Source organism: Methylomonas sp. LWB (genome assembly GCF_001856095.1).
GTDB lineage: Bacteria > Pseudomonadota > Gammaproteobacteria > Methylococcales > Methylomonadaceae > Methylomonas > Methylomonas koyamae_A.
The window spans coordinates 1-50,423 of sequence record NZ_MKMC01000018.1; the positions used below are offsets into that span (position 1 = coordinate 1).

General features: G+C 56.9%; 47 protein-coding genes. 23 read left to right on the forward strand and 24 right to left on the reverse strand.

Going from position 1 to position 50,423, the window contains the following annotated elements; genetic code table 11:
- Positions 1–73: 73 nt before the first annotated feature.
- On the forward strand, positions 74–505 hold the full coding sequence (gene tnpA / locus BJL95_RS09655; RefSeq protein ID WP_071157500.1) for an IS200/IS605 family transposase: 432 nt from the start codon (positions 74–76) through the stop codon (positions 503–505).
- 40 nt (positions 506–545) lie between these two features.
- On the opposite strand, the gene BJL95_RS09660 is transcribed toward tnpA, so the two are convergent.
- The 13 genes from BJL95_RS09660 to mgtA all read right to left on the reverse strand — a co-directional run bounded on the left by BJL95_RS09660 (position 546) and on the right by mgtA (position 10,559).
- Entirely contained in the window at positions 546–854 is a 309-nt protein-coding gene (locus tag BJL95_RS09660) for a Crp/Fnr family transcriptional regulator (protein WP_071157503.1), read from the reverse strand.
- A 166-nt stretch (positions 855–1,020) separates the two neighbouring features.
- Positions 1,021–1,209, reverse strand: a complete 189-nt coding sequence (locus BJL95_RS09665) for a hypothetical protein (RefSeq protein ID WP_064031180.1) — start codon at positions 1,207–1,209, stop codon at positions 1,021–1,023.
- 233 nt (positions 1,210–1,442) lie between these two features.
- A complete protein-coding gene (gene gorA, locus BJL95_RS09670; protein ID WP_071157505.1) occupies positions 1,443–2,807 on the reverse strand; it encodes a glutathione-disulfide reductase in 1,365 nt (454 codons plus the stop codon).
- A 15-nt stretch (positions 2,808–2,822) separates the two neighbouring features.
- Positions 2,823–3,371, reverse strand: a complete 549-nt coding sequence (locus BJL95_RS09675) for a peroxiredoxin (protein ID WP_175463685.1) — start codon at positions 3,369–3,371, stop codon at positions 2,823–2,825.
- A gap of 93 nt (positions 3,372–3,464) precedes the next feature.
- Positions 3,465–3,908 (reverse strand): DUF2383 domain-containing protein, encoded by a 444-nt coding sequence (locus tag BJL95_RS09680; RefSeq protein WP_071157509.1) that lies wholly within the window; start codon positions 3,906–3,908, stop codon positions 3,465–3,467.
- Between the two features lie 46 nt (positions 3,909–3,954).
- The gene (locus tag BJL95_RS09685; protein ID WP_071157511.1) at positions 3,955–4,440 is read right to left on the reverse strand and encodes a hypothetical protein; all 486 of its coding nucleotides are present in this window, start codon (positions 4,438–4,440) and stop codon (positions 3,955–3,957) included.
- 502 nt (positions 4,441–4,942) lie between these two features.
- The gene (locus tag BJL95_RS09690; protein ID WP_071157513.1) at positions 4,943–5,764 is read right to left on the reverse strand and encodes an alpha/beta fold hydrolase; all 822 of its coding nucleotides are present in this window, start codon (positions 5,762–5,764) and stop codon (positions 4,943–4,945) included.
- Positions 5,765–5,816: 52 nt separating this feature from the next.
- A complete protein-coding gene (locus BJL95_RS25115) occupies positions 5,817–5,993 on the reverse strand; it encodes a hypothetical protein (RefSeq protein WP_168030687.1) in 177 nt (58 codons plus the stop codon).
- Between the two features lie 16 nt (positions 5,994–6,009).
- Complete coding sequence (locus BJL95_RS09695) at positions 6,010–6,360, reverse strand: four-helix bundle copper-binding protein (RefSeq protein WP_071157515.1); 351 nt, start codon at positions 6,358–6,360, stop codon at positions 6,010–6,012.
- A gap of 172 nt (positions 6,361–6,532) precedes the next feature.
- Positions 6,533–6,811 (reverse strand): CsbD family protein, encoded by a 279-nt coding sequence (locus BJL95_RS25690; RefSeq protein WP_231883745.1) that lies wholly within the window; start codon positions 6,809–6,811, stop codon positions 6,533–6,535.
- Positions 6,812–6,869: 58 nt separating this feature from the next.
- A complete protein-coding gene (locus tag BJL95_RS09705; RefSeq protein WP_064031196.1) occupies positions 6,870–7,052 on the reverse strand; it encodes a CsbD family protein in 183 nt (60 codons plus the stop codon).
- A gap of 164 nt (positions 7,053–7,216) precedes the next feature.
- Positions 7,217–7,777, reverse strand: a complete 561-nt coding sequence (locus BJL95_RS09710) for a PRC-barrel domain-containing protein (RefSeq protein ID WP_071157556.1) — start codon at positions 7,775–7,777, stop codon at positions 7,217–7,219.
- 205 nt (positions 7,778–7,982) lie between these two features.
- The gene (gene mgtA, locus BJL95_RS09715; protein WP_139306201.1) at positions 7,983–10,559 is read right to left on the reverse strand and encodes a magnesium-translocating P-type ATPase; all 2,577 of its coding nucleotides are present in this window, start codon (positions 10,557–10,559) and stop codon (positions 7,983–7,985) included.
- 536 nt (positions 10,560–11,095) lie between these two features.
- Here mgtA and BJL95_RS09725 point away from each other — a divergent pair.
- Complete coding sequence (locus BJL95_RS09725) at positions 11,096–11,464, forward strand: hypothetical protein (protein ID WP_071157519.1); 369 nt, start codon at positions 11,096–11,098, stop codon at positions 11,462–11,464.
- A 67-nt stretch (positions 11,465–11,531) separates the two neighbouring features.
- On the opposite strand, the gene BJL95_RS09730 is transcribed toward BJL95_RS09725, so the two are convergent.
- The gene (locus BJL95_RS09730) at positions 11,532–12,245 is read right to left on the reverse strand and encodes a Crp/Fnr family transcriptional regulator (RefSeq protein ID WP_071157522.1); all 714 of its coding nucleotides are present in this window, start codon (positions 12,243–12,245) and stop codon (positions 11,532–11,534) included.
- 395 nt (positions 12,246–12,640) lie between these two features.
- Here BJL95_RS09730 and BJL95_RS09735 point away from each other — a divergent pair, with 395 nt between their 5' ends.
- Positions 12,641–12,979, forward strand: coding sequence for a small metal-binding protein SmbP (locus BJL95_RS09735; protein ID WP_071157560.1), 339 nt, complete (start codon positions 12,641–12,643; stop codon positions 12,977–12,979).
- A 140-nt stretch (positions 12,980–13,119) separates the two neighbouring features.
- Here BJL95_RS09735 and BJL95_RS09740 read toward each other — a convergent pair whose 3' ends face one another.
- Positions 13,120–13,857 carry a Crp/Fnr family transcriptional regulator gene (locus BJL95_RS09740; RefSeq protein ID WP_071157524.1) on the reverse strand — a complete coding sequence of 246 codons (738 nt, stop codon included), beginning with the start codon at positions 13,855–13,857 and terminating at the stop codon, positions 13,120–13,122.
- Between the two features lie 492 nt (positions 13,858–14,349).
- On the opposite strand from BJL95_RS09740, the gene shc reads away from it, so the two are divergent.
- Entirely contained in the window at positions 14,350–16,332 is a 1,983-nt protein-coding gene (shc, locus tag BJL95_RS09745; RefSeq protein ID WP_071157526.1) for a squalene--hopene cyclase, read from the forward strand.
- 95 nt (positions 16,333–16,427) lie between these two features.
- On the opposite strand, the gene BJL95_RS09750 is transcribed toward shc, so the two are convergent.
- Positions 16,428–16,979 carry a PAS domain S-box protein gene (locus BJL95_RS09750; RefSeq protein WP_071157527.1) on the reverse strand — a complete coding sequence of 184 codons (552 nt, stop codon included), beginning with the start codon at positions 16,977–16,979 and terminating at the stop codon, positions 16,428–16,430.
- 263 nt (positions 16,980–17,242) lie between these two features.
- Between BJL95_RS09750 and BJL95_RS09755 the strand changes: the two genes are divergently transcribed.
- The 9 genes from BJL95_RS09755 (at position 17,243) to smbP (ending at position 29,598) form a co-directional block, all read left to right on the forward strand.
- Positions 17,243–17,629 (forward strand): DUF4398 domain-containing protein, encoded by a 387-nt coding sequence (locus tag BJL95_RS09755; protein WP_071157528.1) that lies wholly within the window; start codon positions 17,243–17,245, stop codon positions 17,627–17,629.
- A gap of 17 nt (positions 17,630–17,646) precedes the next feature.
- The gene (locus tag BJL95_RS09760) at positions 17,647–18,531 is read left to right on the forward strand and encodes an OmpA family protein (RefSeq protein ID WP_071157562.1); all 885 of its coding nucleotides are present in this window, start codon (positions 17,647–17,649) and stop codon (positions 18,529–18,531) included.
- Positions 18,532–18,645: 114 nt separating this feature from the next.
- Positions 18,646–19,053 (forward strand): carboxypeptidase-like regulatory domain-containing protein, encoded by a 408-nt coding sequence (locus tag BJL95_RS09765; RefSeq protein ID WP_071157564.1) that lies wholly within the window; start codon positions 18,646–18,648, stop codon positions 19,051–19,053.
- A gap of 88 nt (positions 19,054–19,141) precedes the next feature.
- Entirely contained in the window at positions 19,142–19,429 is a 288-nt protein-coding gene (locus BJL95_RS09770; RefSeq protein ID WP_071157529.1) for a hypothetical protein, read from the forward strand.
- Positions 19,430–19,572: 143 nt separating this feature from the next.
- The gene (locus tag BJL95_RS23835; RefSeq protein ID WP_083385865.1) at positions 19,573–19,704 is read left to right on the forward strand and encodes a DUF3096 domain-containing protein; all 132 of its coding nucleotides are present in this window, start codon (positions 19,573–19,575) and stop codon (positions 19,702–19,704) included.
- Between the two features lie 181 nt (positions 19,705–19,885).
- On the forward strand, positions 19,886–20,044 hold the full coding sequence (locus BJL95_RS09775) for a DUF3309 family protein (protein WP_071157534.1): 159 nt from the start codon (positions 19,886–19,888) through the stop codon (positions 20,042–20,044).
- Between the two features lie 137 nt (positions 20,045–20,181).
- Positions 20,182–28,869 carry a glucoamylase family protein gene (locus BJL95_RS09780; RefSeq protein WP_071157536.1) on the forward strand — a complete coding sequence of 2,896 codons (8,688 nt, stop codon included), beginning with the start codon at positions 20,182–20,184 and terminating at the stop codon, positions 28,867–28,869.
- A gap of 153 nt (positions 28,870–29,022) precedes the next feature.
- The gene (locus BJL95_RS09785; RefSeq protein ID WP_064031210.1) at positions 29,023–29,214 is read left to right on the forward strand and encodes a hypothetical protein; all 192 of its coding nucleotides are present in this window, start codon (positions 29,023–29,025) and stop codon (positions 29,212–29,214) included.
- A gap of 66 nt (positions 29,215–29,280) precedes the next feature.
- Positions 29,281–29,598, forward strand: coding sequence for a small metal-binding protein SmbP (smbP, locus tag BJL95_RS09790; RefSeq protein WP_071157538.1), 318 nt, complete (start codon positions 29,281–29,283; stop codon positions 29,596–29,598).
- 385 nt (positions 29,599–29,983) lie between these two features.
- Here smbP and BJL95_RS09795 read toward each other — a convergent pair whose 3' ends face one another.
- On the reverse strand, positions 29,984–30,550 hold the full coding sequence (locus BJL95_RS09795) for a hypothetical protein (protein ID WP_071157540.1): 567 nt from the start codon (positions 30,548–30,550) through the stop codon (positions 29,984–29,986).
- Positions 30,551–31,482: 932 nt separating this feature from the next.
- Here BJL95_RS09795 and BJL95_RS25120 point away from each other — a divergent pair.
- The 7 genes from BJL95_RS25120 to BJL95_RS09815 all read left to right on the forward strand — a co-directional run bounded on the left by BJL95_RS25120 (position 31,483) and on the right by BJL95_RS09815 (position 39,533).
- Positions 31,483–31,848 carry a hypothetical protein gene (locus BJL95_RS25120; protein ID WP_175463686.1) on the forward strand — a complete coding sequence of 122 codons (366 nt, stop codon included), beginning with the start codon at positions 31,483–31,485 and terminating at the stop codon, positions 31,846–31,848.
- Positions 31,808–32,950 carry a TonB-dependent siderophore receptor gene (locus BJL95_RS25125; protein WP_175463687.1) on the forward strand — a complete coding sequence of 381 codons (1,143 nt, stop codon included), beginning with the start codon at positions 31,808–31,810 and terminating at the stop codon, positions 32,948–32,950. The genes BJL95_RS25120 and BJL95_RS25125 overlap by 41 nt, the downstream gene beginning before the upstream one ends.
- 22 nt (positions 32,951–32,972) lie before the next feature.
- Positions 32,973–33,377 carry a TonB-dependent receptor gene (locus tag BJL95_RS25130; protein WP_175463689.1) on the forward strand — a complete coding sequence of 135 codons (405 nt, stop codon included), beginning with the start codon at positions 32,973–32,975 and terminating at the stop codon, positions 33,375–33,377.
- A 45-nt stretch (positions 33,378–33,422) separates the two neighbouring features.
- Entirely contained in the window at positions 33,423–33,593 is a 171-nt protein-coding gene (locus tag BJL95_RS25135) for a hypothetical protein (RefSeq protein ID WP_175463688.1), read from the forward strand.
- A 196-nt stretch (positions 33,594–33,789) separates the two neighbouring features.
- Positions 33,790–35,889 carry a TonB-dependent siderophore receptor gene (locus BJL95_RS09805; RefSeq protein ID WP_071157542.1) on the forward strand — a complete coding sequence of 700 codons (2,100 nt, stop codon included), beginning with the start codon at positions 33,790–33,792 and terminating at the stop codon, positions 35,887–35,889.
- A gap of 59 nt (positions 35,890–35,948) precedes the next feature.
- On the forward strand, positions 35,949–36,860 hold the full coding sequence (locus tag BJL95_RS09810) for an ABC transporter substrate binding protein (protein ID WP_071157566.1): 912 nt from the start codon (positions 35,949–35,951) through the stop codon (positions 36,858–36,860).
- Positions 36,861–36,872: 12 nt separating this feature from the next.
- A complete protein-coding gene (locus tag BJL95_RS09815) occupies positions 36,873–39,533 on the forward strand; it encodes an ATP-binding protein (RefSeq protein WP_071157544.1) in 2,661 nt (886 codons plus the stop codon).
- A 504-nt stretch (positions 39,534–40,037) separates the two neighbouring features.
- Here BJL95_RS09815 and BJL95_RS09820 read toward each other — a convergent pair.
- From BJL95_RS09820 to BJL95_RS09835, 4 genes are read right to left on the reverse strand one after another with little or no spacing between them, the layout of a single operon-like run.
- A complete protein-coding gene (locus BJL95_RS09820) occupies positions 40,038–40,514 on the reverse strand; it encodes a hypothetical protein (protein ID WP_071157546.1) in 477 nt (158 codons plus the stop codon).
- Complete coding sequence (locus BJL95_RS09825) at positions 40,514–40,963, reverse strand: phage holin family protein (protein ID WP_071157568.1); 450 nt, start codon at positions 40,961–40,963, stop codon at positions 40,514–40,516. The genes BJL95_RS09820 and BJL95_RS09825 overlap by 1 nt, the downstream gene beginning before the upstream one ends.
- Before the next feature lie 15 nt (positions 40,964–40,978).
- Positions 40,979–41,209 (reverse strand): DUF883 family protein, encoded by a 231-nt coding sequence (locus BJL95_RS09830; protein WP_064031217.1) that lies wholly within the window; start codon positions 41,207–41,209, stop codon positions 40,979–40,981.
- A gap of 14 nt (positions 41,210–41,223) precedes the next feature.
- The gene (locus BJL95_RS09835) at positions 41,224–41,538 is read right to left on the reverse strand and encodes a BON domain-containing protein (RefSeq protein WP_071157548.1); all 315 of its coding nucleotides are present in this window, start codon (positions 41,536–41,538) and stop codon (positions 41,224–41,226) included.
- A gap of 419 nt (positions 41,539–41,957) precedes the next feature.
- Between BJL95_RS09835 and BJL95_RS09840 the strand changes: the two genes are divergently transcribed.
- The 3 genes from BJL95_RS09840 (at position 41,958) to BJL95_RS09850 (ending at position 45,613) form a co-directional block, all read left to right on the forward strand.
- Positions 41,958–43,013 (forward strand): OmpA family protein, encoded by a 1,056-nt coding sequence (locus tag BJL95_RS09840; RefSeq protein ID WP_071157550.1) that lies wholly within the window; start codon positions 41,958–41,960, stop codon positions 43,011–43,013.
- 689 nt (positions 43,014–43,702) lie between these two features.
- Positions 43,703–44,599: a hypothetical protein gene (locus BJL95_RS09845; protein WP_071157552.1), complete on the forward strand. Its 897-nt coding sequence runs from the start codon at positions 43,703–43,705 to the stop codon at positions 44,597–44,599.
- Between the two features lie 312 nt (positions 44,600–44,911).
- Positions 44,912–45,613 (forward strand): PA14 domain-containing protein, encoded by a 702-nt coding sequence (locus BJL95_RS09850; protein ID WP_071157554.1) that lies wholly within the window; start codon positions 44,912–44,914, stop codon positions 45,611–45,613.
- Between the two features lie 593 nt (positions 45,614–46,206).
- Here the strand turns inward: BJL95_RS09850 and BJL95_RS23840 are convergent.
- From BJL95_RS23840 to BJL95_RS09865, 3 genes are all read right to left on the reverse strand, one after another.
- Positions 46,207–48,021 carry an AAA family ATPase gene (locus BJL95_RS23840; RefSeq protein WP_083385867.1) on the reverse strand — a complete coding sequence of 605 codons (1,815 nt, stop codon included), beginning with the start codon at positions 48,019–48,021 and terminating at the stop codon, positions 46,207–46,209.
- A 384-nt stretch (positions 48,022–48,405) separates the two neighbouring features.
- Positions 48,406–48,690, reverse strand: a complete 285-nt coding sequence (locus tag BJL95_RS09860; protein ID WP_254786758.1) for a PIN domain-containing protein — start codon at positions 48,688–48,690, stop codon at positions 48,406–48,408.
- Between the two features lie 969 nt (positions 48,691–49,659).
- Complete coding sequence (locus tag BJL95_RS09865) at positions 49,660–50,115, reverse strand: hypothetical protein (protein ID WP_071157342.1); 456 nt, start codon at positions 50,113–50,115, stop codon at positions 49,660–49,662.
- Positions 50,116–50,423: the final 308 nt, after the last annotated feature.

Below are 50,423 nucleotides of genomic sequence, written 5' to 3' on the forward strand. Positions count from 1 at the left end.
GTTTGACATTTAGAGGAGTCCATCAGGAAACTCGAGAGCGTGAGCCGCCAAGCAAACGCAAGAGGAGAACCTGATGGACGAGAACGAAAGCTTAAGCCACTCGAAATGGGAGTGCAAATATCACGTTGTGTTTATTCCCAAGTGCCGTCGCCGAACGCTGTATAGGGCGTTGCGCAAGCATTTGGGCGAGGTGTTTCGAAGGTTAGCGAGCCAGAAAGAAAGCCGAATATTGGAAGGGCATTTGATGCCGGATCATGTGCATATGTTGATCTCTATCCCGCCGAAATATGCGGTGTCCCAGGTAATCGGCTATATCAAAGGGAAGAGTGCGATTCACTTGGCCCGTGTTTATGGTGGAAAAAAGCGGAACTTTGTAGGTCAGCATTTCCGGGCGCGGGGGTATTTTGTTTCGACAGTGGGTCGGGATGAAACGATGATACGGGAGTATATCCGTCATCAAGAACAGGAAGACCAACGCATCGAACAAATGAACCTTTGCCAATGAGTCGCCGCCTAAAGTTAAAGGGCCGCGTTAGCGACCCTATTTACCGCTTTGAGCGGTTCACAACATAAAGCCCCCGGCTTTGCCGGGGGATATTTACTAGGCTAAGGCCAACAAAGCCTTCGTTGCCAATGATGGCAAGCTCGCTGGACGCGCCGTCCGCAATCACGTAAATCTTGGAAACGATACATGTCGTGGGAAAGTAGGCGTAACGCAACTCGCTGCCCGACTCGTAAATGACTTGACCGGCAGGCATTTGAATCGGCTCCAGATCTGTCGCCAATCGTTGGTAAGTCTGTGCCGGAAGCGCCCCCAGCAAGAGATTGATTCGCTGCGAATTGAGTGTGGTCACGCGGTGTCTCCATGGTTTCGAATAAGGTCCACGGTCTGCAGAAACGCGGTTAGGCTATGCTTGAAGTCGCAAACAGCCCGTACGCCGATCACCAGTCCGGCTCAGCACGCGGTTTACCCCGGCGGAGTTAAATTCGCGATCAGCATGCCGGCTTGAAGAATGTTGCTTAGTAGCCGGGCTGCTTCGGGCCTTTTCTAATTTTCTCCCTAAAATTACCTAGTCCGGCTTCCAGTTTGCCGGTTTTTCTATGTGGATTACGTTCAAGTTCTGTGTCGTCATCCGCTAAATAGTTGCCGGTATGTTCGAGTTCAACGTCCGTTTGACGGACGCGAGCGGTTAGTTTGTCTTTGTTCATCTGGACTCCGATCAGTTGGAATTGGTATCAAAGCGCTTAGCGCCGGAATCCGGCGCTGAATCAAACCTTACAAATAATCGGAATTTCTATCCGTTCGGTAGCGAACATAGCTTATTCGTTAGCCAGTGGGGCTGCGTGTCGTGATTATTTACCGGTCGTAGCGCTGGTCCAAATGGCGCGTTTCCGCCGAAACGACCGGAACCACCGGTACATTGAAGCCGTAGTGTTCGGCGTTAGCCAGAGATTGGGTCGGCGAGCGTCCGCAGGCTGACGAACTCTTCGGCGGAAGTTGGGTGCACGCCGATAGTCGAGTCGAAAATAGCCTTGGTCGCGCCGGCACGCAGCGCAATAGCCATGCCTTGGATAATTTCCGGCGCATCGGCGCCTATCATGTGCAGGCCGACTACTCTGTCCGTCACGGGTTCCACGATCATTTTCATCAGGGTGTTTTCGTCCTTACCCGACAGCGTATTTTTGATGGGTGTGAACTCGGTTTTATAAATCGCAATGTCAGAATACTTTTGCCGTGCTTGCGCTTCGGTTAAGCCGACGCTGGCGATATTGGGTTGGGAAAATACCGCAGTGGGGATGTTGTTGTAATCCACCGGGCGGGCGTCCTTGAAATACACACTATTCACCAGTGCCTCGCCTTCGGCAATCGCGACCGGCGTCAGATTGATCCGATCGGTGACATCTCCTAGCGCATAGACAGACGGCAGATTGGTTTGATAGTCACCATTGACGATGATCGCGCCGTTGGTATCCAGTGCCACGCCAAGTTCTTCCAAGCCGAAACCCGCCGAATTCGGCGTTCTGCCGGTGGCGTACAGCACCAGATCGGTCGTCATGACGTTGCCGTCCAGCAAGCTGACGGCAAAGGCATCGCCATCCTCGGCAATCGCATGCACATCGCTATTCAACAGAATCTTGACGCCTTGCCGCGCCATGGCCGCCCTCAGAAAGTCGCGAATATCCTCGTCAAACCCTTCCAGCAGCTTTTCGGCGCGCTGGCAAACGGTGGTGTCCACCCCCAGGCCGTTCAGAATACTGGCAAATTCGACCGCGATGTAACCGCCGCCCACGATCACGATGCGTTTGGGCAATTTTTTCAGGGAGAACAGTTCGTTCGAGGTAGCGATATGCTGCTTACCGGGAATATCGGGGACAAACGGCCAACCGCCGGTGGCGATCAAGATGCGTTTGGCCGTGCATCGCGTGCCGGCGACCGCGATCGTATGCGCATCGAGCAATTGGGCCTTACCGTTGAAGATAGTCACTCGGGATTGTTGCAAGTGGCTTTGATAAACCGCATGCAAGCGCTCGATTTCGCGGTTTTTGTTGGCGATCAGGCTGGGCCAGTCGAAGGCGGCATTGTTCAGTGTCCAACCGTAACCGGTGGCGGCGGCGAAGTCGTCTTTAAATTGCGAGGCGTAGACCAACAGTTTTTTCGGTACGCAACCCAGGTTGACGCAGGTGCCGCCAAGGTCGCGGACTTCCGCGATCGCCACGCGCGCGCCCCGGTTGGCCGCGGTATTGGCGGCTCGAACACCGCCGGAGCCGGCGCCCACGACGAACAAGTCGTAATCGTAGTCAATCATCCGAGCTCTCGGTACTCATCGAACCGGCCCGTGGGCGCGTTGCCGTTCTGTTAGGTAAGCCAGCATGGTATCCGCGTCGCTTACGGTAAAAGGATCGTCCGGGCAATTATCGATTTGATCCGGTTCGCTGAAGACTTTCAGAATCTTTTTATCGTCGACCAGCATGGAATAGCGCCAGGAGCGGTAGCCAAAACCCACATTGTGCTTTTTGACCAACATGCCGACTGCTTCGGTAAATTCGCCGTTGCCGTCCGGCAGCATTTTCACGTTGACGATGTTTAGATGCAAACCCCATTGGTACATCACGAAGGCATCGTTGACGCTCAGGCAATACACTTCATCAATGCCTTGCGCCAGCAGTTCCCGGTATTTTGCTTCAAAGCCAGGCAAGTGCCGGTTCGAACAGGTCGGTGTAAACGCGCCCGGTAGCGCCAACACCACGATTTTTTTGCCTTTAAAAAGATCGTCGCTGGAGACGTCTTGCCAGCGAAACGGGTTGTCCCCGGCGACACTGTCGTCGCGAACGCGGGTTTTAAAGATTACATCGGGAACGGTAGTCGGCACGTCGGGAACTCCTGTACTGTCAGAGCACGGCATCGAGACAGACGATGCCAGGGTTGGCTCGTTACAACGGTCTGTTCAGACCGGCGCGGTTCGCTAAGCGACCGTCGCACCGTTCATCCGTTCCAACGTCTGGATATGAGCGCGTTGGGCCGGCACCAGTGTCCGCTCGATCAGTTCGCGCGCTTCGGGGTCCAGCTTCTGATCCAATAGCGCTTTTTCGTAGTCTTCCAGACCGCTTTTCTCGCCTTCCTGCAATACTGTTAACGCGGTTAGTTTACCGAAGGCATTGGCGCCGCCTTGAACCAATTTGGCCCAGGCTCCCCAAACACCGGAGTTCTTGGCCGGCGTGCCCCCCAGATCTCGAATTTGAGTTTGTAAACTGGAGACGGCGGTCCGGTGGTCGTCGAAAATAGCCCGTAGCCCTTCCGAGTCACCGAGAGCGACGTTTTCCCCCAGTTTGTTAAGGACTTGGCTGTAAGTCTCGGTGGCCGCTAGTTCGTCGATCAATAAATGATCTATCGTTTCAATGCCGTGCATTATTAAAATCCCGTGCAGTGGTTATGGATGAGCTGGCAAGGCAGCATCAATTGTTGACCGATACTTCTTCGGATGAAGAAATATCCAGTGCCTCGGCCTGTTGGAAAATCGTGTTCGCGGTATCTCGCGACTCTGAGCTTGCGGTGTTGACGGCGATTAACGTGAGCCCGTCTATGATTTTTTCCCGATAGTGTTCGGCGTGATGCGCGGGAATACCGGCACCTATCAGCGCGGCGTTGATGTCTTCCACACCATCGTTTTCCAACGAACGGCTTAGTTCTATACGAATCGGACCCGCCGTTATGCAGCGGCCCACGCCGGGAATCTCCAAGTTTTCGATGCCGTTTATCCACTGCAGATCCACGCGGTGTTCGTCCGCGGTAGCGGATGTATTACCGACGCTTTGCTGATAACAACATTCTGGGGATAACAAAGAAATGTCGTTGTTGGAGAAACCCGCTACCTTAAGATTATTAACAATCTTCGCGGTTTGGCCGATATCTCGGCTTATACAAAAAATCGGTTTGTACATAATATTCTCTTTGAACTAAACAGCAGCTGGTTATTTTATTGCTGTATAGCTGAGTATTTATCGCGATTTTATTAATGGCGGTGGTTTTCTAAGAAAAACGCCGTGATCAAAAATAATTTATATACTGGCGGGCATCGAAAACCTTTATCCCACACCCTGGGAATTTAAACTCTGATCGGACAGTGATTGGTTAATCACGCAATACTGTTATTCATGTGATTGACAGTAGCTTGAATTCCGCCGCGAATCGGTGCGCTACCGCGCATTGGATAAAGCCATTCCGGTTTGTTGTGCTGCAATGGACCTTATCCCGATTAGTCGGTTCCTATAGGGCAAATCCGCGCCGGTCCCAAGAAATCGATGGTGCGTGGGGCGCCAAAGTCCGGATGGCTGACTAAGCGCGAAGCGTCACTAAGGGGTTTCGTATTGCCGCGGTAGCCCGGCCGGTCGGATGCGTTGTCGAAACGATGTGCGCGTGCCGGACCGCTTGACATCTCGCGGTTTAGGCGCTTAGAAACTCAAGCAAGTCGCCATTTAACTGGTCTTTATGGGTGTCGGCCAGGCCGTGCGGAGCGCCGGGGTAAATTTTCAAGGACGCATTCTTAATCAATTTCGTCGCGGCAATGGCCGAGGCGGCTATCGGCACAATTTGATCATCGTCGCCGTGAATCAGCAGGGTCGGAATATCGAATGCCTTTAAATCGTCGGTAAAGTCGGTTTCGGCAAATGCCTTGATACTGTCCAGTTGGTTTATCAGCCCACCTTGCATGCCTTGAAGCCAAAATGCGTCGCGGATGCCTTGGCTTACTTCGACATCCGGGCGGTTGGCGCCGTAAAAGGGCGCGGTCAGATTCTTGAAAAACTGCGAGCGGTCCGCGCTAACGCCGCTCCGAATATCGTCGAATACCGAGAGCGGCAAACCGATCGGATTATTGTCGGTTTTCAGCATCAGCGGGGTCACAGACCCTACCAGCAAGACCCCCGCGACGCGTTGGCAGCCGTGCCGGCCGATATAGCGCGCCACTTCGCCGCCGCCGGTGGAATGACCAACCAAGGTTATACCGCTTAAGTCCAGGTATCCGATGAGTTCCGCCAAGTCGTCGGCGTAGGTTTCCATATTGTTGCCCAACCACGGCTGGTCGGAACGACCATGGCCGCGCCTATCGTGCGCGATGCAGCGATAGCCGCGCGCCGCCAGATAGACCATCTGATTTTCCCAGGCATCCGCGTTTAACGGCCAGCCGTGACTGAACACCACCGCCGGGCCCGAGCCCCAGTCCTTGTAATAAAGTTTCGTGCCGTCTTTGGTGAGTATCGTGCTCATGGTGGGTGCTCCTTGTGCTACGCGAGGCAATCAGAAAGGTGGTGGGTTTAGCTCAGCAAAAAACCGGATGCAGGCTGGCGCGGCACTGGATTTTGCCGAGCAAGCTTGTGTTGGCGCTGCTGTTGTCGGTCCCCGCGTCTGAAAGTGGGAAGGTGGTTTGCGCAGCCGGCGAACAGGCGGACAAGACCGCCGTGATAATCGCCGCCGACACCGGTAACTTTGGACGCATGACGGGGGTACCGCGTTTAATATTGGGCGCTAAGCATTTGCCTGCAACTGTCGGCACATTGCAGACAGGCCGCGACGCTGTCCTTCATATCGCCGATTTCGGCGCATTCCTTGGCGCAGGCTTCGCAGATTTCGGCACAAAGTTCGTGCAGGCGCAGCAAAAAGTGCGAGCCGGTCAATTGAAAATTCGCGGTGGTCCGACAGATTTCGGCGCAATTCATCATCAGACGGATATGCTTGGCTTTAACGTGCTTGCCGCCGTTTTCCAGGCAATGGTTCATCGCGGTTTGCAGGCAAATCCGGTGACAGAGCTCGCAGGCTTCAAGGCAGGATTGCATCGCTTGTTCGGAATTGGAAGATTGATGCATGGGGTTCTCCAGCGTGATGGAAATACGGATGCGGCTTCGAGGCCGATCGCTTCAATGACCAAGCTCGAACGAGCGGAATGTCGGACCAACATCGGTGTCGGAGAGCAGCTAGCCGGTCGATGCCATCGCCGAGGGGACGGGGACGAAACTCGAACCCACTAGCCGCCGTCACTTACTTGCCTTTTTGTATGTCCTGCTTAAGATCGCCGTAGCCTTTTTGGGCTTTGCCGAGGTTTTTCTGGACATTGCCTTCCACTTCCATCCCTTTGTCGTCAATGATCTTGCCGGTGACTTCCTTGACCGTACCCTTGGTTTCTTCGATCCGGCCTTCTACCTGATCCTTGTTCATCGGCGCGTCGTCTTCATGGCCGGCGGAGAAGGCGCCCAATGAGCAAACCGTGGCGAGTACGCCTATCCATAATTGGTGGCCCTTGATTTTTGGTGATTTCATGATGGTGCCCTCGAGAGTCGAGTTTCGCTTGGTGACGTCATCGCGACCGCGAGTGCTATCAGTCGTCCGCGGCTTTCTCGATGTCGTTCTTCACATCGCCGATTACCGACTGGACCTTCCCGATATTTTTCTGGACATTGCCTTCCAGCTCCATTTCGTCGTCGTTGATTAGTTTGCCGGCGACTTCTTTCACTTTGCCTTTGGCTTCTTCGACACGGCCTGTTACTTGATCTTTGTTCATGATGATTTCCAATGGTGTTTTAGTCGTATGGGAACGAGTACCGATGTTTTTCAGCACTCACGGCAGACCATACTCGCAACGCCCGGCACGGTCGGTACGTCAACGCACATAGATGTCGGGGGGGGCCGATGCATGGAGGGTATCGGCGAATCCGCCGATGGCCGTTACGGTGCCACGCGATAAAACTGACTGAGCGCCTCGCGTTGCTCTTCCCATTTCTCGGAACTTTCCGGCCAATGTCTTTTATCGAAACCGGGTGCCGTTTTTAAGGTCTCCTTATCCAGGTCCAGGATGTAATAATCCCTGGGGCTGGTCCAACGTAGCGCTCGCCAGGGGATGGCAAACAGCTTGTCGCCCATGCCCATCAGGCCGCCGAAGGAAACCACCGCATATACCACTTGACCGTTTTGCGGGTCGATCACCAAGTCCTTGATGTCGCCGAGACTGTCGCCGGTGGTGTTTTTTACCTTGGCGCCGGTAATCTTGCTGGCCCGGCTAATTTGCTGCATCGACTTATTGGCCTCCCGTCCGCGCTCGATCGAGACTTCCTGGTTGGCTTGATTGAGTTCGACCTGTTTTTCATGGACTTCTTCTTGTTTTTTGGTCAGTTCTTGTTGTTTTTCGATGAGGTCTTTTTGTTTGTCTTTAACCTCGTCCGCGTGGACAGGGCCTAGCGCTAGCGCGCTCAGAAACGATAGGGCTACCATGGATAGGACTGTTTTCATAAGATACTCCGGCTTTGAAAATTGATCGGTGCGTTCCAGTTTGGCCGGACGTTTCGTCAGGCTTGCCAAACTCGGCAACGACTTTATTCAATGCGGCGGGCGCTGTCGGTACGCTGTCGAACACATTTGCCGTTCGAGGTGGTAGCCGCCAAACAAGTGGGCTTGGCAATGCGCCGCCATTTAGCGGACTGCCAAGTTCCGCGGATCAGCGGCGACTGGCCCGGCGCGATTTGCCGTAATTGGCATGCCAGCGATAAAAACCTCGTTTGGCTAGCTCGACGACCAATAAATACGCCGCTGCCAGCGCCGCCAGAATGAAATAAAACTGGGCCGGCGGCGGCACGAAGCCGAAATAATGGCCTATCGGCGTAAACGGCAGGACGGCGCCGATCAGCGCAATCGACAGCGAGGTGGCAACCAACACCGGATGCGCCCGGCTTTTGAAAGGATTACCTCGGGTGCGGATGATGAAGATCACCAGGACTTGGGTACACAGAGATTCGACGAACCAACCGGTTTGGAATAAGGCCTCGTCGGCTTTTAATACCGTTAACAGGATGTAAAAGGTCAAAAAATCGAATGCCGAGCTAATCGGACCGATCACCAACATGAAATTGCGGATAAAGTTCATGTCCAGAACCCGAGGTTGGCGCAGTTCTTCGGAATCGACCTGATCCAGCGGAATCGGTACTTCGGACACGTCGTACAGTATGTTGTTGAGCAGAATCTGGGTCGGCAACATCGGCAGGAAAGGTAGGAATAGCGCGGCGCCGGCCATGCTGAACATATTGCCGAAGTTGGAACTGGTGCCCATCATGATGTATTTCAAAATATTGCCGAAGGTGCGCCGGCCTTCGAGTACGCCGTCGTGCAGCACCTGCAAATCCTGATCCAGCAGAATCATATCGGCCGCTTCCTTGGCCACATCCACCGCCGAATCCACCGACAGGCCGACATCCGCCGAATGCAGCGACGGCGCGTCGTTGATGCCGTCGCCCAGATAGCCGACCACATGGCCGCGCGCTTTCAACGCCCGAATCACCCGGTCTTTTTGAGATGGATTCACCCGGCAAAACAGATTGGCTTTTTCGACGCGGATGCGCAAAGCGTGGTCGTCCATTTCGGCGATGTCCTTGCCGGTCAACACGCCGAGCACCGGAATATTTAATTGGGCGCAGACGTGTTGGGTTACCAAATCGCTGTCGCCGGTGACGATCTTTACCGTTACGCCGCTGTCCTTCAATGCCGCCAATGCCGCGCCGGCGCTTTGTTTGGGCGGGTCGAGAAAGCCGGCAAAGCCGGCGAAAATTAGCTCGCTTTCGTCGCTGACCACCGCGTGCGGATGATTTTGCGGCACTTCTCGCCAGGCGATGCCCAACACCCTGAAGCCTTCTCGCTCCAGTGCATTATGCTGTTCGTGGATGCGGGCTCGACTGGCCGGATCGAGCGGCAGTTGCGCGTCGCTGCCTTGTTGTTCGTAATGGGTGCAAAGGGTGATGATTTCCTCGGAGGCGCCTTTCACGACTAGCAAGCGGCCGTTGCCTTTATCCAGCAACACCGACACCCGCCGCCGCTCGAAATCGAACGGCACTTCGTCGATCTTTCGCCAGGCACTGATATCGATGTTTTGATGAGCCAAAATCGCCTCGTCGAGCGGGCTTTTCAAGCCGGTTTCGAAGAAGCTGTTCAGATAAGCCAGCTCCAGCACTCGCTCACTGGGCTGGCCTTGCGGGTCGACATGCTGTTCCAGTCGGATCTTGGCTTCGGTCAAGGTGCCGGTCTTGTCGGTGCACAGCACGTCCATCGAGCCCAGATTCTGAATGGCCGACAGACGTTTGACGATTACTCGTTTTGCCGCCATATGCATCGCGCCGCGTGACAGTGTGACCGATACCACCATCGGCAGCAGTTCCGGCGTCAAGCCCACCGCCAACGCCACCGCAAACAGAAAGGATTCCAACCAGGGTTTGCCCAAAAATGCGTTGACCAACAACACGAATAGCACCAGCAGTACCGTCAAGCGCATGATCAGCAAACCGAAACGGTGGGTGCCCACCTCGAAGGCGGTCGGCGGGGGTTGCCGGGTCAGGCTGTCGGCAATCGCGCCGATCGCGGTGGCGGTGCCGGTTTTGATGACGCGCATCTTGGCGCTACCGCTGATGACGGTGGTGCCCATGAATACGGCGTTGTCGGCGTCCTGCAAGTCTGTGGCGTCGGCCGGCAAATCGCCCGGACGTTTTTCGATCGGGTAGGCTTCCCCGGTCAATAGTGCCTGTTTGACGAACAGATCGCAGGCTTCGATTAGCAAGCCGTCCGCCGGCACCATGTCGCCAGCGCAGAGCAGGGCGACATCGCCCGGCACCACGTCGGTCACCGGTACGTCCACAGGTTTGCCGTCGCGCATCACCCTGGCCTTGACCGAAACCGAATGGCGCAGGCTTTCCGCCGCCTTGCCGGCTCGGTGTTCCTGGACAAAATCCAGGGTCACGCTGAACAGCACCATGACGCTGATAATCACGAAATTGGTGATCTCGCCGGTGAACGCCGAAATCGCGCTGGCAACCAGCAGCAGAATCACCAGCGGATTCTTGAAGCGCGATAGAAACTGCAGTAGCAGGGCTTGGCGCTGGCGATCCCGGAACAGGTTGGGGCCGACTTCGGCCAGCTTGGCGCCGGCTTCGACGGCGGATAAGCCCAAGGGCTTGGCGTCCGAAGGGCTGGGCGTCAGCCACCAAGCGGCTTGCTCGGCCGCGGCTGTGGTTGCGGTATTGGTTTTTTTCATAAATCACTCTCAAATATTTGCGTGGACGCCGCGCTTGCGGGTGGGCGCTTAGCCGGTCGCTACCTTCTATCGCGGCTTCAAACCATCGAACTAATCGTAACCAATAGATGTTCGATCGTGCCGTGCTCGCGCTCGCGGATCAGCGCCGCGCCGGTCAGTATGACGGACAGAGTGGTGATGCGAAACCAAGCGTTGAATTTCGATACCTAACGAGGTGTTGTCGCTATCAATGATTTGATCCTGTGGAATATGCGCGGCGGCTGCGGGCGGAGTAGGTGTTTCAGACGTTGGCGTTGTCGCGTAACGCCGCGCGGCGAGCTCAGGCAAGGCTAACCAGTCGGGTGTATTCGGTCTGCGCGCTAGCGTACCAAGCCGGACCGGCGCTGGCCCGAATCGGCGTACGCTAGCGCACCGACAACCGAGGATTTAAAGGCTAGATTTCAGATTGCGAGTTCGGCGTTGCCGAACAGGGTTTCGCCGGGCGATGTCAGCCTTACGGAACGATAGAAGGGTTTTTAACGACGAGGTAAGCCACCATGAATACCAGCATCACGCACGACAATCCTTCCGAGGACTTTGCCGCACTCAAAAAAATCACCGCTACCGTCTACCTCTGCCAGGTGTTGACGTTCGCACTCGCCGGCTTTCCGTTGCTGGCCGGCGTGGCCATCAACTTTTTCTATCGGAACAACGTCAAGGGAACCTGGTTGGAATCGCATTTCAATTGGCAGATTAAAACCGTATGGGTCACCCTGGCCGGCTTTGCGCTGTCCGGTTTGGTATTGATGATCGATATTCAATTGAGTTTGGTGGTCTTGATTCCGACCTTGCTGCTGCTGATCTATCGAATCGTGATCGGTTGGAGCAATTTGACAGCCGATAAGCCGCTGAAAGAACTCAGCTAAGATTCTCGGATTTGGTTTGGCCGACGCCGATTGGCCGATTGGGTGAGGGCGTTGGTCAAGCCGGGCTTCAAGCACCGCCCAAGAAGCGCCGGTAGGTTTCGGTCTCGATGCGATAGCAGTCGCAAGCGGCGGCCTCCAGGCCGCTTCTATCCAAAATCGTGATGTCGCCGCGCCGATAGCGAATCAAGGCCTGTTCTTGCAGGGACAGCGCGGCCTTGGTGATGCCGACCCGGCGCACGCCCAGTATATAGGCCAGAAAGATGTGGGTGACGTGAAAGGTGTCGGTATGGGCGCGGTCGTGGGTCATCAGCAACCAGCGGGCCAGACGGGCCTCCACTTGGTGAAACCTGTTGCAAGCCGCCGTTTGCGCCAACTGGCTCATCGAGACGTACAAATAGCGTTTCGTGGCTATTTGCAAGGAATGACTGCGCGCCAACTCCGTCAAAAACGCCGTGGCCGGCATGCGCAACGCGGAACCCGCCCCTTGCACCAGCGCTTGAAATGGCGCGATATCGACATCCAACATCAGCGTAATCCCCAACATGCCTTCGTAGCCGATCAAGCCGACTTCCAAACCGCTACCGTCGCCCATCGGCGTAACCAGCGAAACAAAACCGCCGGTCGGAAAATATACATGCGGTATACGCGCGCCGGCCAGATACAGCACCTCGGCAAAGGCCAAATGGACCGGTTCGCAGTGGCGTAGTACCAGATTGCGATCGGTCACGGGTAGGGAATCCAACAGCCGGTTGGGAGCGGTAACCGCGAGTATCGTGGACAAAGCGTGCTCCGGGGGTGATTTGAGGACGCCCGATTTTGGGTTCGGGACCGCGAGGGCGGGTAACGCTGGGAGGCGGCTATCGCGGGCGACGGGCCGACAGCTTGGCGGTCACAATAGCGGTAAGGCCGAGGGCTGTCTGTATGTTAGCGTACGGACCGGCCGATGCGCGGTTTGCGTCGCGAGCAGCCGCCTATGTGCTTTAGCGTACAGACTTCGGCACGGAGCCGCCGTATTCTGGTCCCAGCTGAGGTGAAGCCCAGCGACCGAACGCAGACATCCGGTGACAAGTTTGATCTTCGCGGTTTCAGAGCGCCAGGACGGATTTCGCGAAGGTTCTCATGCCTGACCGATTCGCCGGTGGCGCCAATAACAAACACAACGACACAGGCAAATTTATGAAAATCACACACTATTTAATCGCGTTGCTGCTAACGCTCGCTTCGCTGCAGGCCGCCGCCGCCGGCAGTCCGATGAACGAAAGTTTCACCAAATTGATTGCGCTATCCAACAGCGCGATAGAGGTGGGCAAGACCGGCAATCAACAGGCCTTCGTCGATAGCGCTACGGTCGCCTGGGAAGCCTTGAAGCAACAAAACGAGCAAGGCAGCTCGATTCGGCTGCAACGGGCCAACGCCAAACTGAAAGCCGCGATCAAAGCCGGAAAGGCCGGTAACTTGTCGGAAGGTATCAGCGAACTGGAACAGGGTATCGTGGAAATGCAGTTGGAAAAATAATCTCGCCGACACAGGGCTGCCGAGCGTCGGCATGCCGCTGTATGCAATCAGGGAGCAAAGCCGGTTAACCCCGGCTTTTTTCGGCCCCTCGTGAATGTCGGCCCGGTGGCGGGCTTGGGCGGGCTTAGACCGATCCACGCTTAAGCCGGCCCGCAATCCGCAGCCTGTTGGTGCTGTGGGAGCAATCTGTCCGACTCGGTTTTGACCACCCGGTAGCATTCGCAAACCCGCTCTTCCAGGCCGGGCCTGTCCAACACGGTAATCCGGCCCCGGCTATAGTGAATCAAGCCGGCTTGCTGTAATTTGCCGGCCGCTTCGGTGACGCCTTCGCGGCGCACGCCCAGCATATTGGCGATCAGTTCCTGAGTCATCGTCAATTCGTTGGACGGCAATCGGTCCAGACTCAACAACAACCAGCGGCACAGCTGTTGGTCCACCGAATGATGGCGGTTACAGACCGCGGTTTGCGCCATTTGGGTAATCAAGGCCTGGGTATAGCGCAGCAGCAGATGCAACATCGCATCGTAGCGATTGAATTCCTGCATCAACAAGGTACCGCGCAAGCGGTAGGCGCGCCCGGCACTTTGCACGACCGCTCGATTCGGCATGCTGCCGCCGCCCATGAACATCGCCACGCCGACCATGCCGTCGTTGCCGACCACCGCGATTTCCGCCGAGGCGCCGTTCTCCATCACGTACAGCAAGGAAATGATGCAGTTGGTCGGGAAGTAGACATAACGCAACTCGCCGCCGGACTCGTAAATCACTTCGCCGAGCGGCGTATCGACGAGTTCCAGATGCGGCAACAGCCGTTCGTATTCCTCCGGCGGCAGCGCGTTCAGCAAATGGTTCTGTTGCGGATAGTTAAGAACGGTCATCGGCGGCTTGTTTAATGGGCGGATAAATTAACGGATTCCTGTCATTCGGTTGGTGTAAGCGCCCATCGTACAGGAAAATCGACTTTCCCTACGTGCGTTAAAGAACAGAGCGAGCCAGCGGAGTTCTGTTAGGCGCGGCAAACCCGCGCGCCGCGCTAAGTGCGCTAGCGTACAGACTGCGTTCGGGCCGAACCGTAAACTGCATTTTCCCGATGCGGGCGAAAACGGTTTGGCGGTTTCGCCGGCGGCGTTCGCGATCGGCCGGGTTCAAGAATGTTCGCCGCTCCACGCACTCCGGACCCTTTCCGGATTTGGCGCGGAATGGCGGAAGTTCCGGGGCCGGCGAATGGCGGCGCGCGGGGCGTAATACTCAAAGTGCCTCGAGCCGCGGCAACGCATTTTAGTTGCCGCGGTTTTTTTTGAGGGTCGTCAATCGACCCGAACCTCGCAAACGCCAGCCTCACCAAACCCGAGTATGCAGAGACCGACATCATGCTGACAGAAAACCTGACAACGCCCGATGCGGAACTTCGCGATGGCTGCTCCGACGGCAAGTCGGCGACCTTGGATCGGGCGATCGCCAACGCCAAACGCCGCTTATTGGCCCTGCAAAATCCCGCCGGCTATTGGGTATTCGAGCTGGAAGCCGATTGCACCATACCCGCGGAATACATTCTGATGATGCATTTCATGGCCGAAATCGACCAAGGCCTGGAAGCTAAGATTGCCCGGTTTTTGCGCGCACAGGCCGGCCCGGACGGCAGCTATCCGCTGTTCAAGGGCGGCGCCGGCGACCTGAGTTGCACCGTTAAAGTCTATTACGCGTTAAAACTGGCCGGCGACGCGGCCGATGCGCCGCACATGCGCCGCGCGCGGCATTGGGTGCTGCGCCACGGCGGCGCGGCCAAGTCCAATGTGTTTACCCGTATCATGCTGGCGATGTTCCAGCAAGTTCCGTGGCGCGCGATACCGTTTATTCCGGTGGAAATCATGTTGCTGCCAAAATGGTTTCCGTTTCATCTCGACAAAGTGGCGTATTGGTCGCGGACCGTAATGGTGCCGCTGTCGATACTGTGCAGCTACCGGGTCAAGGCCCGCAATCCGCGCGGAATCGACGTCGCCGAATTGTTCTCGACCCCGCCCAACTTGGAAAGAGACTATTTTTCGCAGGTTAAAACGCCGCTGGGCAAAGCGATTTTGCTGCTGGACCGCTGTGGTCGCTTACTGGAGCCGCTGATTCCCGGATTTGTCCGCCGCAAGGCAACCGCCCAAGCCAGCGATTGGTTTACGGCCCGCTTGAACGGATACGACGGCTTGGGTGCTATCTTTACCGCGATGGTGAATGCCTATGAAGCCATGGACTACCTGGGTATCCCGGCCGACAACGCCGAACGGCGCATCGCCAGGGCGGCGATCGACGGCTTGCTGGTCGTCAAGGCGGATACGGCGTATTGCCAGCCCTGCGTATCGCCGGTCTGGGATACCGGTCTGGCCGTGTTGGCCTTGCAGGAAGTCGATAGGCATGACCACGAGCACTCGAGCCGGCGCGCCACCGATACCGCCTTGCGCTGGCTGGCCGGCAAACAATTGCGCGATCAGCCGGGCGATTGGCAAACCCAGCGCCCCGGCCTGGCCGGCGGCGGTTGGGCCTTTCAGTTCGGCAACAGTTATTATCCGGACGTCGACGATACCGCCGTCGTTGCTTACGCGATGAGCCAAGCCGAGACGCCGGCGTTCGTCGAGCCGATTCGGCGGGCGGCGGACTGGATAGCCGGCATGCAGTCGCGCAACGGCGGTTACGGCGCGTTCGATGCCGACAACGACCATTATTTTTTAAATCAAATTCCGTTTGCCGACCACGGCGCGCTGCTCGATCCGCCCAGCGCCGACGTCAGCGCGCGTTGCATCATGTTGCTGGGTCGGCTCGATGGCGTGCACCCGGAGTATAGCGCCACGATCGCGCGATGCATCGCTTACTTGCGCGCCGAGCAGGAGGCCGATGGTTCCTGGTTCGGGCGCTGGGGTACCAATTATTTGTACGGGACCTGGTCGGTATTGCTCGGTTTCGCGGAAGCGGACGTCTCCGCCAACGACGCTAGCGTGCGCCGGGCGGTGGCTTGGCTGAAATCCAAGCAGCGCGCCGACGGCGGTTGGGGCGAAAGCAATATCAGCTATCATGCTCCGAACAGCCGCGGCGAATTCGATACCAGCACCGCGTTTCATACCGCTCTGGCGGTACTGGCCTTACTGGCCGCCGACGAAACCGGCGCTCCGGAAGTCGCGGCCGGCGTCGGCTATTTGCTGAACGCTCAGCTAGCGGACGGCGGATGGCAAGACGACTGTTTTAACGCGCCGGGCTTTCCCAAGTTCTTCTACCTGAAATACCACGGCTACGACAAATTCTTCCCGCTATGGGCCTTGGGGCGCTATCGTAATCGACAAAAAGACTTGGCTCGCTTCCGCCGAACTCTTTAAAACAATACCGCTTCCCAATTTCGCTGTGAATGGAATCCGGAAGCTTCGGTTGGCTGCTGTCTTTCGACATCAGCGCGGGCCGGACGGCTAGCCGTTCAGCCCGGCCCGACTTCGGCCAATAAAACAAACAGCTTGGGCGGCGTGTCCGGACGATCGTGGCGCAGACAATCGAGATGGGCCGCGAAGGGCGTGCCGTCGGATCGGATCATCGAAATATCGAAGGCCAGTCGTTTCGCCTTCGGAGAATCCATCAGATAGCGAAAATGCCGGTACCAGTCGTCGCGTTGATCGTCGGCGACCAACTTCGAGAAACGCAAGCCGGTCAACCGGCTCTCCACCGCTCCGAACAGATCGGCGCCGGTCAGATTGATGTCGCCGATTTGATCATTGGCGTCGACCACCACATAGGCGCTTGGGGCAAACTCGAACAACGCCTGATAATGATCGTGCAATTCCGCCAGCGCCCGATAGGTTCGCTGCAACTCGTCGTTCTGCATCTCGAGCTCGATTTTATGCACCAGCAGTTCGTGCATCAGCACGTCGGCCGGTTTGGAATCGGCTTTCTCCGGCGACAAACTCACCACCAGGGCTTCGGCCCTGGCTCTGAGCGACTGCCGCCGCTCGACTCCATCCCAAACTTGGTCCATGCCTTACCGACTCCCGCTATTCGCATCGGCGCTTCGCGCCATGTACGCGATTGGGCTTATGTACGTTAGCGAACTGTGTTGAATCGCACAAAGGCGTTTAATCAAGTCCGACGCTTTCCCGAATCGCTCCCATCACCATCCTACCATCCGCGTTAGTACCGAGCGTAAAAATCTCCCAGGCCGACGCGGAGTTCGAAGCAACGGTAGCGCCGGGAAAGCCGGGCAGCGATGCCATTCGATATTTCATTCACCGGACAAAAGTCATGACACCCATAAAAAACCCCGGAACCGCCGTCGCGCTGGCGAGCCTCGCCATGGCAATGGCAACCTTGATTGCCGGATGCGCCAGCGTGCCGCCGCCGACCGAACAATTGGCCGTGTCCAAGGCGGCGCTCAATAGCGCCACTAGTGCCGGCGGCAATGAATACGCGCCGATCGCGCTGAGATCGGCCGTGTTGAAAATGGACGCCGCCGAGCGGGCGATGACGCAGCAGGAATATTTACAGGCCCGCCAACTCGCCGAACAGGCTCAGGTCGATGCCCAATTGGCCGCCGCCACCGCCCGCGCCGCCAAGGCTCAAAAAGCCGCGAGCGAATTGGGGGAAAGCAATCGCGTGCTGCGCGAAGAAATCGACCGTAAAGCCCAGTAATTCCAATGGAGAGAATGATGCAAACCTACCGAATGTTTCCACTGCCGCTGATCACCGCCGCGATCCTGTCCGGCTGCGGCACGGTGCCCAACCCGGCATTGACCGATGCTCATAACGCTTACAACAACGCCCGCGTCAATACCCAAGTCGGCACGCTGGCCGAACTGGAAATGAAGCAAGCCGACGATAGCTTGAAAAAAGCCGATCTGGCCTACGCCGAAGACGACGAGGATGAAGCCGTCAATCACTTTGCTTATGTCGCGACGCAACAGGTGGCCATCGCCCAAGCTACCGCGATCCGCAAAGTCGCCGAAACCGCGGTCAATAACGCCGAAGGTAAACGCAACCAAGTGCGCTTGGACGCCAGAACCGCCGAAGCCGATGCCGCCAAGCGCCAAGCGGCGCTCAGTCAGCAAACCGTGGATAGACAAAACACCGAATTGGCGGTGGCCGGCGCCAACAGCGAGCGCGATCAGGCGCTGCTGGCTCAACAGGACATCTTGATCAACCAATTGAACGCCAAGAAAACCGCGCGCGGCTTGGTGATCACGCTGGGCGACGTGCTGTTTCGCAGCAATAAAGCGCGCTTGCAGAGCGGCGGACTGCGCAACGTCGATAAACTGGCCGATTTTTTGAAACAGTATTCCGGCTACAAGGTATTGATCGAGGGTTACACCGACAGCAAGGGCAGCGCCGAATTTAACGAAGAACTTTCCGACCGGCGCGCCTACGCGGTGCGCACCGCGTTAGTCGACGGCGGCGTGAATAGCGAGCGGATCATGACCCGAGGTTACGGCGAAGAATATCCGGTGGCGGACAACGACACGGCTGCCAACCGGCAATTGAATCGGCGGGTGGAAATCATTTTGTCGGACGAAAACGGCAATCTAGCCAGCCGCTGACCGGTCGAAATGGCCGTCAAATTGCCTCAAGCGAAGACCGGCCAGCACCCGGTCGGCTTCGGTTGGTCGGAGCGCGTTCCAACTCTAATCGCACCGCTACTCGGAGTCTTGATCATGAACAGACCTTATCCGGCCTTAATGTTAGCGTGCTTGCTGTACGCCGTTTCCGCCCACGCCGAGTTGATCGAGGAACGCAGTCAAGGTCAGGTCAGCTTTATCAGCGGCGGTATCGGCGAGGACGAGCGAGCGGCCTTGAAAAAGGTCCGCACCGATTACAACCTGGGCCTGCTGTTTTCAACGCGAGGCAGCGGCGAGTATTTGAGCGATGTCACGGTCAGGATCAGCGACGGCAACGGCGCAATCGTGCTGGATACCGTTTCCGAAGGCCCGATGCTGTTCGCCAAACTGAAGCCGGGTCGCTATCAGGTCAGTGCCGAGCATGCCGGCCAAGCGCTTCGCAAACCGGTCACGGTCGACGTCAAACACCGTTCACCGTTGTCGTTTACGTGGTCGAACCCCTAAATCGAACGGCGAACGGGCCAAGGGCCAGGCCATTCGATATCGCAGCCGTTGAATTGTCGTTCAAACTCCCATCATCAGCGAGACATCCATGAAAACCAAAAACGAATACATCGAAATATTGGCGACTCAGCTCAGAGAGTGGAGCGCGGATATCGATCAGTTATCCGAAAAAACCGAGAAAGCCGCAGCACTGGTAAAACTGAATTACATCGATGAACTCAATGCGCTGCGCGCCAAGCAACTGGCCGCCGAAGCAAAAATGACCGAACTGGAGGCTTCCGGACATGAGGGTTGGGACACAATGAAACTGACGGCCGACCGGGTGTGGGATGATTTAAGAAGCAGTTTGGCCGATGTCGCCGCCAAACTAAAATAGCGGCGGCAAATTGGCGGCGACCCCGCGAACCGTGGCTGCCCGGCGTCGGCCGCTGAAAGCGCCGCACGTATGTGCGACAGCGTACAGACTCCCGCCGGGGCCGAGCGTTAAGCTGCAAGCTCGACTTTACGCGGAGATAAACGATGCATCCGGCAATTGAACCTGTATTGGCGCTGGTGATTGGCCTATTGATTTTGATGGTGCCCCGGTTTCTGAATTATTTCGTGGCGGTGTATTTGATTGTCGTCGGCGTATTGGGGCTGATACACCGTTGAATGGGCAAAGCGTTTCCGGTTGGCAAGGCTAGATCGTCGGCCGCGCCGGTCTTGGCGAGGATTTACCGAGCCACTTAGCGCCCTGGGAAATCCGCTGGGTAACGGTTAACGCCGCTTGGTTGCCGCGAAAGGTTTTGCCGCGTTATTCCTATCTCAGCCTCGCCTCAATTGGAGAACCATCATGTCGCTCGGCACCATTCTGCTCGTCCTGTTAATCCTGATGTTGTTGGGCGTTATTCCGGTCTGGCCGCACAGCCGATCATGGGGATACGGACCCGGTGGCGGCTTAGGCTTGATATTAGTCATCATCCTGATTTTGGTGGTGCTCGGCAGGATTTAGCCTGCCGGTTTTGGTAAACCTTGGGCCCACCGGTATTTGGGTCCAAGCCGTTCTTCGTCTCAATCGTCTGGCGAGAACCCTATCGACCTCGCCGGCCCGGTCGCGCGACCACACTATCCCACTCGGAGCGATCATCCATGGCCAAACGGCGAGAACAACGGCGGCATGTCAGAAGCGAACATCCCGGCGGCGAGGAAGCGCCGATTCGTTTCGAATTGTTCAACACGGAACGGCTGGAACAGCATGCGGTCAGTCTGGCGCACGCCCAAAAAGTCACGCATTTAAAGAAAGGCCGCAAGCTGATTCCGCGCGTTCGCGAGAATGCCTTGGTATTGTTGGAGGCCTATAAAGCCGTGGCGCGCGCGGTCAGGCAACAGCATGCCATCACGCCGGCGGCGGAATGGTTGCTGGACAATTTTCACGTCATCGAAGAGCAGATCAGCGACATTCACGTCGATTTGCCGGAAAGCTATTCGCGGGAATTGCCCAAACTGGCCGAAGGCGTGTTGGCCGGCTATCCGCGGGTATACGGTATCGCCTGGGCCTTGGTGGCCCACACCGACAGCCGGTTTTCGCCGGAATTACTGTCTCTGTTCGTGAATGCTTACCAAAGCGTCGAGCCGCTGACGCTCGGCGAATTGTGGGCCATTCCGATCACGTTGCGGGTGTTGCTGGTCGAGAATCTGCGCCGGCTGGCCGTGAACATTATGCGTTCGCAAAACGGCCGGCGCTTGGCCGACCAGTTTGTCGATGAAGTCGAACAAATCGTCGCGCGTAGCGACAGTCCGGAGCCGGCGATTCCGGCCGGCGTGCTGCCGTCCGAGCCGTTGCGGCAAGCGTACGCGGTCCAAATCCTGCAGCGCTCGCACGACCCGCATCCGGCGGTGGCGCTATCCCTGGCATTTCTGACCGACTGGCTCGCCGAACAGGGGCTGAGTCTGGACGACATCGTGTATCAGGAACATGCCGCGCAAATCGCCGACAATCTGACGGTGCGCAACATCATTACCAGCATGCGGGCGATTTCCGCATTCGAATGGCCGCAATTCGTCGAAGACGTTAGTCTGGTGGACGCTTGTTTGCGCGGACACGCAGGCTATCTGGCGATGGACTTTCTGACCCGCGACCGCTATCGCCATGCGATAGAGGACTTGGCCAAGCGCTCGCCAGCCTCGGAAGTCGAGATTGCCAGACTGGCGATCGCCGAAGTGCAAATTGCAGTTGCCCAGGATAGTGACGACGAACGTCAAACCGAACCGGGTTATTACTTAATCGGTGCCGGCCGTTACCGGTTCGAAACCAAGGTCGGTTATCGGCCGGGCCTGAAACAACGCCTGTTACGCTGTTACGTTAGCCACGCCGGTACCGCCTATGTGGTCAGTTTGGCGGTATTGACCTTGCTGCTGTTGCTGTTGCCGTTGAGCGCATCGGCGAGTGCCGGCTTGCCCGGCTGGCAGTTATGCGCGTTGGCGTTGGCGTTCGCGTTTCCGGCTTCGGACATCGCCATCGGCTGGATGAATCATTTTATCGTGGCCGGCTTGCCGCCCAATCACCTGCCGCGCCTGGAACTCAAGGACGGCGTGCCCGAGGCCTTAAGTACCTTCGTGGTGGTGCCGACGTTGTTCGTCAACGCCGCCGGGGTGCTGCAACAAATAGAGCAAATGGAAATTCGCTATCTCGCCAATCCGGACGGCGCGGTGCGCTTTGCGTTGTTGTCGGACTGGGCGGATGCCGAACAGGAAAGTCGGCCGGACGACGCGGCACTGCTGGCGGTGGCGGTCGAGGCCATCGCCGCGTTGAATCTGAAATACGCTCGGCAACGGTTTTATGTGTTTCACCGCAAGCGGCTCTGGAATCCCAGCGAAGGCAAGTGGATGGGTTGGGAACGCAAGCGCGGCAAGCTTCAAGAATTCAATCGCCTGCTGCGCGGCGCGACCGACACCTCGTTTCTGCCGATGGACGGCGTGCCGGCCAGCGCGCCGCCGGGCGTGTGTTACGTCATCACGTTGGATGCCGACACCAAGCTGCCGATGGGCGTGGTCGCGCAACTGGTGGGTGTGGCTGCCCATCCGTTGAATCGGCCGGTATTCGATGCGACCAGCCAAACCGTCGTCGACGGCTACGGCATTCTGCAACCGCGCGTCACGCCGACCCTGCCGCAACGTCAGGAGCGCTCGATGTTTCACCAGATCTTCGCCGGCGCTTCCGGTACCGATGCCTATGCCAGTTCGGTCTCCGAGCTGTATCAGGATCTGTTCGGCCTGGGTACCTACAGCGGCAAGGGTCTTTACCACGTGGACAGCTTCGTGGCGGCATTGGCCGGGCGGGTGCCCGACAATACCCAGCTCAGCCACGATTTGTTCGAGAGCGTCTACGTGCGTTGCGGTTTGGTCAGCGATATCGAGTTTTTCGAGGAGTTTCCGTCGCATACCGAGGTGGCGGCTTCCCGCGAACACCGCTGGGTGCGCGGCGATTGGCAGCTGTTGCCCTGGATCTTCGGCGCGCGGGGCAAGGGCATGCCGATGATAGGCCGTTGGAAAATGCTGGACAATCTCCGGCGTTCGCTGTCTGCACCGGCGGCGTTCTCGGCGCTAGTGCTCGGCTGGAGTTTGCCGAACGCGCCGCTGCTGGCCTTGACCGCCTTCGTACTGATCGCGCTGGCCTTTCCGGCGGTGTTGGCGGTAACCGCCGGTTTTAGCGCGCCCCGGCGCGGCATTTCGATCGCCACTCATCTGCGCGGCACCGGCGAAAACGTCGCGTGGGCATTGTGCAACAGCCTAGTGGCGCTGACCTTATTGGCTCAGCAAGCTTGGCTGATGGCCGACGCCATCTCGACCACGCTGGTCAGGCTATTCATTACCCGCCGCAAACTGTTGAAGTGGGTGACGGCCTTGCAGGCCAAGGCCGGCGCCGGGCACGCCTTGAAAAATCTGATCCGGCCGTTGAGTCATTCCTCGTCGGTGGTGTTTGGCGCCGGCGCGCTGGTGGTGGTGTTCAATCCGGACGCAATCGTCGCGGCCGCGCCGTTTTTATTGTTGTGGTGGTTGGCGCCGGTGGTGGCGCGGGCCTTGAGTTTGCCGCCCAAGATCGATAGCGCGGAAGTGCTGTTGCCGGCCGACAGTGCCAGATTGCGTTGCCACGGCCGGCGCATCTGGCGGTTTTTCACCACCTTCGTGACCGCCGAGGAACACTTTTTGCCGCCGGACAATTTTCAGGAAGACCCTTGGCCGGTGATCGCCCATCGCAGTTCGCCGACCAATTTCGGTTTGTATTTGTTGTCGATCGTGGCGGCGCGGGATTTTGGCTGGCTGGGTTTGACCGATGCCATCGAACGGTTGGAGGCCACGGTGGCGACGCTGGCCGGGTTGCCGCGCCTGCACGGCCATTTCTACAACTGGTACGACACCCGCGATTTACAGACGCTGGAGCCGCGTTACGTGTCCACGGTCGATAGCGGCAATCTGGCCGGCCACCTGTTGACGCTGGCTCAGGCCTGTCGGGAAATGGCGAATCGGCCGCTGGACTTGTCCAACGCCTTGATCGGCTTGGCCGATACCCACGCTTTATTGAGCGACGCGTTAGCCAAATTCAGCGACGATCGGCGCACGCTGACCGTGAGCTTGGCGGAGTTGCGCCACAAAGTCGCCGATCTGGGCGAATTGCTCGGCGCGCGCCCCGCCGATGCCGAGGAATGGAGTCGATTGTGGCGGCGCCTGACCGATTGCGTCGGCGCCTTGCACGATCTGGCCAACGCCCATGCCGTCGAGCGCGGCGATAGCCAGGGCAACGAGGTGCTGGTGTGGGCCGGTTTGCTGCGAGACGACATTCGCTCGCATGCGCGTGACGTGGCGACTTTGATGCCGTGGATTCATTTTCCGGCGCGCTACCACCCCGCAGACCCGCCAAGCCATCGATTCGATCTGGACACGCCGCTGTGCCATCTGCCGGAGCGCTACGCGCTGTGGGCGAATCGTCAGGCGTGCGACCAGCCGGCGTCGGCGAGTTCCGAGAATACCGCAATGCGGGTGTTGCTGTGCCGGGCCGGCGAACAGGCCGATACCTTGCGTCAGCGCCTCGATCTGCTCGCCGAGCAGTTGGAAAGCTGGTTCCGCGAGATGGACTTTCGATTCTTGTACAACGCCAGTCGCCACATGTTCGCGATCGGCTACCGGGTCGCCGAAGGTGTCATCGATTCCAGTTACTACGATCTATTGGCCTCGGAGGCCCGCTTGGCAAGCATTATCGCGATCGCCAAACGCGACGTGCCGAGCAGTCATTGGTTTCATCTGGGCCGGCGGGTGACGCGGGTCGCTCACGGCACGGTGTTGCTGTCCTGGTCCGGCTCGATGTTCGAATATTTGATGCCGTCGCTGGTGACCTTTACCCCGCGCTACAGCCTGCTGGATCAGACCTGCCGGTTGGTTGTAAAGCGGCAGATCGCCTACGGCCGGGAGCGCGGCGTACCCTGGGGCGTGTCCGAATCGGCGTTTAACGGCCGAGACGTGTATTTGACCTATCAATACTCGGCGTTCGGCGTGCCCGGCTTGGGCATGAAGCGCGGCTTGGGCGAGGAACTGGTGATCGCGCCTTACGCGACGGCCTTGGCGGCGATGTATTTGCCGCACGCCGCCGCGGAAAACTTCGCGCGTCTGGAGCAAGAAGGCGGCATGGGACGCTACGGTTTCTACGAAGCCTTGGACTACACACCGATCCGGCTGGCGGAAGGCCAACGGGTGGCTCTGGTACGTTGCTATATGGCGCATCATCAAGGCATGTCGCTGGTGGCCTTCGCCAACGTGGTACACGACGGGACGATGCGCCACCGCTTCCACCGCGCGGCGTTGATTCAGTCCGCGCATTTGCTGCTGCAGGAACGCATTCCGCACGGCGCCGACACCAGCGTGCCGCCGCTGTTGCAAGAGCTGTCCGATGTCAAGGAAACCGTGCAGCCGCCGGTGCGGCGCTTGTGTTCGCCGATGTCGGCGGTGCCGTCGACTCAGCTGTTGTCCAACGGCCGTTACGCGGTCATGATCACCGCCGCCGGCTCCGGCTACAGCCTGTGGCGCAACCAGGCCGTAACCCGTTGGCGGGAAGATCCCACCCGCGACGCCTGGGGTAGTTATCTGTATTTGCGCGATGTCGAAACCGGCAAGGTCTGGTCGGCTGGCTATCAGCCGACGGCGGCCTGCCCCGACCATTACGAGGTGGTGTTTGTCGAGGACAGGGCGCGGATCACCCGCACCGACGGTTTGATCGTCGCCACGCTGGAAATCGTGGTGTCGCCGGAAGACGATGCCGAAATTCGCCGGTTGAGCTTGACCAACAACAGCGCATACTCGCGCGAAATCGAGGTCACCTCGTATGCGGAAATCGTGTTGACCACCCCGGCCGCGGACATTGCCCATCCGGCCTTTTCCAATCTGTTCGTGCAAACCGAATACTGGCCGCAGACCCGTGCCTTACTGGCGCATCGGCGTCCGCGCGCGCCGGACGACGCGCCGGTTTGGGCCGCGCACGTATTGGCCGATCGGCAAAGCGGCGACGGGCTGCAATACGAGACCGACCGGGCCCGTTTTATCGGCCGGGGCCAAACGGCGCGCGCGCCGCTGGCGGTGATGGACGGCAGGCCGTTGAGCAATACGGTGGGCTGCGTATTGGACCCGATATTCAGTCTGCGTACCCGTGTGAAAGTGGCGGCCGGCGCGACCGAGCATCTGACCTTTACCACGCTGGTGGCGGCCTCGCGCCAAGCGGCGGCGGATTTGGCCGATAAATACCACAATCCGGTGGCTTGGGAGCGGGTCTCGGCCTTGGCCTGGACGCACGCGCACGTGCAATTGCACCATTTGCGCACCAAGCCCGATGAAGCGCAATTGTTTCAAATGCTGGCTAACCGCTTGATTTACGCCGATCTGTCGCTGCGACCGGTCGGTAAGCTGTCGCAGACGAATACGCTGAACGTCGGCGGACTTTGGCGACACGGGATTTCCGGCGACCGGCCCATCGTGTTGTTGCGGGTCGGCGAACCGGAAGAGCGCGGCATCGTCGAGCAATTGTTGCGCGCGCACGAATATTGGCGCATCAAGGGATTGGCCGTGGATTTGCTGATCTTGAACGAGAAGGAAGTGTCCTACGTCGAGGACTTGCAGGCCTTGCTGGAAAATCTGGTGCGGGAGAATCAGGCCCGCGCCGCCGCCGATCAGGGCCAACAGGGCGCGATTTTCGCGTTGCAAGCCAGCGTGCTGTCTCTGGAAGAGCGGCGCTTGTTGCAAACGGCGGCTCGGGCGGTGTTGGTCGGCCATCGCGGCACCTTGGCCGAACAGTTGCTGCGTCATCCGCGGCCGGCCTCCCCGTTCATTGTCCATAGAGCGGCGCGGGCGGCGGAAGTCGCCCCGGTCCTGGCGGTGCCGGACCTGGAGTTCTTCAACGGCCTCGGCGGCTTCGCCGAAGAAGGCCGCGAATATGTGATCGTGCTGGATAAAGGCCAGTGGACGCCGGCGCCTTGGATTAACGTGATTGCCAATCCGGGGTTTGGTTTTACCGTTTCGGAGCTGGGTAGCGGTTGCACCTGGGCCGGCAATAGCCGGGAAAACCAACTGACGCCCTGGTCCAACGATCCGGTCGGCGATGCGCCCGGCGAAGTGTTTTATTTGCGCGACGACGAAACGCAGGAATTATGGACCCCGACCGTGTTGCCGATTCGGGTCGAGAATGCCGGCTATCTGATCAGGCACGGCCAGGGTTACAGCCGCTTCGAGCACGTCTCGCACGGCATCCGTGCCGAACTGCTGCAATTCGTCGATCCGGACGATCCGATCAAGCTGTCGTCGTTGATTCTGACCAACCAGTCCGGCCGCCACCGTCGCCTGACCGTGACGGCCTACCTGGAATGGGTGCTGGGTGCCTCGCGCAGCGTGACGGCACCGCATATCGTCACCGAACTGGACTCGGATACCGGCGCTTTGTTGGCCTATAACCCCTGGGATCCGGAATTCGGCCAACGCGTCGCGTTCGCCGATCTGGCCGGTCGGCAGACGGCTTGGACCGCGAATCGCGGCGAATTCCTCGGTCGTAACGGCAGTCTGGACGCACCGGCCGGCTTGTCGAGTCGCAAACCGCTGAAGAACCGGGTCGGCGCCGGCTTGGACCCGTGCGCGGCCTTGCAAACGACGCTGGAAATGGCGCCCAAGCAACGCATCGAGATCGTGTTTTTGCTGGGACAGGGTCGCGACAAAACCCATGCCGTCGAGTTGATCCGCCGCCATCGGGCTTTCGACGTGGCAAGCCGCTTCGCCGTGGTGAAGCAAGCTTGGCAAGGCGTTACGCACCAGGTCCAAGTCGAAACGCCGGACCGCGAGCTGGACATTCTATTAAACGGCTGGTTGCTGTATCAGACCCTGAGTTGCCGGATGTGGGCGAGGGCGGCGTTTTATCAGGTGGGCGGCGCCTTCGGTTTCCGCGATCAATTACAGGACGGCATGGCCTTGGCGGTGAGCCGGCCGGATTTGACGCGGGAACATCTGTTGCGCGCCGCCGGCCGCCAGTTCGAGCCGGGCGACGTGCAGCATTGGTGGCATCCGCCCACCGGTCGCGGCGTGCGTACCCGGTTTTCCGACGACCGGGTCTGGTTGCCGTTTGCGGTGCGGCATTATTTGCAGGTCAGTGGCGATACGCCGGTGCTGGATGAATTAATCCCGTTTTTGGAAGGACCGCTGTTGGCGGCCGACCAGGACGACGCGTATTTTCAACCGGGTCAAACCCAGGGTTCGGCCAGTTTGTTCGAGCATTGCGCCCGAGCGTTGGACTTGAGTTTGACGACCGGCGCGCACGGCTTGCCGTTGATCGGCAGCGGCGACTGGAACGACGGCATGAATCGGGTCGGCAATCGGGGCCAGGGCGAGAGCGTCTGGCTGGCCTGGTTCCTGATCGCGTCGCTGTCGGCCTTCGCCGAGATTGCCGAGGCGCGCGGTGAATCCGAACGGGCAGGCCGCTGGCGCGAGCACGCCGAGCGGCTGCAAGTCGCGCTGGAAGCGGAAGCTTGGGACGGCGCCTGGTACCGGCGCGCGTATTTCGACGACGGTTCGCCGCTGGGTTCGGCGACCAACGCCGAATGTCGCATCGATGCCATTGCCCAGAGCTGGGCCGTCATCTCCGGCGCCGCCGAGCCGGAACGGGCGCGGCGGGCGATGGCGTCGGTGCGCGAATATTTGGTGCGCTACGGCGACGACCTGGTGCTGTTGTTCACGCCGCCGTTCGACAAGACCGAACGCGATCCCGGTTATATCAAAAGCTATCCGCCCGGCATTCGCGAGAACGGCGGGCAATATACTCACGCGGCGATTTGGTCGGTGATTGCCTATGCGCTGCTCGGCGACGGCGACCAAGCCGGCGAATTGCTGCGCATGCTTAACCCGATCAAGCGCACCGCCAGCCGCACCGGCGTGTATGCCTATAAGGTCGAGCCCTATGTGCTGGCCGCGGACATTTATTCCGAGGCTCCCCACGCCCGGCGCGGCGGCTGGACCTGGTACACCGGCGCCGCCGGCTGGTTTCACCGGGCTGGATTGGAAACCGTGCTGGGTTTGCAACGGCGCGGCAACCGGTTGCTGTTCGCGCCCTGTATTCCGAAAGGTTGGCCCGCTTACCGGATGGAGTATCGGCATAGCGGCAGTATTTACGACATCCGAGTGGACAATCCGGACGGCGTTTCGCGCGGCGTGGTCGGTCTGGAGCTGGACGGGGTTGCGCAATCAATTGCCGACGGGATTGCGTTGCTCGACGACGGGCAACGGCATCAAGTGTCGGTCGTATTGGGCAACCTATAGCGCTAGCAGAGCTCAGTGGCGCGAGCCATCTGTGCGGCGCCGTACCGACCGGCGCGGGAGAAACCGCTATCTTGATGACTGAGCGTGGAAACTGAATATTCTCCGCTTTGACCCTGGCCAATTCGGCTTGGGTCGGCCATTCAGGAGTTCGACATGAATAAAGTTCCCAACCAACACCCGGCGCAAGCCGACGAAATCATGGTCGTCGAGATTAGCGGTAATCGCCGTCACGACATCGCCGAGGATTACGAAGACGATATGCAGATGACTGCCGGCCGAGACCGGGGCGGGTTTATCCCGGTCAGGCGCAACGCGAAAAAAGCCGAAAAAAGCGACCGATATTGAGATCGCCGATGTTGATGCCGGAATCGGCGCCGGGCAATGTCTAAACTCACTTACCAGGAAATCCTTATGAAGATTGTTTCGAACCCATTGATCGGACTCGGCGGCGCCATGCTGTTGAGCGTTTACACTTGCAACGTCCAAGCGGCCGATAGTCACTTCGCGTTGGCGCTGGAGCATGCCAACGCAGCCGGCAGTGCCGGCGACGTCAAAAGCATCGTGGATCATGCCGATGAAGCCAAGGTGCATATCATCGTCATAGAGGAGCATATGAAAGCCAGTCTCAAGAGTCTGGATGCGGCGATCGGGCATGCAAAACAAGGCCATGCGGACTTGGCGAAAAAATCCTCGGAAGACGCGGTGTCGCATTTGAACTCCGCTAAGTAAGGCCGGACGGTTTTCGATGCCGATGACAACGGCGGGCTAATTCCCCGCCGTTTTTTGTGCCTGGCGGATCGTGAGTCGCTGACCTTACCCCGGTATACCAGCATATAGCTTTCGCGCTTCAAATTTCGGCACATCCGCTCCCTGTCGCCCGTCGGGTGATGGATAGGGCGAGGGGATAAAAAACGAAATTTTAAGTGCGATGGCTATAGCGCGCGGTTAGAGGCTTCAGCCGCAAACCAGGTAGTTGCGAGGATAGACGCTTGGGGGAGGCAAGGGAATGGAATGGCGCGATGAGCTCAGCTTATGAGTCAGCGGCGCCGGAAGAGCCGGCCAAAAAAAGGCCGGCGCGAGCATCAAGCTCGCGCCGGCTATCCCTAACTAGAATTTAGGAAACCTTCGTTTTAGCTCGGCCGGTGTACAACAAGCCCAGCAAGGCGCTGGTCATCATCCACACCGAAGCGGGTAGCGGCACGGCGGCGGGGCCGTCGTCGGTGGCTTGCGAAGGACTAATGTCGAACGCGTACAGAAAGTGCAAATTATCGAATGCCTCCGCATCGGCGAAAGCCAACATCACCGCATCCGAACCCAAATTGGCGTTGCCGAATGCGGCGCTCCAAACGCCGCCGGACAACATGCCGACTTGGAAATTGCTGGAGCCCAGCAAGGTGCCGGAAGCGGTCGCGGTGCCGATATGGTAATTGGCTCCGCTGGCAACGAACGATACCGCGCCGACACCGGTAAAGGAGAGGACGGGCGCGGCCGCGCCGATCATCGCCGTGTCTTCGAAAATTCCGAAGGTATCGGTCAGCGAAGGGAACGGAAACGATGACGTGCTAAACGACATAAAGTTAACGTCGCCGTCGTTCGGTGCCCAAACGCTAGCGGAACTAGCGCCGGAAACCGCCAATAGGCACGCGGCGAGCGAGGTCTTTAAATAGGGGATCTTTTTCATAGGTATTTCTCGATAGGTTTAAGTGAACAAATGGCCATCCAATGGCGCTTACCCCTCGGCCGGTTTTGCCTGGCAAGACCGGCTTTGACAGAGTTCTTGCGACCATGCATTTCGCGGAGCCTAGCCCCGCTCGGTCTTTGTGTCGGGCGCGCGCCACGGGCAGCCAAGGCAATAGCAACGCGCTGGTTGGATCGTGGACGTTAAGAAAAAGGGCGCCGGTGCGCGTGGGCAAGTAAACCTGCGCTTCGACGAAGGTGTGGTGGAACTAAGGGTGGGGCGACAGCGGTTTGCTTGCCGCTGATTAGCAATACTTGGGAGCGTTGAACCCGCTGTCCGGCAAATCGGAAACATGCAATCCAATGATCGTGATCCGTGCCAAGGATGTGAATTTAATCGGGTCGGGTATTGATTTCGGTAAAGTCATGTTGCCAGTTTAAGCACTTGTAGTGGCTGCGTCGGTACGTTATCCAACATTGCGATCAGCGCGATTCGCCGGCGCGGTCATGTGCCAATTGATGTTTGAGGTTCTGGTGTCGACCGTGAATCAGTTGCTGAGGTTGGTCACTTAAAATCGCTTTGAGCCATTTTTAGTTGTCAATCTAGTCGGTTGTCGGGATCGCCTTGTCTGATTGTCGAGAACAACGATGACATAACGCAGTAACCCTACCCCTGCGGGGCTACTTCAGCCGCCAGCGGCGGATGGTACGGCCAGTTTTTCGAACGGACGGTAATTTTTCAAGTGGCTCGGTACTATGATTAAGTAAACCGAATTTTGGAAAATACGCGAAAAGAAATAAAGTAGGGGCGGTTTGAAACTACCCATTTATTGGGTATTGCGAAGTACTCGATCGCACTGAATGATCGGAAGCATGGGCAAGGTAGATTGCGCATTTTTCAGTAGCGGCAATCGCTTGTGCGCGTCAGGGGGCATGATGAAAAGTTTGATCGTATCTCTTGTGATCGCCGCGCCATTATTGATTTGGGCGACGGTCTCGCTGGCCGCATCTTCTAGCGAGGAAGAAGACTTGGCGCAGGTTTACGGCGGCGAAGAAATGGTCAGCATCGCCACTGGCACCAAGCAACCGGTCGGCAAGGCGCCGGCGGTGGCGTCCGTGCTCACCGCGGCGGACATCAAGGCCATGGGCGCGACGGACATCGACGAGGTGTTGGAAACCGCACGTGGCACGCAGCTATCTCGGATACAACCCGATTTATACGTTTCTCGGTGTTTATTCCGGCTTCAACCCGCAGGTGCTGATGTTGATCAACGGCGTCCCCATCACCTCCTACACGGGTGACAGGAACTTGAGTTGGGGCGGCATGCCGGTGCAGGCCATCTCCCGCATCGAAGTGGTACGCGGACCGGGCTCGGCCGTATATGGTGCCGATGCTTTCGATGGTGTGATCAACATCATCACCAAGACCAAGGACGAGATCAACGGCACGGAGGTAGGCGGGCGGGTCGGCAGTTTCGATACCTATGACGGTTGGGCCTTGCACGGTGCCGAATGGGCCGGCTTCGACGTGGCCGCAAGCGTGGAATACCACACCTCCGCCGGGCAGAAATCCATTATCGAAACCGATTGGCAGAGCCAGTTGGACCACGCACTCGGCACTCATGCCTCGCTGGCTCCGGGCCCGGTCAATCTGTCGCGAGACAATATGGATGCACGATTGGATCTTTCCCGCGGACACTGGCGCTTCCGTGGCGGCCTGCAGCATCGCGACAATTACGGCAGCGGGGCCGGCGTGATACAGACCCTGGATCCGGTGACCATGATAGGCAGCGATCGCTGGAATGCCGATCTCACCTGCCAGAACGCTGACTTCGCCGAGAATTGGGAGATGATGGCGCAACTCAGTTATTTGGATGGCGACCAGCATAATACCGGGGCTTTTCCTCCAGGCGCTCGCTTACCCATAGGTGCCAACGGTATGATCGATTTCGCCAATCCGGTGCAATACGTCACGTTTGCCAACGGTTTCAGAGGCGTTCCGGAAAACTGGGAACGTCACGCTTGCGCAAACCTTGCCGCCGTTTATCGAGGCTTTTCGGCGCATACCTTGCGTCTGGGTGCCGGATTCAACTACGACAGCATTTACAAGGTACGGGAGCAGAAAAATTTCGGTCTGGATCCGGTCACGGGAACCCCAATTCCCTTGCTGCCGGGCACCCCGCTGGTGGATGTCTCGAACACACCGCTAGTTTATCTGCCGACCAAGGATCGCACGGACGCGTTTTTCCTGATCCAGGACGAATGGGCATTCGCTAGAGACCGGCAGTTGACTGCCGGTATGCGTTACGACCGCTACTCGGACTTTGGCGAGACGGTCAATCCACGAGCGGCCCTGGTTTGGGAGACCCGTTACGATCTGACCACTAAGCTGATGTACGGGTAGTGCCTTCCGCGCACCGGCCTTCATTGAGCTCTATAACGTCAACAATCCCGGAGCCAACGGTAATCCGCGCCTGAAACCGGAAACCATGGATAGTCTCGAGCTGGCCTTCGACTGTCGCCCCTTGGACAAACTGCGCTTGGGCGTCAATTTCTTCCATTATTGGTGGAAGGATATTATTCGTTTCGTGCCGGACATCGGCTCAACCAGCATAACGGCCCAAAATACCGGCAGCCAAAACGGCTATGGCGGCGAACTGGAGGCCGAATGGAAAGCCCTAGACACCCTCAAACTGGCGGGAAACTATTCCTACCAAAAGTCCACGGACAGTACTACCCATCAAGATGCCGGCTACGCGCCTCATCATCAGGTTTATCTACGCGCTCAATGGGAATTTTTGCCCGACTGGCAATTCACCCCCCAGATTTAATGGATCATCGACCGCGATCGGGCCGCCGGCGACAATCGCCCGGCCATGGACGATTACGCCTGGGTCGATTTGACTCTCCGCCGCAAGAATATCCACGATCATTTCGAAGTGGCCTTCTCGGTGTGCAATCTGTTTGATGTGAATGCCCGCGAGCCTAGTCCGGGAGCGGCCATCCCCAACGACCTGCCCTTGGCGGGGCGGGGAAATCAGAGTTAATTTTTAGCCATAACTATAATTAAACCCAATTTTAGACGTGACACTAAATGAAACATGGCATGGAAGAGTTCAGGGCTAACTACTTAAAACCGGCAATGTGTCAAATTTGATCGGCCAAAAAGGTCGGGTAAAGGCAACGAGGGCACGATCGTTATTTTCCAATTGCGGCACAAATGATTGCTCAAAAGGAGGCGTCATGAAAAATACGGTCGCAAGTCTCGCCGCCACGGTGCCGACATTGCTTTGGGTCACGGTCTCGCTGGCCGCGCCGAATGCCGAGGAAGAAGACTTGGCGCTGGTTTACGGCGACAAAAACACCGTCAGTATCGCCACCGGCAGTCCGCAAGCCTTAAGCCGTGCGCCCTCGACCGCGACGGTGATCACCGCCGAGGACATCGCGGCGATGGGTGCCAAGGATCTGGACGAAGTACTAGAAACCGTGCCGGGCGTGCATGTCGAGCGCTCCTATATCGATTACACGCCCATGTATCAATTTCGCGGCATCGTCGGCAACCCCACCAATCCTCAGGTTTTGGTGCTGCAGAACGGCATTTCGATAAATACCCTGTTTCGTGGCGACAGGGGGCAAGCCTGGGGGGGGCTGCCGCTGGACAACATCGCCCGCATCGAGGTGATTCGCGGTCCCGGCTCGGCCCTATATGGCGCCGATGCTTACGCCGGGGTCATCAACATCATCACCAAAACCGCCAAGGACATCGACGGCACCAAAATCGGGGCGCGCGGCGGCTCGTTCGATACCTGGAACACCTGGGCGCAACACGGCGGCAAATGGGGTGAGGTGGAGGTCGCGGCCTACGTCAATGTCGGCGCCACCGACGGTTTCAAGAAAACCATCATCGAGGATTCCCAAACGTCGCGCGACCAGTTTTTCGGCACTCATGTCTCCGAAGCGCCGGGGCCGGTCAACACCGGCTACGATAGCGTAGACGCCAACCTCGATCTGGCTTACGACAAATGGCGCTTACGCTCCGGCTATAAGCTGCGAGACAATCTCGGCATGGGGGTCGGTCAGACGGCGACGCTCGATCCCATCGGCACCGAAACCAGCGAACGCATCAACGCCGATTTGTCCTGGAACGACGCGCAATTCGCCAAAAACTGGGGGCTGGGCTTCATGGCCAGTTTCCTGCACTACAAGGAAGATGCCAGCAACTATCACATGTTCCCTGCCGGGACCCGACTCGGCCCGTTTAATTATCCGGACGGCATGATCGGCTCGCCGGGACGCTGGGAGCGGCAAATCCGGATTTCGGCCTTCGCCAACTATACCGGCTTTACCGACCACAACCTGCGCATAGGCTGGGGCCACGACGACCTGAACCTTTATAAAACCCGGACCTTGAAGAATTTCTTTTTATTGCCTAACGGCTTACCCATGCCGACGGGTGCCGTTACCGACTATGGCAGCATCCAACCGCATATTTTGCCCCATACCCGCATCGACGATTATTTTTACCTGCAGGACGAATGGAGTTTCGCCCCGGATTGGACCTTGACCGCAGGGGTGCGCTACGACAGTTATTCCGATTTCGGCGCTACCGTCAATCCGCGACTGGCGATGGTCTGGAACGTCGATCTGGACCTGACTGCCAAATTCCTCTGGGGCCGGGCCTTTCGCGCGCCGTCTTTCAACGAGCAGTACGGCATCAATCCGTCCGGGGGAGGCAATCCCGGTCTGCAACCCGAAACCATGGACACCTACGAGGTCGATATCAGTTGGCAGGCACGCCGCGATACCGAAGTAAACCTGAGCTTTTTTCAATACGATTTGGCTCAGATCATTTCTGCCGTCGCCAATCCAGCGCCGGCGCCAGGACTCGCTTTTCAAAACACCGGCAAACAATATGGTCGCGGCCTGGAACTGGAAACCACCTGGGATGCCACGTCTTCACTGAGACTGACCGGCAATTATTCCTTTCAAACCTCGATCGACGAAACCCATCATCAGGACGCCGGTTACATGCCTCATCACCATGTCTATGCGCGTAGCGACTGGCGTTTCATGCAGCCCTGGTTGGCCAGCGTTCAAGTCAACTGGGTGGGTGACCGCAAGCGTGCCTACGGCGATACCCGGCCGCCGATACGCGATTACACCACCTTCGACCTGACGCTACGCACCGATAATAGTAAAAAGGGCTGGGTTGTTGCGGCTTCAATCCGCAATCTGTTCGATGCCGCAGTACTGGAGCCCAGTCTGGCGCCGGGCACGGCTATTCCCTACGATTTGCCGATGCCGGGGCGGTCGTTTTATCTGCAAGCGACTTTTTCGTTTTGAAGCCGATGACCAGATTCCTCTATAGCCGACGGCGGCACAACGGCTTAATAGTGGCGCTGATGAGTCTTATACTGCTGACCCCTATCCCAACGGCCGTCGCCTTTCAGACGGGGAAAACAGCCGTTGCGATCATTTATCCCGACATCGCCGAGCCCTACCGCACCGTGTTCGAACAGATTATTAGCGGTATCGATTCCACAACCCAGACTGTCAAATATGCCGTAGCGCCGGACGTGAACATCAATGACCTGAAAAACGGTTTACGCCAACAAAATATCAAGGTGGTCATCGCGCTTGGGCGACAGGGCATGGGCATCGCCGCCAGCCTGGATCGAGACATCGGCGTGGTTATGGGCGGCGTCATCACTGCGCCGGACAATGGCATCCGCGATTTGCCGTTACACAGCCTGTCGCCGGACCCGGCCTTGTTGTTTGAGTTGCTCAAAAAACTGTTGCCAGCCACGCGTCGCGTGTTCGCGGTTTACAACCCAAAGCAAAATGCCTGGCTGATACGCCAGGCAAAAATGTCGGCGCGCAGTCTAGGCTTGGAACTGGTGACGTACGAAGCGCAGGATTTGCATAGCGCGGTGCAAGGTTATCAGGACTTTTTCAACAACGCCGACAGTCGCCAAGATGCGTTGTGGCTACTTCAGGATTCCACCACGGTAGAGGAAAGTTCGGCACTGCCCTTGGTGTTGCAGGAGTCCTGGAACCGGAACCTGGCGGTTTTTTCCAGCAATTTCGGCCATGTCCGGCGCGGGGTGTTGTTCTCGCTTTATCCCGATAATGGCAAAATGGGCGGTCATCTGGCCGATATGGCGTTAAGGTTTCTGGCGTCCGGCGACTACGGAGAGCACGGCGTGATTTTGCTACGGGAGGTGCTGACGGCCATCAACCTACGCACCGCCAAACACCTTGATATCAATACCAGTCGACAGCAAGATTTCGATGTGGCATTTCCCGATGAATAATCTTCCCGGACCATGAAACCACAGTTCGCTTCTTTCCTGGACAAATACACATTCCAACGCCAGCTTGGCGTTACGATTGCTGTCGGTATTTTTTTGCTGGCATTGTTCGCTTCCGTTGTCGGATCGTGGCTCGGCAATCAACGGGTGCGCGGCAACTTGCTGGATCAGGGGCGGGGTATCACCGCCAGCCTTGCGCGTCAAAGTGCGCTGGCTCTGGTTTACGCTTCCGCCGATAACGCGACGGAAGCCGTCAACACCACCTTGGCGTTTCCCGGTGTCGTCGGCTTGGAAATCCGCGATGCCAACCGGCAAGTATTGTTAAAACGCGGAACGACCGATTCCAGCGAGCTTTTCCAAGCGCCTGCCGCGGCCGGTATCGGCAAGGCCGACCCGGCGCAAGCCGTGTTTCTCGACGCCGAAAGCCCAAATTCATGGCGCTTTATCGCGCCGGTGTATTCTCAACCTGCCAGTTCGCCCTTCAATGAAATCGTCGCGCCGGAGTTGCTCGGCGAAGTAATCGTCGTGGTAAGTAAGGCGGCACTGATGCAGACGACCGCCAGCATTTTCGTCGCCAATTTGACGACATCCTTTTCTTTTGCGCTGCTGTTTCTGGCCCTGATCCGCATGTTGACCAAGCGGATGACGCAACCGCTGATTCGGCTATCGGCGGTCATGAGACGCGCCGAAGCCGGCAAATCGTTGGTACGGGCGGCGCTGACCGGGCCGAAGGATATTGTCGACATGGCTCAAGCGTTCAACGGCATGATGTCGGTACTGGAGGCACATGCCGCGGAAAATGCCCAAATCTACGCAGAGTTACAGCAAAGCGAAGCCCAATACCGTCGGATCGTGGACACGGCGAACGAGGGCATATGGGTTCTGGGGCCGAACGCCAGAACCAGCTTCGCCAATCCTAGAATGGCCGATATGCTCGGCTACACTTGTGAAGAAATGCATGGCCGGCCAATCACAGACTTCATGTTCGAGAAGGATGCGCCGGATCACTTGATAAAAATGGAGAACCGGCGACTAGGTCTTGCGGAGCATTACGAACGCCGCTTCCGCCGTAAAAACGGGCAGGCGGTGTGGACGGTTGTTTCTGCCGCTCCCATTCTTGACGACGAACAGCGCTTTCAGGGTTCTTTTGCGATGTTCACCGACATTACCCAACGCAAACAAGCGGAAGACGAACTGAGACAATACAAGGACCAACTGGAGGAGACAGTACGGCAACGCACGGCGGAGCTGTTGCTGGCGCGCGATGCCGCCGATGCGGCCAACAAGGCCAAGAGTATGTTCCTGGCCAATATGAGCCATGAATTGCGCACCCCCATGAACGCCATTCTCGGCTTTTCCAGCATGATGCGCCGCGACCCGCAACTCAGCAGCCAGCAAGCCGAAAACTTGGAAATCATCAACCGTAGCGGCGAACATCTGTTGAACCTGATCAACGACGTGCTGGAAATGGCCAAGATCGAATCGGGCCGCCTGCAACTGGAAATAGGCCCGTTCGACCTCGGTGCTATGGTGCGGGACGTCGTCGAAATGATGCAAATCCGCGCCAGGGAGAAAGCCTTGCAGCTGCTGCTCGACCAGTCGTCCGAGTTCCCACGCTATATCCGTAGCGACGAAGCGAGGATACGGCAAATTCTCATCAATCTGATCAACAATGCGGTGAAATTCACCGAACACGGCGGCGTGACGATGCGTCTGGGCGCCAAGAACAATGCCCGGTATCATCTGCTGATCGAGGTCGAGGATACAGGTCCCGGTATCGCGCCGGAAGACCGAAGCCGTTTGTTCGAGCCCTTTGTACAACTGGGCGAGGCGGACGCGCAGCACGGTACCGGCCTGGGTTTGGCTATCACCCGCCAACTCGTGCAGATGATGGGCGGCAGTATCAGCGTCGAGAGCAGCGTGGGTAAGGGATCTCTGTTCCGTGTCGATCTACCGGTGGAAACGGCGAGCGGCACCGACATTTTGGGCGCGGAACCCCGGAAACCGGGCGAAGTGGTAGGACTTGCCCCAGGCCAACCCCGATATCGGATCATGATCGTCGAGGATCAGCACGAAAATCGGCTATTGCTCAGCCGGCTGATGACGGGCCTAGGACTGGAAGTCAAAATTGCCGGTAACGGTGCCCAATGTCTGGAACTGTTCCAGTCTTGGCAACCCGATTTGATCTGGATGGATAGGCGCATGCCGGTAATGGACGGTATCGAAACAACGCAGCGACTTCGCCAGTTACCGGACGGCCAGACGGTCAAAATTGTCGCCGTCACCGCCTCGGCGTTCAAGGAACAGCAGCAGGAAATGCTGAACGCCGGCATGGACGACTTCGTGCGTAAACCTTACCGCTTCGAGGAAATCTACGACTGTCTGGCGCGGCAACTGGACATAAAATTCATGTACCACGAGAGTGCGGCCGAAGAGCAGCCCGAGCCAGTCGCTTTAACCGCTATGATGCTGAAGGTTTTGCCGGCTGAATTGTGTAACGATCTGAGAGAGGCGCTGGTGAGCCTGAACATCGAACGCATCTCAGCCATCATCCAACAAATCGGCGAGATCGACCCAAAACTAGGTCTTGCCCTATCCCGGCTTGCGAATGTTTTCGATTACCCGAGCATACTGTCGGCGTTGAACGGGTTAGGGGAGGCTGGCGACCGTAATTGACTGGAATCCTTACTCTCATTGGCGCACCTTTGGGGGGCCGTCGATAAGGCTTTCGCTTGATTTTTATAACTATTCAGCGCGAAGTAAAAACGCCCTCTCCCAACGGAGCGGGGGGATGAGCACCTCAATGTCAGCTATGCCGTTCGCTGAGCGGCGTCGAAGCGAAATGGCTTCGGCTCCGCTCAGCCACCGCCTTATTTCGGTTCCGTTCATCCAGTGGCTTACATTGACTGTAACCGGTTAACTTAACGCCACGGGTAACGACCCTCCCCCAAAACGCCCTCTGAATGGTTACGAATTTTTCAGGCTACAGCATTGGATTCGTTGGTCAAGATTGCGGTTACCACCTCAAAAGATCTGCCGCTCGTGACGGGTGGTAACGTCGGTTTTTTCGAACGGATGGTAATTTTGCAAGAGGCTCTAACGTAAAAATTTATGTGGCTTGACGATTTTCTGATGCGGGTTTGTTGGAAACCCTAGCGGATAGGATGCTATCGATTGCGACTAGGGACGGGGCGGGGTTGGATCGCTGCTACCAGAGCTTGCGAGCTTATCGGGTGCGGTCGGCGGCATCGAACGCCGAGCTCGGCGCAATGCGGCGCTTGTCCGGATTCGGGATGAGTGCAGGTGCTTTGCCAGCCAAGCGATCGGTAAGGCCTTGTACACGGCATGGGCCGAGAGTAACAGGCTCAGCGCGGCACTCAAATAGCTTCTGGTCGGGACTTCGCTTCGATCAGCGCGAACGGACGTTGGAGCGGACCGCGCCCGCGCCGGGCAGTGACTCAGTTCGCCGGCGACAAAGCCGATGCCGCCGGCCAACAACAAGCTGGCGGGGGCGGTCATTTGTTTGCGCAGGCTGCTGAGTAGCACTGCGCCGTCCGTTTTGATGGAGCGACGCCGCTCGGCCAGTTGCCGTTCGGCATGGCTGATTTGCGCATCCAAAGAGAGGCCGGCGGGTTTGGATAGTAACCGGAACCGCATCAGCGTTTGTCCCGATCGGCAGGGCGGTCGGTCAGGGGCTTGAGACTGCGTTGCGTGGCAGGGAATTGCAAAAAGCGGGCGCGGCGACGGATGATGCCGAACAGGCTCAACGCCAGTACTAAATTGCAGGCGACCGCCAACAAGATGGCGCTGCTGGCCCGCAACTCATGTTCGATTAGCCATTGCACGCCGGCTGCCAGCGAACCCAGCCAAGCCGCGCTGAGCAGCAAGCCCAGCATGACCGCGGCAATCAACATCGTCACCAGACTTTGGCCGGCCCGCCGCGTTTCCAGCGCGGCGAGCCGAAAGCGATCGTGATTCAAATCCTGGTATTCAGCCCACAGCGAGCCTATCTGAGCCAGCAAGCCGGCGTCGGCCGGCGATTCGGCGGGCATCGCCGAAAAAGCGCCGGAGTCGCCGCCCGAGTTGGCGGAAGCTTTCGGGGCCATGCCGGGCAACGCGGTTTAGCGGCTGCTCAACAGACGGCTGAGCAAAAAGCCGCCCGCCACCGCGATGCCCAATGCCGTTACCGGATTGTCGCGAATATAAACCTGGCAGTTTTTTACGATGCGCTGCTCGGCCGTTTTCAGCTGTTCGCCTTTTTGGTCCAGCGTTTCAGCCGCTTGGTTGGAGGCGTTGGCGATCATATCGACCGCTTCGTGGGCGTAATTGGATGCTTTATCGATGGTTTCCATAATGGTTTTCCTGTTTATTTAAGGCGCATGTCGTTCTTGACCGATTCCACGCCCTTGACGCTGCGGGCAATCGATACGGCTTTGTCGATGTCGGACCGCGTGCCGACGAAACCACTCAATTGCACGATGCCCTTGAAGGTTTCCACGTTGATTTGACCCGAACGGAGGTTGGGTTCGTCGAACAGCTGCGCTTTAACCTTGGTCGTGATCACGCTGTCGTCGATGTATTCGCCGGTTCCTTCGTGTTTATTGGTGGACGCGCACCCGGCGCTTAAAAGTAGTGTCAGTGCCACCAGCAGGGCGGAAGCGGATTTAGTCAGTGTTTTCATTGGTATGCACCTAAGAGGAAATGAATCGGGCCGCTTCGAATCGGTTCCGGATGATTCCAACGCCTGGGGTCTGGGTTGGATAGAACGAGTGAAGCCGTGGAGTCACTGTAACCGGGGCGCGTCGGATAGTCGGTGTGCTAGCGAACATAGTTTGCAAGGCGATTGAATGATCGAATGCGTAGGGCGCCGGCCGCCCATGGTTCGGCAAATCCGGCGCTATCTGGCTATGTGCGATACCGCACCGACAGCCGCTCTCTGTTGCGAATAAGCTACTTAACAGCTTTTTTACAACACGGCGCCGTACGCTTCTGTCCGCTCGTGGCAATACCGGACACAGAGCAGCTCGGAGGCCACACCGGTCAGTTCGGCCGGGCGGCGCGGCGAGTTTTGAATCCCCATTTTTACTCAAAGGAACGATTATGCTGAAAAAACACTTACTGCCGTTCGCGCCCTTGGTCGGTTTCGCGATCCTGCCTAGCGCTCACGCGGTGGAGCCCTATCAAGACAACCGCTGGTACGTCGCGCCGTTCGCGACCTTCATCAATAGCGGCGGCGATCGGCGGGCCGCCGACGGTTGGGGCGGTGGGGTCGGTGTCGGTAAAATCATCGATCAGCACTTTAACGTCGAGTTAAAAGGTTTTTATCAAGGCTTTGGCGGGTCGAACGGACCTTGGGATTTGGTCGGCGGCAGCGCCGACCTGCAATATTATTTGTTCCGCGACAAATTCTCGCCTTACGCGGTAGTTGGCTTAGGCGGCATGAACACCTGCGCGTCCGCCAACTGCGGTATCGGATTCATCGGCGAAGCCGGCGTCGGCGCCAGTTACGAGGTCAACGACCATTTGCTGATACGCAGCGACGTACGTTATCGCTACAACAACAATTTTAATGCTCAGGTGCAACCCGGCACCGACGAATTCCACGACATGACCGTCAATTTAGGCGTGGTGATTCCGTTCGGCGACAAACCCAAATACGCGGCGAAGACCGACACGCGCGCCGCGCCGGCGCCGTTTGCGGTGGCGCCCAAACCCGATTGCAGCACCTTGGATTCCGACGGCGACGGCGTGAACGATTGCCTGGATAAATGTCCCGGCACCATCAAGGGCGCTATCGTCGATGCCAAGGGCTGCGCGGTTCGGCTGATATTGAAAGGTCAGCATTTCAAATACGACTCGGCCGAGCTGAGCTTGAATGCCAAGGAACTGTTGGACGGCGTTGCCAAGGACTTGATCGCGTTTCCGCAGAAAAACGACATCCAGGTGCAAGGCCACGCCAGCAGCGAAGGCAGCGATTCCTACAACATGAAACTGTCGCAACGCCGGGCCCATGCGGTCGTCGACTATTTGAAAATGAAAGGCGTGACCAACAAACTATCCGCGCAAGGTTACGGCGAAACTCAACCGATCGCCGACAACGAGACCGAAGCCGGCAAGGCCGAGAATCGCCGGGTCGAGCTGATCTGGATCGAATAGCGGCGATACCGGTAGTCGCCGGTCCGTGGGGTTCGGGCAATCCGAGCGCTGCGGACCGGCGAGCGCGTGTTGCAACGACCGACGCTAACGGCTTGGGCAAGACCGTCGTGCGGTCTCTAAGCCGAGTCGTTGCCTGGGTGTTGATCTTCAATGCGCGATGGGCGCCTAGCCTCCCGCCGCGTGAACATCCGTCCGTCGCCGACTGGGGCTTAGGCATCGAATCGGTGCCTTGTTTCCCGCTCGAGGCTCGCTTCGTGTATCCTTGTCGCCGCCCTGCCGCTACCTAGTCGAAATTTCCTCGGTCCGGCGCCGCACACAAACCTCGGCGTAGACCAAACGGAACGAAGTCCCCAACTCGACTGTCCATCTTCCTGCGGCGCGTTACTTCTCGGTACGCGCGCGGACCTCGCCACGCCAAATTCGAATTCATCAAACCCAAGGAACCTAAAACGTGTTGGACCCGCAAAACCGAATGTCCAGCCGCCATCGGAGTGATCCGGTCGGGTACGGACTGGAGAATGTCTTAAGACAGGCGGGTGGTGCGCGCTTCGGAAGGCATGTTCCGAATGGCGCCGCATGCTTCGTTGGGCTCGGTTCGCTACCCGCGTCAAGCGGTCAGTTTCACGATACAGACTTTAAACCGGCGATGTTCCGCTCATTGCCACCCCCTCAATCAGGAGAATCATCCCATGGGCTCATCAAGCCAATACCGTTCCGTCTTTTCCGCCGCGACCAGGCAGGAACGGCTGGATAACTTTGAAAATTACTGGACGTTTACCCAACAACACGGTGGGGAGTTATTGGAAGCGGAGCGCGATTTAGCTAAAAAACGCGCACGCTTGCAGTATTTTCAAGAGCACCCGGTGCGCTTGCGCAAACCCTTGTCCGATCCGGACGCGTTTTACCGTAACTATGTAACGATGCAAGACGATCCCCGCGCCTTGGATAGACTCACGTTGATGCTGACGAGTATTTACAAATTTGCCCGGCATGAATGGGTCGGCATCAAGGCGGCCTGGGAAGTGGTGCCGACGATGGCGGATTCGCACAGTGTCGAGGATAAAATCAGCCGGGTGCATTTGGCCGAAGAGTTTTGCCATTGGCGCTTGTTCGACGAAATGCTCAAGACCTGCGGCCTGGACCGCGTGGAATGGGCGCCGTTGAGCCCCAGCAAGGAATGGTTTTATCGCCAGTTTCCGAAATTACCCGGCTATTTAATGGATACCCCGGCCTTCGTTACCGAACTGATGGGTGTGACTTACTATTGTCACTTACACCGTCTGTTCGACGACGTGCTGGCCGAAGAGCCGGAAGTGCGAGACCGTTTAAAGGCTTTACTCGACGAAATCACGATAGACGAGATCGCCCACGTTGGGCAGCGCCGAAACTTTATCGGTCCGATCGGAATTCGGATTTCCCGAATTTTGGTGAAACCGTTTTACAAACTGTTTTTCAACGATATTCCGGAAGTGGCGTTGTTATTCGACGTCGAGCAAATGATAAAACACGGCGAAAGCTTTGATTACAACGATTTGCCGGAGTATATGAGGGCCCGCAGTTGGATACCGTCTTACTGCAAAGCCTAGGGAAGCGCAGAGCAAATCCTTAGTTAGGCCGAATCACCCGCGAAAATGAACCTGCCGGTGTCTTGTAAAGTACACCGGCATTTTGCGCATCAGCCCGAGAATATCCCACGTCGTAAGCCCGCATCGGAAAATCCGCGGACGTTTGCCGGTGAAACGCTACTGGCGATGAGCGGTTTTGATCGGCCGAATACCGGCGCATTCCATACACCCCCTAAAAACCGTTCTGTTTGTGTTACAAATAAGCGCCCGGTATGGTCACCGGTTTTGGTGGGCAAGTCGTTTATATCGTCCTCTTGGTCTTAGGAGAAATGTATGAAAACTCTGTTTGCGGGTTCTTTGTTGCTCGGATTACTGGCCGGTATCGGTTCCGCCCGTGCCGACGTGGTGTTAACCAGCTCGATCGCGCTACCCAGCTTTTTGGGTAGCGGTTTGAGCGGCAGTTATTATGCTTTTAATTCTTGGCCGGGAAATCTGGCGACTACCGAAACGTTGATTGGCCAGAGCAGTGGTCCGACCGCGACCTTTACCGCGACTTCGATTTGCTTCCCCACTTGCAATACGACCATCGGCGACGATTCGACACTGGCGCAATATCTTGGCGGGAATGCGGTGAACCTGTCGCCGAATAGTGTGAGCAATCTGTCCGATCACGGACTGGTGTTAACCGGTTATTTAGCCGTTACGGCCCCAGGGACTTATCAATTCAGTCTGGCTTCGGACGACGGCGCGAGATTGCAGATCGGCGGCACCACCGTCATCGATGCCGATGGCGACCACAGCCTGAGCGGCGGTTCCGCCAACGTCGAATTCACCAACAGCGGCCTGTATGCCTTCAAGGTTCTGGCGTTCGAAGACGGCGGCGCGACCGGACTGACGGTATTGCAAGACGGTAACAGTCTGTCCGCCAGCCAGCTCTACGCCTCGGCGGTACCGATCCCCGGCGCCGTTTGGCTGTTTGTTTCGGCGATCGGCGGCATCGGTTTAGCTTCGCGCTGTGGGCGCACCAATATCTGAAGCATCGATCATTTGAAACAGGGATGACTCTGCAACTCTGTGTATGTGGAAAATGGATTCACGGTTGCCGGTCCTTGGTGGTGCATGAGGCCGGCTCAAGCTTATGCCGGGCCTGCTTTTTGCGGCCTTTGGCGCGGCTTATCCGGCGGCGTCTAGCACGACCTGATACGGCTGTCGAGCACCAGCCTCGGAGCGCCAACTCGTTTAATCGCTGCAATACCTCGGGCTTGCCAATGTTGCCGGCGTCGATAATCTGGTCGCGCCTTGCAAAACTGCCAGCACTTCCGGTCGCAGCAGACCGTGGGTGTCGGAGATGATGCCGAGGCGGTGTGACATTGTGAGAAGACTGCATCCCTTATTTTGGTTTTTATAGGCGGTTCAAGGGCGATCGAATCACTTTACAAAGTAAAGGGGTGGATTGCTTGGTTAATATTATCCGACAGCTGTCGGCCATGTTGCGACATTCAACGATTTGAGCGTAGTGGCAATTCCGAGATGGAAAGCTGTCATTCGGCGCTCACTCTCACACTGAAAGACGGCAGTTCGATAAGTGGATGTCATCACCAAAAATAACCAGTTGTCCCAATTAGCAACTACTGCCTCAATAGAGTCTCTTCGATAATATCAAATACTGAAGAGAAACTTCGAAAATCATCCGCTGTTGCATTAGCACAAATCCAGTTGCACATATTTCCCTTTTCATCTTTATTAACTGTTTTTTTTGCAGGCGTAATAACTTCTTGACCGCGTACTCTTTTAGTAGTTACCTCAGTCAAATCGATAAATTGCGGATGGCTTGTCTCTAGTTGACTTATTAATTCTGAAGTTATAAGGTTTTCTATGCCGATATTTATTGGAGAGCTAGTGTTGGTTGGAATGACCCGCTTTATTAAATTTCCCTTTTCCGCCGCCGCTTTGTTTGTGTCGCAGTCATAAAGTAAAAGAATCTTTGATGGTAGCAATTCCGCCAACTGAATTTCGTAAGAGCGCCATATTTTATCCAGGTTACCAAAACCTGTCCCATCTCTAAGCTGGATGGCGTCAAGGATATAGGGCTTTTTAAGGAGTTCCGCCGCCTTGGTGATGTATCTAATGTCGTAATCCCCCTCGACGAAGACAATTGGTCGAGAGTTTGCCTTCAGGGCTTCCGCGATTTCTTGTCTGTGTTGGTTGGTTTGTTTGAATGCCTCGTAAGCCGCCGTGAATTCAGAAAAATCAGATGCAGAAACAGTTTCACCATGAGGCATATTTACGATTTTGATGCCATTTGAGCCAAACTTTTCTTCCATGCCTAGAAGGAAAAGCGGTGAGTGAGTTGTTATTATGAATTGAACATTGGGGAACGATGCAATAAGGTCGGGTAAGACCTCCTTTTGATGGCTGGTGTGCAGGTGCGCATCAATTTCATCAATGACAACGACCCCTTTGATGTCGCTTAGATTTTCTAATGCGCCGCCACTTAGATCGTAATCTCGTATTATTGAAAGGAATAGATTTAGAAGTAGCACTTCACCTGTCGAAAGTTGAAATATATTTGGGATCCAGGGAGCCTCATTTTTTAGGATTGATATTAGGCGATTGTGTCTAGTACCAGCCCCAAGTCGAATTTCTCCGTCGACACGGAGTGTCGCACGAAGCAGTTGAAGTACGGCTTCGTATATAGTTGAACTCTGACCTTGAAAGCCTGCGAATACATTGACATCTATGTTCTCTTGATTTGGGCCTACTGGAAATAGGACGTTTTTAGTGGTTAATTCAAAAGCTTGGCGATCAAATATCAGATCTAATAGCCAGTTTCTGTTCGCCTTGAGAGGAGATGTAGAGATTAGACTTCTGTTGGAGTGACGTCTGATATGCTTTAGTTCAGTATAAGTTGCACGCTCTTTTAGATTTTCTGTGTTTAACCATGCGGGTTCCTCAAACCTATTAACTGGAAAATATAAGCAGCACTTCTGCTCAAACAGTTTTTTGGCGACTTGTTCGTTTTGAGCTATAGAGCTATCAAAATGGGAGCTTGCATCGTGTTGGATGGATATCCAGGATTGCCGTGTAGGGATAAATGAGTGACTTTTCTGGAATTTTGATTTTATTGTATCGAGCTGCCATTCTTCGACATACTGTCCTGCGCCTAGCTCGACACGCGCATATGAGTAGTGTTTACCAGCTTTGATATATTGAGGACTTCTGTATTTGTAAACTTTCCCGTGCTCTACCTCTACATCATCAAAGGCCGTTTGTTTAGTCGTGATAAGGGTGTTGACGAGATGGGAAAGTAGGATTGTCTTTCCTGATCCATTTTCTCCAACAATAATTAACGGATTTGGAGTTCCTAATTCGGTCAATGGAAAATCAATTGATAATTCCTCGATTGGTCCAATATTCTCAATTTCAATCTTCTTGAGATACATGCTTACCTTAAAGTGATAATTATATAATTTCAGCCCGCGTAGGAGGAACGTTGACTTCGAAATGTGCGATTACGCAAGCTAATCGCACCTACATCTTGAATGACAGCTTATTTGTCTTTTCCTGTCACAGCAAATTAAATCATATCTGTCAGCAAGGGGGCGATAGCATTAATTGCGAGATTAGCTAGGCTTAATTTTAGATGCTTAATTTCGTAAGCTATCGCTTCCAGCACAGACTGTAAAGGCGGGTGGTGAGTAAAAGGAACTAACTCACCCAATTCTCAACCCGCAACCCCGGTACCCCGAGAAATTCGCGTTCATTGTTAGTCACCAGTATCCAGTCTTGCGATCGGGCATGAGCGGCCAGCCACAAGTCGTTGTTGCCTATCGGCTGGCCGGTTTTGAGGTCGGCGCGGATTTGCCGTAGTGATCGCCGGCTGGTTCGACCAAGTCGTAGACCAGAATCAGGCCGGTCAATTCTTCAATGGCCGCAATCGCGCGCTTCCGCGCCTGGCTTTTCTCGGCGCGGAAGCGCAATTCGGCCAGGGTAATCACCGACATAGCCAGTTCGCTGGCGGAGTGGCGGGCGAATCGCTCGCGCACGGCGGGTGGGCGATATTTGGCGATATAGATGCAGATGTTGGTATCGAGCAGGTAATGAGGGTCCATCAAAACGCTTCGCGCTATTGGGGTTGGCTGTCGTCGCGGCCTTCGGCCATGAAGTCTTCGGGTAAGGTCGAATATCGCTGCCGCGTTGATGGGGGGCGCGCAACACGACTTCGGCGCCGCGACGAAAGATTTCCACGCGGTCGGCGTTAAACCTAAAAAGAGCAGTTTGGCGATGAAAAATCCCGTTCGTCCTGAGCTTGTCGAAGGGCGCGCGGGATTTTTCATTCACCCGTTTGGTGAGTGTATTGCGAGCCGTCCATGCTTCGACGTTGCTCAGCACGAACGGCCCGCAATACACGCCAACTGCCCTTTTTAGGTTAAAGCGAAATTCCTTGGGTAAGCGCACGGCCTGGCTGTTGCCGGATTGAAAAATACGGGCGTAGGTCATCGTCGTAGTCCGTGAATGTCGTTACGGCGAGTGTATACGTATTACGCAAATCAAATCCAGTAACCGGTGAATTTGCCTGCTTTACGGTCCGAGATAGCGATGCGTTTGCCGTGGTTTTTAAACACTGCCGGCATGCTGGCGCAGTTTGGCGGCTTTTGGCAATAACGCATTTGTGCCGGTACAAACGTACTGGGTCGGCATGATCGATGCGTTGCCGGATTCGCAAGCGTCAGAGCCTTGCGCACAAGCAAATTAGAGTCGTGCGCAAGCTTATTTGGCTTGCGGGCAAGGTTTTTTTCGTTGCGCGCAAGCCAAATAAGCGTGTGGTTGGAGTTTAATGCCTTGCGCTCAAGGCTTTTAGGCTTACGCCCAGAGAAAATTGCCTTGCCCGCAAAGTCATTTACCTTGCGGGCAAGGCTTGGAACCTTGCGAGTGCTGCGAATAAGCTTGCGGGGTTAGCGGCAAAGCTTGCGAGCCTTGCCTTTATCTATTCCGCTATGGACTTGAGCTTAGTTGGTGTGCCGGAAGGCCGAGCCGGGCGGCTGACCTACTTATCTTGTTTAGCCGACAGGCTGGCCGGTTTAGGTTTTTGGCTTGGCGCCGCGGTTAAATCGAACCGACATCGCCTGCCGCAGCGTTTCCAATCCCGCGCCTTTACCGGCGATTTTCAACGAAGCGTAAGCATCCAGACTAAAACTATAAATATCGCTGCCCAGTGCCATGTCGGTATCTTCGGCTCTGCTCAATAAATCGCGCAGCCGATGCAGGCGAGGGCGGAGTCTATCGAGCGTCGCCAGATCGGCTTCCGCCGAGGCGGTATCCAGACCGGGCGGAATGGCGGACGTATTTTGGCTGGACACCGTCAGCGTCTGACGGCAAAACGCTTCGGTTTTATCGCCCATCTTGGGGATGGCGCGACGCTCTTCCGGGGTTAAGACCAGAAAGCCGGCGAAGCGGTCTTCCAATATTTTCAGGGCGGCATCTATATCGTTCAGATCATTATCGGAAAGGCTTAAAGAAATCAGATGCTGGTTCATGTCGGGCTCCTTTGGGCGTGGCTGATACGGCGGACGATGGGGCAGTCCGCAGATGAAAAGCGTAGGCTAAATTCAGAAACACGCGCTACATTGTTTACTAGAACGCTAACAGGCGTTGGATGGCATCCGAGTGCCAAGCGCTGGCTGGCAACTGGCGTTATTCGAACAGGACTATAGGCAAGGGATGCGAGCTAACCGGCGTTCTTTGTTACGGAGCCTGCGATTGGTGAAATCCGGCGGCGGTGCCGACTAAAATGGGCTTATAAACCGTTGAATTAGACCGCCGATGACCGGCGAAGCTCGACCAT

Bases quoted from the DNA above. Each gene is read 5' to 3' on its own strand.
- BJL95_RS09750 (WP_071157527.1), bottom strand. From the start codon at position 16,979: ATGGACCAAGTTTGGGATGGAGTCGAGCGGCGGCAGTCGCTCAGAGCC.
- BJL95_RS09735 (WP_071157560.1), top strand. From the start codon at position 12,641: ATGAAAATCACACACTATTTAATCGCGTTGCTGCTAACGCTCGCTTCG.
- BJL95_RS09760 (WP_071157562.1), top strand. From the start codon at position 17,647: ATGCAAACCTACCGAATGTTTCCACTGCCGCTGATCACCGCCGCGATC.
- BJL95_RS09725 (WP_071157519.1), top strand. From the start codon at position 11,096: ATGAATACCAGCATCACGCACGACAATCCTTCCGAGGACTTTGCCGCA.
- smbP (WP_071157538.1), top strand. From the start codon at position 29,281: ATGAAGATTGTTTCGAACCCATTGATCGGACTCGGCGGCGCCATGCTG.
- BJL95_RS09860 (WP_254786758.1), bottom strand. From the start codon at position 48,690: ATGGACCCTCATTACCTGCTCGATACCAACATCTGCATCTATATCGCC.
- BJL95_RS09705 (WP_064031196.1), bottom strand. From the start codon at position 7,052: ATGAACAAAGATCAAGTAACAGGCCGTGTCGAAGAAGCCAAAGGCAAA.
- BJL95_RS09690 (WP_071157513.1), bottom strand. From the start codon at position 5,764: ATGAGCACGATACTCACCAAAGACGGCACGAAACTTTATTACAAGGAC.
- BJL95_RS09850 (WP_071157554.1), top strand. From the start codon at position 44,912: ATGAAAACTCTGTTTGCGGGTTCTTTGTTGCTCGGATTACTGGCCGGT.
- BJL95_RS09815 (WP_071157544.1), top strand. From the start codon at position 36,873: ATGAAACCACAGTTCGCTTCTTTCCTGGACAAATACACATTCCAACGC.
- BJL95_RS09770 (WP_071157529.1), top strand. From the start codon at position 19,142: ATGAAAACCAAAAACGAATACATCGAAATATTGGCGACTCAGCTCAGA.
- BJL95_RS09845 (WP_071157552.1), top strand. From the start codon at position 43,703: ATGGGCTCATCAAGCCAATACCGTTCCGTCTTTTCCGCCGCGACCAGG.
- BJL95_RS09825 (WP_071157568.1), bottom strand. From the start codon at position 40,963: ATGGCCCCGAAAGCTTCCGCCAACTCGGGCGGCGACTCCGGCGCTTTT.
- mgtA (WP_139306201.1), bottom strand. From the start codon at position 10,559: ATGAAAAAAACCAATACCGCAACCACAGCCGCGGCCGAGCAAGCCGCT.
- BJL95_RS09685 (WP_071157511.1), bottom strand. From the start codon at position 4,440: ATGTACAAACCGATTTTTTGTATAAGCCGAGATATCGGCCAAACCGCG.
- BJL95_RS09695 (WP_071157515.1), bottom strand. From the start codon at position 6,360: ATGCATCAATCTTCCAATTCCGAACAAGCGATGCAATCCTGCCTTGAA.
- BJL95_RS09775 (WP_071157534.1), top strand. From the start codon at position 19,886: ATGTCGCTCGGCACCATTCTGCTCGTCCTGTTAATCCTGATGTTGTTG.
- BJL95_RS09805 (WP_071157542.1), top strand. From the start codon at position 33,790: ATGAAAAATACGGTCGCAAGTCTCGCCGCCACGGTGCCGACATTGCTT.
- BJL95_RS09795 (WP_071157540.1), bottom strand. From the start codon at position 30,550: ATGAAAAAGATCCCCTATTTAAAGACCTCGCTCGCCGCGTGCCTATTG.
- BJL95_RS09755 (WP_071157528.1), top strand. From the start codon at position 17,243: ATGACACCCATAAAAAACCCCGGAACCGCCGTCGCGCTGGCGAGCCTC.
- BJL95_RS25115 (WP_168030687.1), bottom strand. From the start codon at position 5,993: ATGCGTCCAAAGTTACCGGTGTCGGCGGCGATTATCACGGCGGTCTTG.
- BJL95_RS25135 (WP_175463688.1), top strand. From the start codon at position 33,423: ATGGACGATTACGCCTGGGTCGATTTGACTCTCCGCCGCAAGAATATC.
- BJL95_RS09680 (WP_071157509.1), bottom strand. From the start codon at position 3,908: ATGCACGGCATTGAAACGATAGATCATTTATTGATCGACGAACTAGCG.
- BJL95_RS09665 (WP_064031180.1), bottom strand. From the start codon at position 1,209: ATGAACAAAGACAAACTAACCGCTCGCGTCCGTCAAACGGACGTTGAA.
- BJL95_RS23835 (WP_083385865.1), top strand. From the start codon at position 19,573: ATGCATCCGGCAATTGAACCTGTATTGGCGCTGGTGATTGGCCTATTG.
- BJL95_RS09840 (WP_071157550.1), top strand. From the start codon at position 41,958: ATGCTGAAAAAACACTTACTGCCGTTCGCGCCCTTGGTCGGTTTCGCG.
- BJL95_RS09765 (WP_071157564.1), top strand. From the start codon at position 18,646: ATGAACAGACCTTATCCGGCCTTAATGTTAGCGTGCTTGCTGTACGCC.
- BJL95_RS09865 (WP_071157342.1), bottom strand. From the start codon at position 50,115: ATGAACCAGCATCTGATTTCTTTAAGCCTTTCCGATAATGATCTGAAC.
- BJL95_RS09820 (WP_071157546.1), bottom strand. From the start codon at position 40,514: ATGCGGTTCCGGTTACTATCCAAACCCGCCGGCCTCTCTTTGGATGCG.
- gorA (WP_071157505.1), bottom strand. From the start codon at position 2,807: ATGATTGACTACGATTACGACTTGTTCGTCGTGGGCGCCGGCTCCGGC.
- shc (WP_071157526.1), top strand. From the start codon at position 14,350: ATGCTGACAGAAAACCTGACAACGCCCGATGCGGAACTTCGCGATGGC.
- BJL95_RS09785 (WP_064031210.1), top strand. From the start codon at position 29,023: ATGAATAAAGTTCCCAACCAACACCCGGCGCAAGCCGACGAAATCATG.
- BJL95_RS09710 (WP_071157556.1), bottom strand. From the start codon at position 7,777: ATGAAAACAGTCCTATCCATGGTAGCCCTATCGTTTCTGAGCGCGCTA.
- BJL95_RS09740 (WP_071157524.1), bottom strand. From the start codon at position 13,857: ATGACCGTTCTTAACTATCCGCAACAGAACCATTTGCTGAACGCGCTG.
- BJL95_RS25120 (WP_175463686.1), top strand. From the start codon at position 31,483: ATGAAAAGTTTGATCGTATCTCTTGTGATCGCCGCGCCATTATTGATT.
- BJL95_RS09780 (WP_071157536.1), top strand. From the start codon at position 20,182: ATGGCCAAACGGCGAGAACAACGGCGGCATGTCAGAAGCGAACATCCC.
- BJL95_RS23840 (WP_083385867.1), bottom strand. From the start codon at position 48,021: ATGTATCTCAAGAAGATTGAAATTGAGAATATTGGACCAATCGAGGAA.
- BJL95_RS25125 (WP_175463687.1), top strand. From the start codon at position 31,808: ATGTTGATCAACGGCGTCCCCATCACCTCCTACACGGGTGACAGGAAC.
- BJL95_RS25690 (WP_231883745.1), bottom strand. From the start codon at position 6,811: ATGAAATCACCAAAAATCAAGGGCCACCAATTATGGATAGGCGTACTC.
- BJL95_RS09835 (WP_071157548.1), bottom strand. From the start codon at position 41,538: ATGAAAACACTGACTAAATCCGCTTCCGCCCTGCTGGTGGCACTGACA.
- BJL95_RS09830 (WP_064031217.1), bottom strand. From the start codon at position 41,209: ATGGAAACCATCGATAAAGCATCCAATTACGCCCACGAAGCGGTCGAT.
- BJL95_RS09810 (WP_071157566.1), top strand. From the start codon at position 35,949: ATGAGTCTTATACTGCTGACCCCTATCCCAACGGCCGTCGCCTTTCAG.
- tnpA (WP_071157500.1), top strand. From the start codon at position 74: ATGGACGAGAACGAAAGCTTAAGCCACTCGAAATGGGAGTGCAAATAT.